We start from the raw sequence: 57671 nt of genomic DNA, 5'->3' as shown, positions 1-57671 counted from the left end.
TGGGTTTATTTGAGTTGAGGTTCAAAGGGGACATTCGCTTTGATTTACAACAGGCCATTTATTCCTTTAAAACTCTGAGAGCTGTGAAGGAGGTAAGATCACCAAAAGAAGCTGGGGAGGTACTTAAGGCTTTAGTTGATATAGCCGAGGGATTAACTAACCTGGTGGCTGGTGAAATGTTTTTCCCCTTTAAAATGGAGTTTCTGGGACGAGAATATTTCATCTTCCCTAACGATAAAGGATATGTAAAAACTAAGCATACAAAATTCTTGATTGATAGCTATGATTATGAACTTGGTGTAGTCATTGCGCCTGAAAGAGTAAAATCAGTTCCTCTCAAAGTCCGTAAGGTACAGCTTTGGACTATTAAAGATGCTCTTATAAATATGCGACGCAATAACGAGAATATGTTAAGCCATGTAAGGCTGAGGTTTGCTGATTTAGCCTGTTGTTGCTACCTAGAAGCTTTCTTAATACTTACTGGTATAAGCAGAACTGAATTAATTAAAATTGAGAACGTCGACAGCATTTCATCTAAGAAGTCCGAATACTCCAATGAATTCAAAACAATAAAATTTCGAGCTAAAGGAAAGCCTACCTCCTATCGGTTGCATAAAGAAGGTGTCAAAGTATTAGAACGCTATTTAACGTTAAGAAATTGGCTTGTAAAAATGATGCCGAAAAATGAGCTGAAACATTTATTTATTCGTGTAGTGACGCCCTCTGGAAAGTTTTCATCTACCCCCCCATTTCTTAGGGAGTTAATAGCAGATGACATAGGGCGTGTCTATAAAAGGCTCAGAGGAAAGTTCTTTCCTGAAGGAATGAAAGCGTTAACTCCACAAGAAATACGACGAATAAAGACGGTTGTACTGCATGAGAAAGGTGTACCTTCGAAGGTGGTTGCTGACTCGCTTAACCATAGTGAGAAAATGAATCTCAATACTTATACCAATACAAAAACTAGTGCTCAAGCCGAAGAAATGGTGACATTCTGGAGGAGTGTAAAAGAGGCCACCAAGCAGATTAAAGTCGTTCAAATTGAAGATGTGAAGACGCCAATTGGTGCTGGTGCTGATGTTCCGATTTCTACAGGCCATTGTTCCGATTTTAATAATCCTGTTGACAGCGAACTGACCCCGCTAATTAAAGCTGACTGTAAAACACAATATGGTTGCTTATATTGCGCTAATTACTGTTGTCACGCTGACGAAACCGATATTCATAAGTTACTTAGTTTGGCATTTGTGGTGAGTAGCTTAAAAAGTAAGGGCTTATACCTAGAAGCGCATTATGATCATATTTCGAAGCTTCACATCAGGGTGAATGCAATCCTGACACATGTTAAGTCGTCCTCATCATTTGCGCTTGAAACATATGAGAAGCTTTACAAGAAGGTTTGGGAGCTAGGAGAGCTCACTCCATTTTGGGAGTTGAGGTTGCGGCGTTACGAGTCAATGGGAGTAATGTTTTGAGCAAGCGATATGTGCACCAGCTCTACCAAATAATATCCAAAGAACATGCAAAACAAGAACCCGTCTATTTGGCTGAAGTTTTGCCAGATCCGAGTATTATTATTAGCCAAGACAGTAATGGGGTTTTGAGTACATACAAAAATAATATATGGGATCTCAGTCCTTACTCTTTATCCCCAAATAAAGAACCAGTATTTGATTTCGAGCGAACCCTTGGAATAGGCAGCAACTATGGCGCTATAGAAAATAAGGTGCTGGAAGAAGCAAAACATTTCCTTTTAACCCTTCTATACGTAAGGAGAGGTGGGCGCTTCGGCCGTATTTCGGTCGCTGCATTTCGAAAGTATTTTTATGTAGTAGGTGCAATGGGGCGTTTCTGTATCAAAGTGAACTCTAAGGAAAATCTTCACGCGCTCACTTTAAGGGACTTATTTTCCAATGCGTACTACTTTTCTTTATATGCAAAAACTAACCCAAAGGTTTATACGAATAGAGTAGTAATCGATACCTTCAACAGCTTTCGCACAGTGAGCCAGAAGTACCTTGGCTTTACAGTGCTGTCCATTGATTTTGATGAAAAGAAAGCACGAAGTCATAATCAGCACCCGGTAATTCCAGGAGGATTATATCTTGAGTTTGTTAATGGCTTATCTAGTGATGTTAAATTGATTGCTCGCTATTCACTGCGATTGACCCACTTGATTACAGAATTTGAGAATAAATCTGTCGGGCGTGAGTACTCTAGTCAAAAACGGCTGGGTGTTTCAAAGAGAGACTATAGTTTGACTGTTCCGGAGCTCGTTCAAAAGCACCATTTGGGTGAGCTACTCGTAAAACGATACGGCGTAACAAGTTTAGCTACACTTATTACTTCTTTATATAAAATTCAATATGTTTGTCTCCATATCATAGTTCTGTATACCGGTATGCGCATATCAGAAGCACTTAATATGCCTTTTAACTGTATCCGCGAAGAGGTGCTCTCTCCATCGGTTGTTGATAACGATGGTAGTGTTGCCATTCAGGCTGAGAGCCTTAACCTTGTTTCGTACACAACAAAGCACACTGGTATCAAGGAGGCTGCGAGCTGGTTGGCCAACAAAGATGTCAAGGAGGCAGTTAACATTCTTCAAGCGATAAATCTAGGCTTTGCTAATTCTGAGCATAAAGACTTTAGCAATACTCTTTTTGTTAGCCCTAATCATCTTAAAGGTAAATCTAGAGTTCGAACTGTATTTAAGCCCAAAAAACATCAACCAACGTGGTATAGCTCTCTCATAATAAGGCAGGAAGATCTAGACGTTCTAAGAGCGACAAACCCAGATGAACAGCTTCTCGGTAACTCGTTTGTCCTAGGTGAGCCCTGGCCAATAACTGCGCACCAATTTCGTCGTTCATTGGCATTCTATGCTGCCAACTCAGGTTTTGTGTCACTTCCAACGTTGACTGTTCAGTTTAAACATATAGCTTCTAGTATGACCAAATATTATTGTCGGAACTATGAAAATATTAGTTCTATTTTTGGTTACTTTAACCCTAAAACGAACACGTTCGACCTACCTCGCGGACATACTGTATTTGATTATAAAGAGGCTCGGGTTGCAGTTGTAGTTGAGAGTTTAATCACGGAGCTTATTCGCACCGACGATCAACTTTATGGCAAGAGTAGTAATTACATTCAGAGACAGCGTTGTGATATCAAAACTGAAGAGAGTCCAGTAGACATTCTAACTGTTCGGCAGAAAACTAAAGAAGCTGTGAGTAGAGGCGAGGTTTATTACCGTGAAACTTTGTTAGGAGGGTGTACTAATGTTGAAAAATGCGATAGCCGCATGCTTGGAGAATTTACAAGTTGCTTGGCTTGCTCTAATGCTGTGATTAAACCTAAGAATGTGTCCAAGCAAATTATAGAGTTAACTAAGTATATAGAACTCTTAGAGCCGGACTCCGGAGAGTATCAAGTTGTAGAGGCAGAACTTAGGGAATTAATTGCATTTCAAGAACGTGAACATAGGAAACACAAATGAGCAAAGGAGTAACAAAGTGTTTTGAGGCATTAGAGCGTATCAAGGCAAACAAACCAGTAATATCTAAGTTCATTGATCTTCCAAGGAATAAGGTTACTGCGGCTGTTATTAGTCAAGAAGCTGGCTTTGATAGTGGCTATTTAAAAAAGAATCGGCCACAGCATCAAGAAGTCATTAGCCTGATAGAGTCTTATAGGGCTGCAAGTATCAAGAGTACGTTGTCTACTAAGGAAAAATTTAATAGGGAGCGGCGTAAAGTTGAGCGTCTTCAAGCTCGCCTTGGGGATGTCGAGGGCAAGTTGTACCAGTCTCTTGCTAGAGAATTGCTCTTACTAGATCAGATCGAGCAACTGGAGAAGAAGTTGAAAAAGTAAATATGGGTTAATAACAAATTAGGACTAATACAGTTTATCGTTCAGAGCTGCTTGGGTTGGGGCAAAAAGGCCAGCGCATTAAAAGTTTGGGCAACTTTAAAGTATTATTTTTTAAGATTTCTTAAGCTCTTTGGAACTAGGGCATTGCCCCAGCTATACGTAATATCTAATACAACTACATATGCCTACAGCCATTGATTAATGAATTAAGGCTGTCTGAGCTGTATTCAGGATCCATCGCTTTTCCTACTTTCGTTTTATCAATTATTGATTAGCCTACACCACATCAACTTTAAAGCAATCAAAGTGATTACATCAATTTGATTGCTCCTTTTAGCCGTTTAAGCTAATGTACTTTGATTAAAACTTGGTTTTATCAAAGTATGCAGCTAGAAAACCTGAATCATGCACAGCGTGAACGTCTTGCTTTTATTGACTTTAGTCTTGAATTTTTTGGGCAAATAGCAAGGGCTGACTTGATACAAAAATTTGGAACTGGCTTAGCTTCGTGTACTCGCGATCTTTCTCTATATAGAGAATTAGCACCAGACAATGCTGTGCTCATGCATGAAAATAAGCGATATGTGCGCTCAGACGTATTCAGAGCCATTTTCGAACACGATCCTGAGTCAACCCTTAGAACATTAGCTAAAGGCTTTGGAGATGGCTTCTCGTTGCCACAAGAGAAGTCATCGGCATGCTTTGATGCGATTCGGCTGGTTCATCCAAACGCTGAAATCATTTCGGCCATCATGCGAGCGATTTACTCGAATTCAGCGATTAAGTGTGAATATGAGTCTCTTAGCAGCGGTGAAACCAAACGGGAGTTAGTACCACATGCCATTGTTAATAACGGCCATCGGTGGCATGTGCGAGCATATGATCGTAAAAGCAAAGCGTTTAGAGATTTTGTTTGCACACGGTTCAAGCGTATCGAACTGCAAGAAACGGAGCCTAAAAGTAATGAGCTGGTCGACATGGATAGTGCTTGGAATTCGCTGTGTGAATTGCAGCTAGTACCTCATCCAAGACTTCCCCATAGCAAGGCTATTGAAATGGACTACGGCATGACAAAGGGCATGCTGCGCCTTGAGGTTCGAGCCGCTTTAGCAAATTACTTACTCCGCCAGTGGAATGTTGATTGTACAGACAATGCAACGTTAACTGGCGATGAGTACCAATTGTATTTGAAGAATAAAAACAGCCTGGTCGATTTAATCGACTTCTCAATAACACCAGGCCAACAACTTAACTAGGAACAGGAACCAAGATGGTTGAACAACACAAAAAAGCACTCGAAAAGCAGTTATGGAATATTGCCAACGCCTTACGTGGCAACATGAGTGCCGATGAATTTCGTGATTACATTTTAGGGTTTATCTTCTACAAGTATTTGTCTGAGCGTATGGATATATACGCTGATGAGCTTTTAAAAGAAGACGGTATTAAGTTTGATGCTATCGATGAAAATACCGATGAAGGCAAAGAATACTTAGAGGCCATCCAAGAAGAAGCTATTGATCACTTAGGTTACTTTTTAAAGCCGAGCGAGCTATTCCATGTGCTTGCGCAAAAAGGTGAAAACGGTGAGTTTATCCTAGAAGCCTTATCTGAAGTGCTTAACCATATCGAACAAAGCACCATGGGTACGGCATCTGAAGATGACTTCAATGGTCTGTTCGATGATTTAGATTTAACGTCAAACAAGCTAGGTAAAACGGAAAAAGCCAAAAACGAGCTGATTTCGAAAATCCTTGTTCACTTAGATGATATCGACTTCTTACATCACGAAACCGAAATTGATGTATTAGGTGATGCCTACGAATACTTAATCGGTCAATTCGCCTCTGGTGCAGGAAAAAAAGCTGGTGAGTTCTACACTCCGCCAATGGTATCCAAACTTCTAGCCAAGCTGGTAACTATGGGCAAAGACAAATTGCGAAGCGTTTACGACCCAACCTGTGGCTCAGGTTCATTGTTGCTACGTGTCGCCAAAGAAGTTAAAGAAGTCGGTAATTATTACGGACAAGAATCTAACCCTAGTACCTACAACCTTGCTCGCATGAATATGATTTTGCACGGAGTGCATTATCGCCAGTTTGATATTCAACAAGACGATACGTTAGAACAGCCACACCATATTGAAAAGCGCTTTGAAGCGGTGGTAGCAAACCCTCCGTTTTCGGCAAAATGGAGTGCAGCGCCTGGCTTTTTAACCGATGAGCGTTTTCAGGATTACGGTAAGCTGGCTCCAGCTTCAAAAGCCGATTTTGCCTTTGTGCAGCATATGGTTCATCAACTTGATGATGATGGCACTATGGCCGTTGTATTGCCGCATGGCGTCTTATTCAGAGGTGCTGCTGAGGGGCATATCCGTAAACATTTAATTAAAGATAAGAATTACCTCGATGCGGTAATTGGTTTGCCAGCCAACATCTTCTATGGAACACCAATTCAAACTTGCATTTTAGTTTTTAAGAAAAACCGTCAACATAGTGACAATATTCTATTTATTGATGCTAGCCAAAAATTTGGAAAAACGACTAACCAAAGTTATTTAAGAGAGCAGGATTTAGAAGATATTTTAAATGCTTACGGAGATAGAAATTTTAAAAAGCATTTTTCTTATGTATCAAAAACAAAGGATATTGAAGAAGATAATGAATTTAACCTAAGCATTCCTAGATATGTGGATATGTTTGAACCTGAACCAACAGTTAACATAGATAAAGTAGCTAAAGAAGTTAAAGTTATTGATAAAACAATGGTTGATTTAGATGCTGAAATATATTCATTCTGTAAACAACTAAATATTGCTGGTTTGGTTGGAGAATAATAATGAAGCAATTCTCCAAGCAACCAAAGATTAGGTTTCCAGAATTTAATAGTGATTGGGAAACTTCAACTCTTAGTAATGCAATTTTAGAAAAGAAAGAAAAGTCGTCTGTTCAAGATCAACATGAAATTTTGACCTCTTCTAGAAATGGCTTAGTGAGGCAAACAGATTACTATGATGGAAATGAAAGAATCACCTCTAGAGAAAATATAGGGTTTAATGTGATTTCTCCTGGTGAACTAACTTATCGCTCAAGGAGTGATGATCGTCGCTTTTACTTCAATATCAACCCTTTTAGTTTTAAAGGTATTATTAGTAGTTACTACCCTGTTTTTGCCTTAAATGACGTAGATAGTTATTTTTTCACACAATTATGTAGCGTCCACTCTTTTTATATAGGTTCAAGAAGTGTAGGAACATCTCAAACAGTACTATCCTTAAACGAACTAAAAAAGATCAAACTACCTTTTCCTTCTATTGACGAGCAACAAAAAATATCTAAGTTTCTTAAGCTATTAGATAATAGGCTGGTAATACTTAAAGAGAAATACAACTTACTTGTTGAATATAAAAAAGGTGTTATGCAGAAGCTGTTTAATCAAGAAATTAGCTTTAAAGATGAAGCAGGTAATAATTTTCCATCGTGGAAAGAGGAAAGGATTGGAAACTGGATTGAAGAATATAAGGAAAGATCTACTGAAGAAAACCAATTTGAAGTTTTGACTTCCTCCAGAACTGGGCTAATGAAACAGTCTGAATATTATGGTGAAGGACGAATAACAGACCGTTCTAATTTAGGATTTAACATTATTCCCAATGGATATTTAACTTACCGTTCAAGAAGTGATGACAGACAGTTCTTTTTTAACCTGAATGAACTCGGCTATACCGGAATAATTAGTACATATTATCCAGTATTTAAAATGAAGAATGAACAGAATAAATTCTTTGTAGAGCTTTCAAGGTTTCATAAAAATAAGTTTGGCAGGCAGGCTGTTGGAACTTCCCAGGTAGTACTGTCCTTTAATGAACTAAAAAATATAAAATTTGCAATGCCTTGTAATGAAGAACAAGCCAAAATTGCTGAGTTTGCAGAGGCATTAGACAAAAAGCTAGATGCGGTACACCAACAAATTGAACTAACGCAAACCTTTAAAAAAGGCTTATTGCAGCAGATGTTTGTTTAAGGACTAGAAGTACAAGGAGTTAATGTGGCCTATCAGTCAGAACAAGAATTAGAAAATAACTTAGTTGCTCAGCTTGTTAAAGGTAACTTTGAAAAAGCAGCAATTACCGATGTTAATTCGCTTAGAGCTAACCTTAGAAAGCAACTTTCAAAGCTGAATGGCTTTGATATTAGCGATAACGAGCTTAAGCAAATTCGTAATGCTTTATCAAAAGGCAACGTGTTTGATAAAGCTAAAATGCTGCGTGATAGGCTACAAATAAACAAGGACGATGGCACCGTTGGTTATGTTCGGTTTCTTAATGATGACTTTAGTAAGAATCACTTCCAAGTAACTCAGCAAGTAACGGTAGAAGGCCATTATAAAAACCGTTATGACGTTACCATACTGGTTAATGGCTTGCCGCTGGTTCAAATTGAACTTAAGCGCAGAGGACTAGAGCTTAAAGAGGCGTTTAACCAAATTAACCGTTACCAGCGCCACTCTTATTGGGCTGAAGATGGCTTATTTCAGTATGTTCAGGTATTTGTTATTTCAAATGGAGTCAATACTAAGTATTACGCCAATAATCGCAAACAAAGCTTTAAACAAACCTTCTTCTGGGCCGATGTTAAAAATGAGCGTTATACCGAATTAACTAAGTTTGCCGACGAGTTTTTAACGCCTCAACACCTAACAGATATGATCACTAAGTATGTGGTATTGAACGAAACTGACCGCATTCTTATGGTCATGCGCCCTTATCAAATCTATGCCACAGAAGCGATTATTGAACGAGTTGCAGAGCGTGAACAGTTAAAAGCTCAGAATCAAGCAGCTGATGAGCTCAACGGTTATATCTGGCATACCACAGGCTCTGGTAAAACACTAACCTCGTTTAAAACAGCACAACTACTCACCGGCGATAGCAACATCCATAAAGTGGTATTTGTGGTTGATCGTAAAGACCTCGATTACCAAACCAGTAAAGAATTTAATGGCTTTGCCAAAGGTTGCGTTGATAGCACTGATAACACTAAGTTGTTAGTAGACCAGTTTACTGACGCGCCAATTCCTGCGGATAAGGTTAACGAAAAACGTAATACCAAACTAATTGTTACTACTATACAAAAGCTTAATAACGCCATTAGCCATAAGCGTTACTCTAAACGAATGGAACCGGTGCAAGATAAAAATATGGTGTTTATCTTTGATGAATGCCATCGCAGTCAGTTTGGCGATACCCATAAGAAGATCACTCAGTTCTTCTCTAATCATCAAATGTTTGGTTTTACCGGCACACCCATTCTGGAAAAGAATGCGGTGTCAAAATCATCTCGTAAATACACCACGACAGACTTATTCCATAAGCCACTTCACAAGTACACCATTGTTGATGCGATTAAGGATGAGAACGTGCTCAAATTCAATATTGAGTACGTTGGCCGCTATAAGAAGAAAGACAGCGCTAATGAGGTGGATATTGAGGTTGAAGGCATTGATACCAAAGAGCTGATGGAATCTGATGTTAGGTTGGAAAAGATCACTGATTACATCATTGCTCAGCATAAACGCAAAACGCATAGCCAAGAATTTACTGGCATGTTTTGTGTGTCGAGCGTACCTGCCTTAATTAAGTATTATGAGCTGTTTGCCAAGAAAAAGGCTGAAGGTAAACACAACCTGAGAATTGCGACGATATTCTCCTATGCTGCCAATGAAGAAGACCCAGACGCTGATGGCTTAGATGACGCCGTATTGGATAAAGTTGCCGAACCTCAGGCCGCATATAGCCATAGCCGAGATAAGCTAGAACAGTTCATTGGCGATTACAACGAGATGTTCCGTTGTAGCTATACCACGAAAGACAGCGAATCGTTTTATAACTACTACAACGATATTTCCAAAAAAGTTCGGGAAAGAAAAATCGACATTCTGCTAGTCGTGAACATGTTCCTTACCGGCTTTGATAGCAAAACACTTAATACTTTGTACGTTGATAAAAACCTTAAATATCACGGGTTGATTCAGGCGTACTCACGCACTAACCGCATTCTGAATGAGCAAAAGTCTCAGGGTAATATTGTTTGTTTCCGTAACCTTAAAAAGCGCACAGACGAAGCCTTAGCACTCTTCTCAAACAAAGACGCCAGAGATACGGTGATAATGCCGCCGTATGAAGAATTCCTTAAGCTGTTTAACCAGGCTTTAGAGCAGCTTAAAAAGATTGCGCCAGAGGTAGATAGTGTTGATTCATTGCAAGATGAGCATATGGAGCTGGAATACGTTAAAGCCTTTAGGGAATTAATGCGATTGCGTAACGTTCTTTCAACCTTTGCCGACTTTGAGTTTGATGATGTAGACATTAGTGAACAAGAGCTCGAAGACTATAAGAGCAAATACCTTGATCTTTATGACAAAGTTAAAACAAATACGGCACCTGAAAAAGAATCTATTCTCGAAGAAGTCGACTTTGAACTAGAGCTACTGGCAATGGATGAAGTAAACGTTGCCTACATCTTAAAGCTGCTTAGCAAGCTCAAAGAGACAGACACTGAAGAAGAATACCAGTATCAATATAAAGCACTTATGCAGGTTATTGGTGGTGATCCTAACCTTCGCAGCAAACAAGAATTAATTGATAAATTCATCCAAGAAAACTTACCAGAAGTGAAGTCAGCTGAAGAAGTAGATGACGCGTTTGCAGTTTACTGGGAAGTAGAAAAAGAAAAAGCCACTCAGCAAATGGCTGAGGAAGAAAACCTTATTCCAGAAAACGTGAAAGAACTCGTTGAGCGCATGATCTTCAACAACCAAGAACCACTGCGTGAAGACATAGTAGCAACGATGGAAAAGCCCCCAAGTGTATTACAGCGTAAGAAAGTAATACCAAGGCTTGCCGAGAAGTTTAGAGGTTTTGTGAACACGTTTTATGGTGGGATGTAATTTTGGCAGAGAAGCTATAAAGAATAATAAATGGAGTAAATGATGGAGCAAATTAAACTTTTTATTAGTTACGCTCATGCGGATGAAGAAGATAAAAATACTTTTTGCAAATTTTTGGCAACACTTAAAAGAAATGGTGCTGTATCTGAGTGGAATGACAGACAACTGCTTGCTGGTAGTAAGCTGAATGATGAAATTATTTCTCAGTTAGAAAGTTCAGATGCTGTGTGTTTACTCATAACACAAGACTTTCTTGCGTCATATTATTGCGTTGAAGAAGAGCTCACTAGGGCTTTGAAAATGGCTGAAAATAACCATTGTCGAGTATTTCCTATTATCGTAGATCATTGCACATGGTTGGATAGTGAAATTAAAGAATTCACCTGTGTTCCGACTGATGGCCAGCCGATAAAAGAATTTGCCAATGAAAGTAAAGGTTGGCTACAAGTTATCAATGAGCTTAAAAAACTCATAACAGATATTACCGAAGAAAGAGCAGCTAAAGTAAACGTAGAAAATAAGATCGAAATTGAGTTGTGTGATGGTGCACTAACCAGCGAGTTTAAAGATTTTTTAAACGCTACAGAAATTGATTTTCAACATCCTCATAAAGAAAACATTACTTTAGACGATACCTTTGTTTTTCAAGATTTAAAGGTAATTCAAGATGATATTGATGACTATGAAGTCACAAGAAGTGCGTCAACTTTATCCGATATTAATAAGTTATCCAATTTCACCTTAATATTAGGTGAGGAACAGAGTGGCAAGACTTCTTTGTCTAAGATGACCTATAAAGGGTTGAAGGCATCTGGTGCTAATCCCGTTTACCTAGATGGAGCTGATTTATCAAGCTCAGATTTACATAAAGTAATTAGTAAAAGCTTAAAATTTCAATATGAAACGATGGACTTAGGAGCCTACCTAGCTTCAAAAGAAAATAAAGTATTGATATTGGATAATACAAACGAAGTTAAATTAAATCAAAAAGCTTTTGAGCGTTTTTTGGATGCTTCAACTGAGCTATTCGATCATTTAATTATTCTTTCTGAAGATTCTATTCAATACCAAGAAGAAATTATTTCATTATTCGATGGCTTTGAGCATTTCGAAATTTTACCTATGGGCTATGAACGAAGGGATAAGCTATTAAGAACTTGGTACTCCATTGGTAGACAAGAGCAAATTCAGGACGCAGAGTTGATCGAAACTGTAGATGTTGCGACGAGTCAATTGGATGCGATCATTCGAAAAAACATCGTACCTGCGAAGCCTTTATTCATATTGATGATAGTGCAAGCTTTAGAATCCACTCAAACTCAGGACTATTCTCTAACTTCTCATGGATACTGCTACCAAATATTAATTCAGGAAAACCTTAAGAAGGCAAAAATCAAAGCAAGTGAAATAGATAAATACATTAACTATTTGACTCACTTGTCATATTTCATGTATGAAACGCAGCAATCATGTTTAGATGATGCTCAATTAAAGTCATTCCAGAATAGTTACAGTGAAAACTATGTCATTAGTTCCCACGATGAAGTAATTCAGAACCTTATTTTGGCAAAGCTTCTTAAGGAGTCAGATAAGGGAATTGAGGTTAAATATCGCTATATCTTCTATTTTTACGTTGCCAAGTACATGGCGGACAGTGAAGATGCAGTGTCTTTTATCGATTCACTTTGCGATAAGCTGCATATGGAGCAGCATTCAAATATTCTTATTTTTATTACACACCATACAAGAAGTAGAAAGGTAATAAATAAAATAATTGAACGAACAATTAATATATTTAAAGATGAAAAAGAGGCTCAGCTAGGGAAGGAAGACACTGAGTTTTTACGCGATTATCTAGACGAGATTCCAGATCTAGTTATTAAACATAGAAGTAACGTATTGGATAACCGAAAAGAGCGATTCATTGAAAAAGATAAGGTAGAAGCTAACAAAAAAATGACTTCTGATCCTAGCTTTGATGATGAAGTCACAACGATCTCTGAGTCATTAAGAGATGTAGCACGTTCCGTTAGAAGTGTCGAAATAATAGGGCAAATAATAAAAAATAGGCATGCTTCTATAGAGCAAAAGCAATTAAATGATTTAGCCAAACAAGCGATTGATGTTGGGTTACGCTTTTTGAGCTTTTACCTCACATCAACTAAAAACATCCAGTCTGAACTTATCGAAATAATCCATAAATTCATTGAGGATCATTCAGATTTAAGTGATGAAAGAATTGCGGAGTTGAGTAAACAGTCATTTATTCAATTGGTTTATAACCTATCTTTTAACGTAATAAGAAAGATAAGCACATCCATCGGGCATAGGGAGCTTATTGGACTATTTAATGACTTAAATAAAGACACTTTAACACCGGCATATAGTCTTATAAATGCCAACATCCAGCTGGAATTTAAGTCGAATAAAAGTAGTATCCCAAGGAAAGAATTGGAGCAAACTTGGAGAGTCCTCAAGGGAGAGGTTTTAGCTGAAAGACTGTTAAAGGCTTCTGTATTACAGTTTCAATATTTAAACTTTGTTGGTTACAAAGATAAAGCCTGGATTTCGGAAAAGTTAGGAATTCCATTGGAAGTGCAAGATAAATTTGCTGGAAATAAGCAGACTAAAAAACTAAGTAAAAGATAGTGAGGTTTTCATCGAAAGGCTTATGGACAAAGAGCATGCAGCGCAGTTTCGTGATTATTTGTGTCGATTCAATAAGAAATTGATGTACGCATCAGCAATGAACTGTGAGTAGTTAAAAGTATTTATTAATAAGGGATAAACATGAAGCAAGCAGTGCAGTTTAATAGATTATACAAGGACATTTCGGAAAGCCTAGAAAGCGCCCTAGGAGACTTGTAAACCTCTAAGTTTATAAAGTGTCAATGTGATGAGTTACTTTGGATGCAAGTGCTTAGTTAGTGTCAAGGTATATAGTAATTTCGACTGTCAACTATATTTCAGGGATAGAATATAGGACTCTAGACCAGAGTCATTGCTCATCTGCCTTTCGTCAGATTGAACTAGTGTCAACAAATATACAATTCGTAGATGACAACGATTTTTGGCCCGATGATCCGGCCAATGCCCAGGCAACGACCAGAGTAAAGAGCCGAATGTAGCTAAAAATAAGGCCTGGCGCGGCGAGCTTTTCTTTTTCGTTTTTGTGAGTATAGTTAAACTAGTCAATAACTTAAGGCTAGGCCATGGATACAATGATCGCTTTTATAGGCTTGCTGATGCTGGTTGTAGTGATCGGCAGTGTGTGCGGGTTAATCGCGCTCACACAAATAGGTGAGCTCAGGCGTCAACTGGCGCAACTACAACAGCAACTAAAATCCGCCCCAGGTGCGGCCGCCGTCGGTGGCAAGGAAGCTGCACCTCAGGCATCACCCGACTCGGTTGCAACGGCTCGAAGCAGCGCTGCAACTGCAAGTGCGGCTGCAAGTGCGGCTGCAAGCGCGACCGTAAGCGCTAAAGCTGAGTCATTGACAACGTCTGTGACAAAGTCTTCGACAACGTCTTCGACCGAGTCCTCAACAAAAAAGACGGTCGCGCCTTCGGCTCCTACTTCTCAAGGTATGTCTCCTGCACCCGAAATAGCGGCTCCAACCCTGCCGGCGGGTCCGGCCACCCCCAGTTTATGGCAGCGTTTTAGCGCCCAGTTTAAAGAGCACTGGATGGTCTGGATTGGCGCCCTGGCGCTGGCCTTCGGTGGTATTTTCTTTGTTTCTTATTCCCTTGAAGCGGGTCTGTTGTCGGTTACCGCGCGCCTGGTATTAGGTGCCGCCTTTGGCGTGCTGTTACTGGTCGGCGCCGAGTATGTGCACCGTAAATTCTATCGCGACAGCGAGGCGCAATACGCCATGATTGCCTATGTGCCGGCGGCGCTGGCAGCGGGTGGCTATATCAGTTTATTTGCGCTGACCGCCCTGGCGCTGGTGAGCTATAAGCTGCTTTCACCGGGCAGCGCCTTTGTGATGTTGACTCTGGTGTCGGTGGCGGCCAGTTGGACGGCGCTGCGTTATGGCCCGCTGTTGGCCGTGGTCGGCATGTTGGGTGCCTACAGTGTGCCGCTGTGGGTGTCGACCGGTGCGGCTAATTACCTGGAACTGGTCATTTATTTAACTGTGCTGACCCTGAATTTAACCTTTGTGGTGCGCAAGGTCAGGCGCATGTGGCTGTGGTACAGCATCTGGGCGCTCCATCTATTGTGGCTATTGTTTATCGCCCTGGATATTCCTCGTGAGCATGCCATGGCCATGGTTGTTTTTGTACCCATCAGCGTGGTGCTGTTGATCATGATCCCACGCCTGGGTTTCTTGTTGTCGCAACTTGAACACAGGGTTTGGTCATTTAAATCCCTGGTGCTGCAAAAGCCGGATCATATCTTGTTGCTGGCGATCTTTGGCGCCACCCTGATCTTCTCAAGTGGCCAGGACATGAGTGTATTAAGTATGCAGTTTTGGCTGCTAAGCGCCCTGTTTGCGGTGGCGGCCTTGCTGAATACCCGCTGGCAGCTTTGGCCGGTTCTCAGTGCTGTGTTGTTGGCGCTGCTCTTGGATCAGCCTTATCCGGTCGGGGTCGATTTGAACCATGATGGTCTGTTGATGTTTCATGGCGCGCTGGGGCAGGCACAAATCGCCATGGTGGCGTTTTTAGCCTTTGGCTCGGTCTTTGCCAGTCGTTCACCTCAGCATATGGGTTTTAGCTTTATTGCCGGAGGTGCCGTGTTGGTGCCCCTGGTATTGGCTTATTTGGTCTTGCCACAGGCCTGGCTGGATGACGTGAAATGGTTCTGGGTGTTCGAGCTGCTGCTGGCCGGCGCCTTTTTGGTGTTTCTTGCCAACCGTACTCGCAATACCCTGCAGCAGATGATTTACTGGTGCGCCATCAATGCTCATCTGGCGTTTGCGGCGACCCTGGTGCTCGGCACCCACGCCTTGACCCTGGCACTGGCGCTTCAGGTGGTGTTGATGAGTTATCTGAGCAAGCGCTTTGCGCAGCCCATCCCATCCTGGCTGCTTAAAGCCTTGGTCACCCTGGTGGCGGCGCGCTTAACCCTGTTGTTTATTGAGCCCCCGCTTGGCGCCGAGCTGAGTGAGCCTTCCTTGTGGCTATACCCAAGTGTGGCCGCCTTGTTCGCCATCAGCTATCGCTTCTTTGCCAGTGAAAGCCTAAGGCCCTGGTTGCTTGGGGTTATTTTGCATGTGCTGGCGCTGTGGGTAAGCACACTGACCAGTTATGCTCTGGTGGGTCATAGCATTGATTTAAACAATCTGTCGTTAATCGAGAAACTGGTGCTCAGCATCAACTGGGGACTGTTAGGTAGCGTCTATCTGTATCGTGCCAGGGCGGCGCAAACCATGGCGCAGTTTTATACCATAGCTGGCTGTATCCTGTTGGCTGTTGCGGCACTGTTGCAGAGCCAGTTATGGCTTGAGTACAACCCTTGGCTCAGTGCCGTGCCCATGGGCGAGTCGCTGCTTACCAGTTACGCCTGGCTGTATTACTTCCTGCCCGCTGCGGTTGGATTGTGGCTGAGTTATCTGTTGCCACCTACTCAAGCCAGCTTAAGCCGAGTGTTGTTAGGCGCTGCGGGTCTGTACTTGTTCGTCTTTATTAATGCCCTGGTGCGGCAATATTGGCAGGGGCCTTTTATCCAGCTCTCTGCTGGCGTCGAAGATGCGGAGCTCTATAGCTATTCGGTGATCTGGTTACTGCTCGGCGCCGCCTTAGTAGCCGTGAGTCTGACGCTTAACAAGTTGAGCCTTCAGCGTGTGGGTGTGGCCTTATTAGCCCTGGTGATCGCCAAGGTGTTTCTGGTCGATATGGCTAATCTAACCGGACTATTGCGGGCCTTATCCTTTATCGGTCTTGGCTTGGCCCTGGTTGGTTTGGGCGCCTTGTTTAAATGGTTACAGCGCCAACATACACAGCTAGAACGGACGTCTGGATAGACAAAATTTACTTTATCTGGCAATGATCTCATAATAGTCGCTTTGCCAGTTTACCTAAGTGGGTGTTGTGTCTGATCATTCTTTACTGACCGTGGAGCAGTTGCTGTGTCGTTTGCAGGGGCGGCAGGTGCTCGATGGCATCAGTTTTACCTTGCAGCAAGGCGAGTTTATTGGCTTACTTGGCCCCAATGGCGCCGGCAAATCGACCTTATTACGCTGTATTTATCGCTATTACGCCAGTGCCAAGGATGCCATACGCCTCAATGGTCGCTGCATTCAAGACATGGCACCGCGTGCCTTAGCGCAGGATATCGCCGTGGTGTTGCAGCAAGCGCCAAGCGATATGTCACTGACTGTGCTCGAGGTAGTCGCCTTGGGTCTGTTGCCCGCACTGGCACCTTGGCAGGGGCCGGGCGCTGAAGCACAGGCGCGGGTCCAGCAGGCCATTGCCGATGTGGGGTTGGCGACGCAGCAGCACAAACTGCTAGCCCAGCTGTCCGGTGGTGAGCAGCAACGGGTGCATATTGCCCGGGCCTTGGTACAGCAGCCCAAATTGTTGATAATGGACGAGCCCACCAGTCATTTAGACATCAAATACCAAATCGAACTGATGGAGCTGGTGCGCTCATTAAATTTAACCGTATTGGCCTCGTTCCATGATTTAAATCTCGCAGCCGCCATGTGTGACAAGCTGCTGGTCCTCAATGGTGGCCAGCTTGTTGCCAATGGCACGTCGAAAACGGTGATCACCGAGTCATTATTGAGCGAGGTGTTCGGCGTCTGTACTCAGGTTGGTGTCCATCCGCAAAACCCCGAGCACTGGCCTCTGGTGCATTATTACTACAGTGACAGGCACAACAGATATGGGCGTCAGAAGTCATGAACAGGCAGCGTAATTTCGTTATCGCCGCGCTCATCTTTATTGTGCCGCTGAGCGCTTTGTGGGCCCTGAAACTGGGCGCAGTTAATATCAGCTGGTCGCAGTTACTGGCGGTGCTCGGCGGTGAGGGCGACCCCCTGTGGCAGCAGATTATCTGGCAGCTCAGGGTGCCGCGGGTGGCCTTGGCCTTTATGGCCGGGGCCGGATTAGCCTTGGCCGGCGCCATGTTGCAAACGGTAACCCGTAATCCCTTGGCCGATCCCTATTTGTTTGGCATCTCCTCCGGTGCGGCCTTGGGTGTGGTGGTGGCCATGACCTTGCTTGGGATCAGTGCCGGTATTATGCTGACCTTCAGTGCCTTTGTGGGGGCTATGTTGGCCACCGCCTTGTTGCTGTCCGTGGCCTTATCGCTGCGCTATATGCAAAACTCCATCATGGTGCTGTGCGGCGTGGCTCTGTCCTTTGGTTTTAGCGCCCTCACCAGCTTACTGCTGTACTTTAGCGATCCGCAGGCGATCAGCGCCGTGGTGTTTTGGACCTTGGGCAGTTTTTCCCGCGCCAACCTTGCCATGCTGTTACCTCTTGCCCTGTTGTTGGCGCTGGTGTTGGCGCTGGTGATGGTGCTGCGCCGTGCCCTAAACGCCCTATTGTTGGGCGATGAAAGTGCCCATACCCTGGGCGTGAATGTGCCCATGCTGCGGATTATTATGTTGTTGCTGAGCGCATTAATCACCGCCGTGCTGGTGAGTGTCTGCGGCGGTATCGGTTTTGTCGGTTTGATGATCCCCCATCTGGTGCGTCTTAGCGGGCGCTTTAGCAGCACCCAAGTCTATCCGCTGAGCTTTATTTGCGGAGGCTTGTTTATGCTCTGGGTGGATGTCTTGGCTCGGACCACCTTGACCAATCAGGAGTTGCCCATAGGGGTGATCACCGCGGCCCTTGGCAGTGCGTTTTTCTTTGCCCTGCTATACATACAGCAACGTCAACGTCAGTAGAGACTTATTCGGGCCCCGCGGTTAGGCGGGGCACCAGGGCTCAACTGCGTTTAGTGCGGCGAGTGGCCAGCAGTCCAGCTAGTAACAGCAGCCAATAAAGATTGACCGTGCCGCTACTAAGCTTGCGCTTGGGCGGCTCGACGGGCGGTTGTGGCTCGGCCACCTTCACCATGACCTTGGCCGCTGCTTGGGCGCCAAATTCATCGGCAATCACATAGTCGACGGTGGCGGTGCCACTAAATTGATCCATAGGCGTAAAGCTCAGGCTGTAGTCGGCATTGATGCTGACCTCGCCCTGTTCGCTGCTGGCCTCGACCACCCTGATGGCGCGCCCTTCCGGATCGCTGTCGTTGCTAAGCACATCCAGGGTCACCGTGGTGCGATACCAGGTTTCGGCCTCGTCATCATTGGCAATTGGCGCCTGATTGGCGGCTATGTTCACCTGTACCTTGGCGCTGTGTGTATTGCCTTGGCTGTCTGCAATGCTGTAGAGCAGGGTATCCATGCCCAGGTACTGACTTGGAGTGCGATAGAGTATCTGATTATCGAGGATCTCCGCCTGACCCAGAGTGCTTTCCACATTGAGTAGTTGCAGTTCGTCGCCATCGGCATCGGTGTCGTTACTCAGTACATTCAATGACGTATCGCTGTCTTGCGGTACCCGATAGGCATCATCATTGGCTACCGGTGCTTGGTTACCCTGTACGCTCAGGGCTATCACCCCGGGGTCGTCTATATAGCCGTTAACCATGCCGTCACCGTCGTTGGCGCCCCCGTCTTCAAGGGTGAGTTGCACGCACCAGTGGCCAAGGTTAAGCCCGGCTTGCCATTGCTCGCTGCCTGGCGCCGGACAATAACCGCGACTCCCTAAGGCCGAGGCCACCGCATTGCGCTCATCGAGGTGTAAGTCCTGCCATTGCGAGGAGACGAATTTGCGGTACTGGGCATTGCCCGGCACCGGCTGATGCTGGGGCAAGACCAATTGGACACTGCTGCCCTGCGTGGCTAATGCAGACACCACTACGCCATAGAGGGTACCTACATGACGCCCATCTGGGTCCGGGCTGAGAGCTTCTGGGTTTAACCGAGCACCGGCCTGGGCACTGTCGGCATAGGGGCTAGTATGCAGACAGGTTCCCGGCTCGCTGGCGAGGATAAAGTCTTGCTCCTGACCCGCCACCGCCGCCATTAGATGACATGGCGTCAGGGCATCGAGGTGGTCACTGACGCCATCGCCATCGAGGTCGATAAAACCTTCCTCCTGATCCGGCAGTAAATCCCCATCGCTGTCGCCCTCATCGAGTGGCGGCACAGTTGCGCGAATATCCAGTTGCCCCAGTACTGTGGTGCTCAAGGCTGGACTGCCATTGTCACTAACCGTCACCGTGATTTTATACACCCCTTCGACAAGGTTGTTGGCGGCCAGGGTCACCTCGGCGCTATGGGCATCGCTCAGGGTCAGAGCCGGCTCCACCTGCCAGGAGTAGGTATGACTATCGTCGTGATTGGCATCTGTCACCTGAGCATGTAACTGAATATCCTCATCCTGGCGATACAGGGTGCGGGCTTGCTGCCCTTGCTGCGCCTTTATGGTGACCCCAGGGGCAAGATTGGCTTCGCTGATGGTGACCCTGTGTTCACCGCGGGCACCAAGGTTACTTTGCTCTGAAAGGCTGATAATGATGGTTTCATCGCCTTCATCCAGGTTGTCATCGTAAATATCCATGCTCAGGGTGCTGTGCTCGGAATGAAATACCAGCTCGCCATCGATCAGGGAATGATCGCTGTTGTCACTGCTACCACCGACGCTATAAGGGATCACCAGGGGGTAACTGGGCGCAGAGCCGCTCAGATAGGCATGAACCTTATGGCTGCCGCCCTCGCTGGCGGTGCTGTCGGCGGCAAAACTGATCTGCGGATGGACTCGAATATGCTGGGCGGCCAGGGCGCTGCGGCCCTCACTGTCCGTGACTTGCCAATACACCTTGTGCTCACCGGAGGTAAAATACATCGGGTTCTCAAGCAGCTGGACCGGAATTGACTGCCCCGTGCTGTCCACCGCCGTGGCAATGCCTAGATTCACCTTGGTATAGAGACCGGTGGCATTGGTCTCCACATCGGCGGGCACCGTTAGTTGCGGCGTATCCGCTGGTAACTCTCCCGAGAGGGTAAAGCGCACCGTGGCGCTGTCTGCCGCCCCGGCTTTGTCGACCACGCGATAGTTCAGGGTGACGGTTTCATTGAGCCCGGCGATTGGGGTGTAAAGCAGGCCGTTATCATTGATGCTGACCTCGCCGAGTTCGGCATTGGCCGAGGTGATGGTCAGTTGATCCTCGCTATCCGGGTCGCTGTCATTAGCCAATACATCGAGGAAATAACTTCCGGATTCGGCGCGGGCCAAGGAAATAACGTCATCTTCGGCCACGGGCGCATCATTTTCGCCAGTGACAGTGATCAGTATGCTGGTTGGCTGACTTTGCAGCTGACCGTCACTGGCGATCAGGGTGACACTGTCCTGGCCATTAAAATTGGCATCCGGCGTATAGCTGAGCGTTATGCCATTAATGGTGATCTGGCCGTGTGCGGGCTCGGTACTGACGCTTAATTCTATGGCTTCGGGAGTTTCATCACTAATATCAAGCTCCATCGTGAGCGTGGTGTCTTCTTCGGTGCTCAGGCTGGTGGTATTGATGACAGGTGCTGTATTTGCAGTTAAGACATTAATGCTAAAGGCCGGCAGTTGGTCACTTAGTTCACCATCACTAACCATTATTTGAATGTTGCCATAGCTGTCCACATCGCTTTCGGTTGGCACTCCAGACAGGGCGCCTGTGCCCGTATCAAAACTTGCCCATCCTGGCTTGTTGGTAATAGCAAAAGTGAGAATGTCATTGTCGGGGTCAGTTGCTTGTGGCGTAAAGCTGTAGTTTTGGCCTGCGATCACTTCAGGTGCTGGTACGCCGTTTATGCTCGGAGCCCTGTTGTCGTCATCCATAATGATGATGGTAGCTTGTTGCGTTGCGTCCTCAACGCCCCCGCCACCGACGGAGGCGATATCGACAATAATGGTTTCTTCGTCCTCGGTGATGGCATCGTCGATGGCGGTAATGGCGATATCTGCCGAGCTTGTTAAGGCTCCAATGGTGATACTCGGCGAGCGACTGTAATCCGTGTCCACAGCCGCGGTGCCGCTGTAACTTAAGGAGACGACAATATCTTCCGGCCACTGATTATTCAGGCTATTGCCTATAGTGGCGGTCAACTGCGCCACGCCCCCGGCCTCATCTATACTGTTGGTATCGCTGCTTAGGCTAATGGCTGGCAGGTTGGCATAAATGGCATCATTGGCCTGGCTGATTGGGGTGGTATAGCTGCTTTGGTTATTTAAGCCGTCGGCCAGCACCAGATTTACGGGCACGTCGGCAGAGGCGGCAATATCCTGACCGCCATCAACAACAGTAAACTCGGCGCTGTAGTTACCCCCGCCTAAATCGCTAAAGCCGCTTAGGGCATAGCCGTTCACCGTACCCGAAACCAGGCTGGCGCCGGGTTCGGAGGCGTTAATACTGACGCTGACCGTATCACCGACCTTATGCGCGGTATCGGCAATACTCAGGGTGTTGATGGTGGGCCCAGCTAGGTCAAGCTGATGCACCTCGCCCCCGGTAAAGGCCGGGGTATAACCGTTGTTGCCATTCCCATTGCCCAAATCATCGGTTATATCTGTATTGGCTTTCAGGTCCAAGCGTAAAGTGCCACTGCCCGCCATATTGTTGACCGTAACCGTAACGCTGCTACCACTTGATGCCGACACCATGGCCACGGAGCCGCTGGCATCGCCACTGAGGGTGGTCAGGGCGAAATCATCGCTGGAAATATTTTGGACGTGACTGTCAAAGTTTACTAGGTAGCTGATTTGCGTGGCATTAGCCGGGGGAGTACCAACAAGTGCAATACCGGTGACTCGCGGCGGTATGGTATCCAAGGCGGTGAGCGCGGTGCTGTTGGCACTGGCCAAGCCCCCCGATGAGGCCTGCAGGTTAAAGACCTCCGAATCCGCTCCGGCGGGGCTGTAGGTTAATTGCAAAGAGGTGAAGGTGGCCGTCCCTGAGCTCGGGGTGAGGGAAACCGTGCTGCCATTGCCATCGTTATCGCCAGTTGCCGTCATTATGGCGGTGCCTGGGCCATTGACCTCACTGAGCGTGATGTCGGTGCTATAGCCCTGATCCACCACGTTAATTGCATCCACCGCCTGCACCACGGGCACAGTGGTAAAACTGGTGCTTTGCCATGCGGGTATTGAGGTGGGGGCGGGCTCGGTACTAAACACCAGTTTAGTGGCCACCACATCAGCAGTAACGGCATTGGCGTTGACACTGGGCAGGTCACTGCCAACGCCGTCTTGGTCATTGGCCGTTAACGTAAAGGCTTGCTGGTCGGCGGTGGCGGTATAGGTCAGGCCACTGAAGGTAGCGATACCACTGCTGGCGCTGGCGCTGGCATTAGTGAGTACACCGGCCGAGCCTTCGCTCAGGGTAATGGTTTCACTAAAGTCGGTATCCGTATTTCCAAATGCGTCGGTGGCTGTCACAACGGGCTGTGTCATAAGCGCACTGCCCGAGACACTGCCCGACGGCTGAGTACTGAAGCGCAGCCGGGTGGCCGAGACCTCTATGGGTGACCCGGTACCATTGTTGATTGGGCTGGTTACCCCCATGCGTGTACCGGCACCTAAGGTGACATCGGTATCGCCATCGATAGTGAGCACATAGTTCCGCTTTTCCACCAGGTTAGTATTGTCATTGAAATAACCGTTGATGGTATAGACTTCACTGCCGCCATCGGCGATGGAAATGCTCAAACCGGGGAAGGTAATCACATCCGTAGCGGCATTGTATACGCCGGAAACATTGGGGGCATCGGGCCCATTTAATCGCCAGGTCACTTTAGCGCGATCATTGTCGGTGGATGTGCCCATGACATGCACCCGGATAGCCGACACAGCCATGGCCAGGTTATCGCCACTGCCGCCATCACTTAAGGTAAAGTCAAAGAGGTTAGCCGCTTCGCCGCTGGTGTCGACCGTGCTGGACAGGGCGACCGGTTCAATGACGCCAGTCGCGGCGCTTAAATTACCATCGCTATTTGCCGCTAATACGGTAACGGTTATATCCTGGTTCGCCGAGGTGCCACCATCGCCGTCATTGATCGTCACACGTACATTTCGAGCTCCCGTGGTGGGGCTGACTGAGTCGGTATTTTCATAGTTGAGGGCCCGTAACAGGGTTTGTACTCTAGCCGGGGTGGCGTTGGCGTTGAAGTTGGTGACAAAGTCGTTGCCGGCGGCGATATTATTCGCGAGCGTGCCGATCACCGTTCCCGACACCGACAGGTTACTGCCCGCCGTTGTGCCCGACAGGGATACTGCGCCCGAGGTATCGACACTGAGCAGATCTTCGGCGGCATCTTCACCCGAGGTAATGGTGGCAGTAAGGTTGCCGCCATTAAAATCCGCACTGTCACTGTCGCTGACCGTGGCATTAGTGCCCTGATCCAAGAGTACCGTACTGCCTGAAAAAGTATTGAGGCTATCGCCATTTAGGTTGGCGATGCTTGGCGCGCTATTGGAGGGCGTAGTATTGAACGCATACACCCCCAGATAATTGGTATTGTTTGAGCAATTGCTGCTGGTGACTCTAAAAGAAGTCAGATTGCTTGTGTTACCAGAGAGTGTGATTGGCACCACACCGGTGGAGATATTGCCCGAGAACAGGGTATTGCCAGCGTTATTGGTCACCACTACATCGCAGGTGCCATCTACCTCCAAGGTCAGGTTATCCAGGTCAAAGTTGGTGTAACTGGCGGCCTTGGTAAATTCTATGTAGGCCGTTGCCAATGCCGGGTTGGAAGGGGAATAAAGGGACTTGGTTGCGCCAAACTGGTTGATATAAGGTCCCGACCCCGTGGCTGCCAGGTTACCATTACTGGAGAGAGCCGGCTTATTGCACTCGGAGTCATCAGGGTCGACATTAGGGCAAAAGCTGTCCGCATCATAGGTTGCCAGCACATCACTAAAATCCTGCAGAGTCAGGGCATCAAAGGGCGATTCGCTGTCGATATCGCCCTGAACGATTTCCAGTTGCCAGTCGCCACCCTTATCGCTGGCTCCGGTTAGGTCATTTGATGCTGCGATGTCGGCACCGGTCTGGGCGCTGAGGAGTTCTATAAATTCAATACCTTGTTCGCCTGGGCCAGATTACAGTTATAAAAGCGAATGTCGGCGCCGGCGCTCAGTTTTGCGCCGAGGCGTTTGATATCGGCCACATAATCATTGAGGCTGGCGGCACTGATTTGTTGTTGGCCAACATGAATGCTTCCCTGTGAGCCATGGCTTACCCAATGCAAGACGTCCAGGTTGTTATAGGCAGCCAGCTTGAGATTGAGCTGGGCAAAAATCGGCGTCTGATCATCAATTTCGATCACTTCTATGCCCGGTTTGAGGGCCTTGTAAAAGGTGGACTTGTCGGTCAGCGAGGCGTCAATGATCATCACCTCATGGCTAATTGTTCCTTTTTCTAGCTCGACCTTGGCGTAGGAGGGCTGTGCACTGGGCTCGGGAAGGAGGATGCCTTTTTGCAGCTTTAAGGTCGTTGGTGTCGCCGGCTTTTGTTTGCCCTGCATGGTGTTGATCAATAAGGCGTTATCGTCATTCAGACCATGCGTTTTTGATACCGGTGGCGTGTGCCGCTGTTGTTGCGTACGAATATAACCGCCGTAGGCCCCGGCTAAGGCGGGGAGTGCGCTCAAGCCCAAGGGCATCAGCAAGGCGGCGGCCTTATTGAGTTTAAAATGATGCATAGGTGTCTCCTTGGGGGGCTGTGGCGCAGATAAGACTGGCTTGTGTGCCCGACGTGTCTTGCCAAAATGCCATGTCACTGTATTTGTTGAATAACTCGGGCGGAAGAATGCTGCGCCTTAGGGTGAATTTGACTTCTTTTTTGACCGTATGCAGGCCCTTGACGCCAATATTGCTGTCGAATTCACCTTCTTCATATTCCACATGATTAAAGTCGTGATCGAACGTCGGCAAGTCTAAAAACTGGTAGAGCAGCTCCATGGTGCGCGCCGGATGCTGGGTGAGTAAGTCGTAGTCCACTAGCAACAAGCGCTGCGAATATTCACCATAGTAGGCCTCTTTCAAGGCCGTCCAGGCACTGCCGAACACCCCCTGATGATGGGCCATGGACTCGCAGCGGGTATACACGGTTTGCCGGCTTTGCGGGGAATACATGCGACTGTAGTCAAAGGGGTTTTTACGATAGATGCACTCAAAGCTGTCCATCACCCAGGCAGGGTTGCGAACACAGCAGATCACCTTAAAATCGTCAAACAGTTCTACCAGCTGATGCATGCGTGCCGTCCAGATACGATTGGTATCGAAGATCACCTGCTTATCGACGTGTTCGCTGTAGTAACTATTCACCAGGCTTTGGCACAGGGCGCGGCGTTTTTGCTCGCTAAAAAAAGGAGCGAATTCACTGCCGGCACCGATTTGCTCCAAACATCCGGCCATCAGTGGGGCCACCGGGCTACTCATGGCGGCGTGATAGGCGGGATTTTGTCTTAATAAACCGGCCAGCAGCGTGGAGCCGGAGCGGGGCAAGCCTGAAATAAAATGATACTGCGTCATTGTTGTTCCTACCTTTATAAACGCAAAAGGGTGGCGCCTTTTGACGCCACCGAGTTACTTCCTGTTGATAAAACAGTCTAGCTTCTGGATGGATAAATACCCTCTAACGCCATGGAGTAATTCACTCCCAGGCTGGGTTGGCTGATATTAAAGGCCTGGCTATTGCCCGGGCTCTGTACCGGGGCGCTGCCGCTGAGGGTAACACCCCCTAGTGCGACCTCGGTGGCGCTGTTGCTGGGGGCATAGATTTTTTCCGGGGTATCACTGCGGCTATCGCCGGCTACGGTCGTTGCAAGTACATAGCCAGCCTGCGGCGTTTCCGTGGTGCCGCCATCCGTGGTGGCGCTTAGGGTTCCCGTTACGCCGTTAAGGTTAGCCTCGGCGGTATGAGCTGGAAGCTCGTTCACCGATAAGATATGTGTTTCCGCACCGCGCTTTTGGCCCATGGTCCAAGGCGTAAGACCCGGTCCAGAGCCTTGACTTACCGCGGTTCTGCCGCGCAGGTCGGGCAGTGCAAAGTTAGTGCGACCATCGCCGCCAAAGTTGGTGCCTACTAACGAGAAGAGCGCAGTGTACTCGGTGATAGGCAGCAATTGCCCATCACAGGTGGCCCAGTTTCTTGGTGCAAAGTTAAAACCAAAGGGCTGAATTTGAGCGATAAAGGGGTCCATGGTAGTTGTCCTTATACTTGCTGTTGTATTGGGTGCGGTGGGCGTTGCAGCTGCTCACCGGCATCGAGGTAAATTAATTGTGCTAAACGTTCGGCGCTCATAACGCCTAATTCGCAGGCGACAATATCCAGGCGGATACAACCATCCTGCGTATTAACGACCAGTCCCTGCGTCGAGGAAATCATCACTATGGTGCCCGGTGCCGTGCCATAGCCCGGGTAATCGGCCAGGCTGACTTGAATAAGCTCGACCGCCATACCTTTAATATTGAGCAGCACCCGGCCATAGTGACCATTATGAGCGCGTGTGAGCGCCTCAATTTGCGCCGCGGTGAGGGCACTAAAATCCAGTGCGATAAATTCCGGCACAGCACTTGTTTGGTCTGCTCTTTGTCCCTGTGGCGGCGGTGCGACCATAGCGGTTGTGAGCTGGTGAAAAAGCTGTTCCAGGCTGCTAAGAGCCAAATAAGCGAAGCGCTGAACCAAACTGGCATAGGTATCTTGATTGCTAAGGGGCAGCGGCAGCTGCAGCAGAATGTCGCCGCTATCGAAGTGCTCGTTCATGGCATGCCAGGTCAGGGCGCTGTGGGTTTCTTGGTTGCGCAGCTGCCAATAGATGGGGTCGCTTCCCCCGTAAGCGGGCAATGGAGAGGCATGGCAGTTATAAATTCCTAACCGGTAATGTTCGAGTACCGGTTGCGGTAATAAATGACTAAAGCCCAGGCACAGGGCAAGATCGGCGTTAAAGTGCGGTAAGTGGCTGGGAATTAAATGCAGCTTCTCCTTGCATACCACTTCAAAGGGAATGCCATTGGCTTGCAGTTGATTCAACAGCTGCAGCAAAGGCTCTTGTCTGTGCCCCAATGTTTGCGGGTCCGGGGTGATCACCCCGACAAGCTGCTCAGTGGCAAATAGCGCCTCAATACAGGGCCAGGCAAACAGGCTGCTGGCATACACAAGAGTCCTAGGTTGTTCCTTCATTGCCTATTCCTTAATGACCAAAAAGCCGGGAAGACCGCTTAAACTGTAGTAAAACTTCAGGGTGTCGCCAGAATTTGCCAAGGTGTCATCCGCCTGCGGATCGCGTGGGATAAAGTTGATGCAGACACTGAGATCTGGAAGCGGATGGGTGATCCCCGAGTCATACAGCCCGAGTCGCTCATCGGCGAATAAGCTGATCTGGGTGTACAGACTCAGGGTTTGTTTATTGGCATGCTCGGCGAGCTGAGGCAGAACCAAGGTAGCGGCACCAAGCAGTGCTTGTTGTTCAATCTGGCTAGGAGCTATGGCCCTGAGGCTTTGTGCCGTGATCGACATGACCACGCCGAGCTCGGTGCGTTGTTGGCTAATGGCCGCCAATTTTTCACTGAGTTGTTGGGCACTGAGACCCTCATTGCGCCACTGCTCCACATACTCAAGCTGGGCTATATTGAGCATGGCGTGAACATCGACCTGCTGCGGAATAAGGTAACCATTGTTACTTAACTGCTGAGCAAAATGATGGGCAATGGCGAAGTGTCCTTCCCGACTAAAGCCATGTTGCATGGCCTCGACAATGACCAAATCGAAGAGCATAGGGGCGTTATAAGCACAGGCATCACCACAATACATTTGCTGTATGTACTCTTGCAGCCCCAATTCGGTGATCAGCTTATGCAGCGAGGCGATGGCCCCGGGTTGAATATCGATAAGGGTGATGCGCAGCCGCTCGCCGCTTATGCCCTGGCGTTGATAGTGACTTAACAGCGGCAACAATAAAGGAGCAAAGGGGCCGCAGGCGGGGTAGGCGATAAAGATTTTTTCCTGGCCGCCACCAAATAAGGCGGTGATGGCCTTGTCAATGGCGCGCATATAGGCGCTCACCCGTAAGCCATCTTTAATGGTGTGAATACAGTGATCCGGCGCCATCACCAGGCCGTGCTTACTGATAAACTGCTGGCTGCGCTCGGCCCTGGCAATATCGGCGTGTTGATAGACGGCGTTATAGGCCGTAAAAAGCGAATTAAAAAGCGGGGTAACCAACTCGCGGCTTGGTTTATGTGCTTGCAAAATGGTGGCAGCGGTGCTGGCGTTAAGTGTTTGTAGTTCTTTTTTTGTGAGTGTTGGTAAAACTTGGGTGCTGAGCTGTTGCTTTAGTAAACTGCGTTGTTGCTGGTGGGCGAACAAGCCGGCAATACTGCCGTCTGACAGGGGAGATTGATTACTATTGGCTGTGGATTGTTGATCTTTATACGCGTGCATGACAAGGTTCCGTTTATTGCCCTTTAATCAAGCCTAGTCGCGAGTTGTGGGATTACCACTATTTGTAATCAGATGAAATATTTCACCTAATAATAAAGGCTTAGTTGTCATTTTTTGATATTTGCCGCCCGCATTCATAAAACGGGGTAGAATATGGGCACCTTGGCCATTGCGATAGTGTCATTATTCCCGCAATTAACTATGCGTGGGGTGAATCGGTTGCATGGCGGTGTCGAGCAGGTGAGAGTAGCACCTTGATATCATTAATATAATTTAGTTCATGGAGTCGTGGCATGACGGATAAAAATGCGCAGCATCAAAAGCGCCAACAAAAAGTAAAGGTCGAAGTGGATAAGCGTATTGAGCAGGCGCAAACGGAGCAGGGCATATTGCAGGTGATCACCGGCAATGGCAAGGGCAAGTCGACCTCGGGCTTTGGTACCGTGGCACGCTGCGTCGGTCATGGGCAAAAAGCGGCGGTAGTACAGTTTATTAAGGGCCTGTGGGAGTGTGGCGAGCGCAACCTGCTGGAGCAGGTGGGGGTGCCCTTTGCGGTGATGAAAACCGGCTTTACCTGGGAGACGCAAAACCGTGAGGCCGACACTCAGGCGGCGCAGGCAACCTGGCAACAGGCCAAGCAATTTCTTGCCGACGAGAGCCTGGATCTAGTCCTTCTTGATGAGCTCACCTATATGCTGACCTACGACTATATCGATTTAGATGAGGTACTGGAGGCGCTGGCAAATCGACCGAAAATGCAATCTGTGATCGTCACCGGGCGCGGTGCCCACCGTCGTTTAGTGGAGCTTGCCGACACCGTCAGTGAGGTGCGCAATGTGAAACACGCCTTCGATGCCGGGATTAAGGCACGCGCAGGGTTTGATTACTAATGGCCATCTCTCGCTGGTTAGCGACCTTTACGGTGTTCTTTTTTGCCAGTACGGCTGCAAGCGCGGCTGTAGGCGCGGGTGCAAGTGCGGCTGCAAGTGAAGAACCTAAGGCACAGCAGCGTATTGTCGCCCTTTCTCCCCATATAGTGGAAAACCTCTATGCCATAGGCGCCGGCGAGCACCTAGTGGCCAGCGTCGATCATGCCGACTACCCGGAGCAAGCCAAGGCCTTGCCTCGTGTTGGTGGCTATTACGGGGTGCAAATAGAGAAAATACTGGCATTAAAACCCACCTTGGTAGTGGTGTGGCAAGGTGGCAATAAGGCGGCTGATGTGGAAACCCTGGAACGCTTAGGGGTGCCCTTGTATATCAGTAACATACAAGGGGTGGAGGACATTGCCACCGAGTTGAGACAACTAGGAAAGCTCACCGGTAATGTGGCCCAGAGCGAGCGGGTGGCCGCACAATTCGAGCAAGGTTATGAGCGCTTGCAACACGATTATCAGCGCTCCGAGGAGCAAAGACCCAAGGTGTTTTATCAGCTTTGGTCGGCGCCCATGATGACGGTCAATAACAACACCTTGATTGGCAAGGCGATTACCCTGTGTGGCGGCGAGAATGTCTTTGCCGATAACAGCACCGACTATCCGCAGGTAAGCGTCGAAAATGTCGCTCTGGCGAAACCCGATATTATCGTGTTAAGCAGTGAAAAAAGCGCTGTCGAACAAACCCGGCAGTGGCAACGATGGGGCATGATCCCGGCGGTAAAAAATAAGGCGATCCGCGCCATTGATGCCGATTTGCTGCATCGCTACAGCACCCGAATACTCGACGGTATTAGCAAACTATGCCTGGCTATTAATTCGTAATAAGGTGTTTTTAGCTTCTTCAGTTTCTTACAAGCCCAGCTCAACACGCTGGGCTTTTTTGTTTTCCTCCTCCTGGCAAGCCTCTGCACCTGTCTTTTTGCTCGAATAAAATCGATCCTTTGTGCATCCGCGAAAATCATTTATACTGTATTTATATACAGTATTTTGAGGTGGTGTGGATGAACACAACTTTAGCAGCGATGCACCATCAAGGACTGATCTTCAGCGCCAATCAAGACCGTGGCGCAGAGCAGCAAGAAAGCGAGACGGTGCTTAGCAGTGGTTTTTCGGCCCTGGATCGGCTGCTTGGCGGCGGCTGGCCGCAGAGCGGGGTGATCCACCTTAGCAGCGAGCCGGCCATAGGCGAATTTACCCTGCTACAGGGGGCGTTGGTGAAGGCGCGCGAGCAAGGCCTGGTGGTGCTCATTAATCCGCCGGCAGAGCCCTGTATCCAATGGTTGCTTGCCCAAGGTGTTGCTCCTGCCCGCTTACTGATTTTACGCCCGCAAAGTACGGCGCATGCGCTGTGGGCCGCAGAGCAATGCAGTCGCAGCAGCAGTTGTGCCCTGGTGTGGTTGTGGCATCAAGGTCTGTCGTTTACTCAGGCGCGGCGCTTTAGCCTGGCGTGTCAGCAATCGCAGGCGCTCCTGGTGCTGGTGGATTACCAGTGTCAAAGCGCAGCCTTACCGGTGCAAATCAGTATGCGATTGCAACAGCAGCAACAAGACTTGCAGCTTGTTTTATTGCGTCAGCAAGGGCGTTTTGCCCGTGGCGAGGTGACCTTGAGTAAGGTGCAGCTCTGGCCCTTTCTCCGCCATAGCCACAAAAAAATGGCATCATCTTTGACGCAGCTGCAACCGGCTGCCCAGCACTGTGAGGTAGGGTAAATGTATTTGGCTGTGTATTGTGCGCACTTGCAATTGCAGCGTCGGCAGTTGCAGGAGCCGGCGGTGTTGGTGGCCAAAGAGCATGTGGTGCAAGTAAATGCTGCGGCGCAGCGTCTGGGTGTGCGCTTGGGTATGGGCCTGGCCAGTGCCGCGGCGCTGTGCGCCACCTTACAAGTGTATCCCTATGAGCCTGAGCTGGAGCGGCAATTATTGCAGGAGCTCGCGGCGCACTGCTATCAAGTCTGTGGCGACATCATCCTGGCCGGCAGTGATAGTTTGATTGTGGTGGCCACCAGTATGCGGGCTCTCTATCCCAGCACAGAGCAGCTTTTTGACGCCTTAGCGCCGGTTATTCGTGCCTTTGTGCCGCATTTTTACTATGCCTCGGGAGAGAGCATGGAGGCGGCGGAGCTCTTGGCCCGCGAGCAACTGAACTTTATCAGTGATGAGGCAAGCGTCTGTCGCCAGCATCTTGCCCGCGTTGAGGTGACGGATCTCTTACTCGCAGCCGAGCATAAACAGCAATTGGCGCGCTTAGGCATTGAGCGGGTCGAGCAGCTTCAGGCCCTGCCCATGGATCAGCTGCGCCAGCGCTTTCATTATGAGGTGGTGGATTATTTAACCCGCCTACAGGGGCAACTGCCCCATGCGGGCCTAGCGAAAAAGTCCGGGTATTATCGCTTTTACCAGCCGACCCAGAGCTTTAGTGAAAGTCGGGAGCTGAATTTTGAAATCGATAACAGTGAGCGTTTATTACAGCCTTTAACTCAGTTGTGTGAGTGTTTGTGTCGTTATCTGCGCCAACATCAATTGCATACTCAACGCCTGGTTTTTAGTCTTATTTTTCGCGAGCAAGTGGCACTGGAACTCTGCTTAGACAGTGTTGAGCCACAAGGACAGCTGGCTCCCTGGCAGGCCTTGCTGGAAATTAAGCTGGCGGCCTTAGTGCTACCGGCGCCGGTCATTGCCATACGTTTGCAGTGCGAGGAATTTGTCAGCGCCGACGGTCACAGCGAAAACCTTTTTGCCAAACGCCAGCAGGGGCTGGCAAAGCAACAACTGCTGAGTATGCTCAACGCCCGTTTAGGGCCGCAGCATTGCTATCGTCTGCAACCGGGGCGGGCGCATATTCCCGAATTTACTCAGGTGCAGGAGGCCACCTTGCATCCTTATCAAGATAGGCTGCCCGCATCAACGCAGGCCCTCTTGCGACCCAATTTTATGATCGAACCCACCCCCTTACAGGAGCAACTTTGTTTACTGCGCGGCCCGGAGCGGATCCAAAGTCATTGGTGGCAGCAAGCGCAGTTAGAGCGCGATTATTATATCGGTGAAAACAGTCGTGGCCAGTTGTGCTGGGTGTTTAGGGATAAACACAAGGGCTGGTTTATTCAGGGGTATTTTGCCTGATGGCCGGCACGTACAGTGAATTATTTTGTCAAAGTAATTTCAGCTTTTTAACCGGGGCCTCGCACCCGGAGGAGCTCATAAGTAAGGCCGCGGAGCTGGGTTATAGCGCCCTGGCCTTATGCGATGAATGTTCGGTGGCGGGGGTGGTCAGGGCCCATAGCCACATCAAGGCGCAGCAATTGCCCATTAAGCTGATCGTCGGCAGTTACCTTTGCTACGAGGAATTAGAGTTGGTGGTGTTGTGCCCCACCAAGTCGGCGTACAGCCAACTCTGTCGGGTGATCACCAATGCTCGCAGGCGTTGTGAAAAAGGGCGCTATCAACTCAGTGAATGGGATTTAAAAACCCTCAAAGGCTGCATTCTGATCTGGCTCGTACATGGGCGCAGCGAAGCAGCAAAAGTGTCGGATAGACACTGGGGGCCCTGGTTGCAACGCCATTATGGCGATCAGCTTTATCTGGGTGTTCGCCGCGAACTCAATGGTTTTGAACCAGAGCAATTGGCCTATGTGCGCACCCTGAGCGAGCAATGGCAGATAAGCGAAGTGGCGCTCGGTGCCGTGCTAATGCACACGCCGGAGCGATTGCCTTTACAGCATGTGCTCAGTGCCATTAAGCAAGGGCAAACCGTGTCTTCGCTAGGACCGAGCCTGTTAGCCAATGCCGAGCGGGCTTTGCGCCCTTTGGACAAATTAGCAAAGCTATTCAGTCCGGCCCAGTTGGCAACCAGTGAGCAGATTGCGCAAAGCTGCGCCTTTAATCTGGATGAGCTCAGTTATCAGTACCCCTATGAACTGGTGCCGCAAGGTCTAAGCGCCAGCGAACATCTTAAATCCCTGGTAGAACAAGGGGCGAGGAAGCGTTTTAAGGGGGCAGCGCCGCCAGCGATCCAAGCCACCATAGACAAAGAGCTCGCCCTTATCGCCGAGCAAGGCTATGAGCCCTTCTTTTTGACTATTCACGATATAGTGCAATTCGCCAAACTCCGCGATATCTTGTACCAGGGGCGGGGCTCTGCGGCGAACTCTGTGGTCTGCTATTGCCTGGAAATTACCGCCGTCGATCCCAGACAAATCGATGTTTTGTTCGAGCGCTTTATCTCCAAAGAGCGCAATGAGCCGCCGGATATTGATGTCGATTTTGAACACCAAAGGCGCGAGGAAGTCTTCCAATACATTTATCAAAAATATGGTCGTCAACGCGCCGCCCTGGCCGCGACCGTGATCACCTATCGCTTAAAAAGTGCCATGCGCGATGTGGGCAAGGCCCTTGGTTTTAGCGACACTCAGCTCGATTATTACATTAAGCAGCTTAATCGCCGCCACGGCGGTGGCCAATGGCAGGCGCAGCTGATCCAACTCGGGCTAGACCCTGAGGCAAGCATTAACCAGCATTTTTTCCGTTTGGTGGATGAAATAAAGGGTTTTCCCCGGCATCTGTCACAGCATGTGGGTGGCTTTGTGATCTCCGAAGGACCGCTGCATGAGCTGGTGCCCGTTGAGAATGCAGCCATGCTTGAGCGCACCGTGATCCAGTGGGATAAAGACGATCTGGAGAGTTTAAAACTGCTTAAGGTGGATGTGCTGGCCTTGGGTATGTTGAGCGCTATTCAACGCAGCTTTAAGCTCTTGGAAAAACATTATCAACACAGTATTAGCATTGCCGATATTACTCGCCTGGGGGACGACCCTCAGGTATTTGCCATGTTGCAAAAGGCCGATACCGTGGGCGTGTTTCAAATCGAATCGCGGGCGCAAATGAGCATGCTGCCACGCCTGAAGCCGCGCTGTTACTACGACCTGGTGATCCAAATCGCCATTGTGCGTCCCGGGCCAATTCAAGGGGATATGGTGCATCCCTATTTACGCCGCCGTGACGGCGATGAAGCGGTGGAATACCCCTCCAAGCAGGTAGAGCAGGTATTAAAGCGCACTTTGGGAGTGCCCATTTTCCAGGAGCAGGTGATCAAGGTGGCCATGGTTGCGGCTGGGTTCAGCGGGGGTGAGGCCGATCAACTGCGCCGTGCCATGGCCAAGTGGAAACGCGACGGCGAGCTGACCCAGTTTAAACAAAAGCTGATCGATGGCATGCTGCAGCGCGGTTATGACTATCAGTTTGCCGAGCGTATCTATCAGCAAATTTGTGGTTTTGGCGAGTATGGCTTTCCCGAGTCCCACTCAGCCAGTTTTGCTGTGTTGGCCTATGTGTCGGCCTATTTAAAATACTATTACCCCGAGGTGTTTTTCTGCGCCTTGGCAAACAGCTTACCCATGGGCTTTTATTCCCTCGACCAACTGGTACAGGATGCTCGGCGTCACAATATCAACATACTGGCCGTAGACGTAAATCACTCCCTCTGGGAGCATCAGGTCATACGTCAGGGCGAGCACTTCGCCGTGCGTTTGGGTTTTTGCTGTATCAAGGGCTTTAGCGCGGCAAGTGCAGATAAGCTGATTGCGCAGCGCCCCGCGTCGGGCTATCGCAGCATTAGTGAGCTTTACCATCATGGTTTACAAGAAGGGGAGCTGGAAACGCTGGCCAGCAGCAATGCCCTGGCGGCCATTGCCAAGGACAGGTTTAACAGCCGCTGGCAAATTATGGATAAACAGCAGCGTTTGCCCCTCTTTGCCGACGATGAAAGCATTATGGAGGAAGCGGCGGTCTTGGCGGCGCCCAGCGGCATCCAGGATACCCTGGAAGACTGCGCCAGTATGGGCGTTAATATGGGAGCGCATCCATTAACCTATTTACGCCAGCAAGGCCTGTTTAGCAATGCTAAGAAAGCCAGCGAATTAAGCCAATGCCGTAATGGTGCCAGTGTAACCATTGCCGGTTTGGTCACCGGGCGTCAGTCGCCGGGCAGTGCCGCGGGGGTGACCTTTTTAACCTTGGAAGATGACACCGGCAATATCAATGTGGTGGTGTGGCTGGCTACCGCCAAGGCCCAGCAAAAAGCGTTTTTAACGGCTCGCCTGCTGGAGGTTAAAGGTGTGGTGGAGCATCATCAGGGGGTGGTGCATGTGATTGCCGGGCGTTTAATCGATCACAGCGATAAGTTACCGGCTTTAATTCTAAAGAGTCGATTCTTTCATTAGCAATGAAAATAACTTTTTAAAAATTAATTTAAATTATTTATGTACGAGATAAAAAAATATCATTCTTTTAGGGCTGTGAAAAAAATTCAATCCCTGTTTAAATAACCTCACCCTTAGCCAATAGGCAAACGCGCCGTTTACGCGTACAATAGCGGCCTTTCATATCGACAATCACGTTGCACCTAGGAGACAGCATGTTAGAACGTAACATGAACATTGCAGACTTTGACCCAGAATTAGCTAATGCGATGAACGCAGAAGTAGCTCGTCAAGAAGAGCACATCGAGCTTATCGCATCAGAAAACTACTGTAGCCCACGCGTACTTGAAGCCCAGGGTTCACAGCTAACTAACAAATATGCAGAAGGCTACCCGGGTAAGCGTTACTACGGTGGTTGTGAGCATGTTGACGTGGTTGAACAACTGGCTATTGACCGTGCGAACGAGCTATTCGGCACCGAATACGCAAACGTACAGCCGCACGCGGGCTCACAAGCAAACGCCGCTGTTTTCCAAGCACTACTTCAGCCACACGATACCGTACTAGGTATGAGCCTGGCACACGGTGGTCACTTGACTCACGGTGCACACGTAAACTTCTCAGGCAAAATGTACAACGCAATTCAGTACGGCCTAAATGAAGCAACCGGTGAAATCGATTACGATCAGGTTGAAGCGCTAGCGCTAGAGCACAAGCCAAAAATGATCATCGGTGGTTTCTCTGCTTACTCAGGTATTGTTGACTGGAAACGTTTCCGTGAAATCGCTGACAAAGTAGGTGCGTACCTGTTTGTTGATATGGCTCACGTGGCGGGTCTTATCGCCGCTGGCGTATACCCAAGCCCAGTACCTTACGCGCACGTAGTAACAACCACAACGCACAAGACACTAGCCGGTCCTCGTGGTGGTCTAATCATTTCTAACTGTGGCGATGAAGAGATCTACAAAAAGCTAAACAGCGCCGTATTCCCAGGTGGCCAGGGTGGTCCTCTATGTCACGTAATCGCGGCTAAAGCGGTTGCTTTCAAAGAAGCACTACAGCCTGAGTTTAAAGCATACCAGCAGCAGGTTGTTGCCAATGCTCAAGCCATGGTTGAAGTGCTACAAGAGCGCGGTTACAAGGTAGTATCGGGTAAAACCGACAACCACCTGTTCCTTCTTGACCTGATTGATAAAGACATCACAGGTAAAGATGCCGATGCTGCCCTTGGCAATGCCAACATCACGGTAAACAAGAACTCGGTACCAAATGATCCACGTTCACCGTTTGTAACTTCGGGTCTGCGTATTGGTTCTCCGGCTATCACTCGCCGTGGTTTTAAAGAAGCCGAAGCGAAAGAGCTAGCGGGCTGGATCTGTGATGTACTTGATAACATCGACAACACAGATGTTCAGGCACAAGTAAAAGAAAAAGTGAAAGCAATTTGCGCTAAGTTCCCTGTTTACGCATAACAGTGTGAAATAGCTATTACACAAACATTTGTGTATGATAAAGGCCGCAATTTTTGCGGCCTTTTTGTTATCTACAGGAATCCCATTCACTATGCATTGTCCTTTCTGCAGCGCTAAAGACACCAAGGTTATTGACTCACGTCTGGTCGGTGGTGGCCACCAGGTTCGTCGCCGTCGCGAATGCAATGACTGCCATGAACGTTTTACCACCTTCGAAGGGGCGGAATTGGTGATGCCGCGGGTGATCAAACGCGATGGTTCGCGTGAGCCTTTTAATGAAGACAAGTTGCAAAATGGCCTGCACCGCGCATTAGAGCGTCGACCAGTAAAAACAGAACAAGTCGATGAAGTGGTGCATCAAATCAAATCACAAATTCGTGCCACCGGTGAACGTGAAGTCAGTTCACAGTTGATCGGCGAATGCATTATGGAAGCACTGAAAGGCCTGGATAAGGTTGCTTATGTGCGCTTTGCCTCCGTCTATCGCTCGTTTGAAGATATCCGTGAATTCGGTGAAGAAATCGCCCGCCTAGGAGACTAAAATGATCTTCACTGCGGACGATAAGCGCTATATGCGCCGAGCCATTGAGCTTGCTTATCAAGGGCGATTCACCACCACACCCAATCCCAATGTCGGCTGTGTGCTGGTTAAAAATGGCGAAGTGATAGGCGAAGGCTTTCACCAACAGGCCGGTACCCCACATGCCGAAGTGCATGCCCTGGCGGCGGCGGGGAATAATGCCCAAGGCGCCACCGCCTATGTAACGCTTGAGCCCTGCAGCCATACCGGTCGCACTGGTCCCTGTGCCGGCGCCCTGATCAAGGCCAAGGTGGCAAAAGTCATTTGCGCCATGCAAGACCCTAATCCGCAAGTCAGCGGTCGCGGCATGAAAATGCTGGCCGAGGCGGGCATAGAGGTCGCATCCGGCTTACTCGGTGATGAAGCCGAACAGTTAAACCTGGGCTTTTTAAAGCGCATGCGCACTGGGCGCCCTTATGTTACCTGTAAGCTCGCCGCCAGCCTGGACGGTAAAACCGCCTTGGCCAATGGTGAGAGTAAATGGATAACAGGCCCAGAAGCACGTAAAGATGTACATACATTACGTGCCCAGCATTGTGCCATTTTAAGCGGAGCAGATACCGTGTTGGTGGACGATGCCAAGCTCAATGTACGCCTGGACGACACGCAACTGGCCGAATATGTCTTGCCCGAAGTGCGTCAACCGCTGCGGGTGATCTTAGATAGCCGCTATCGGCTGACTCCCGATTTAGCGCTTTTTCAACAGCCCGGTGAGATATTAATAGTTCGCTCACGCACAGCCAGTGTGACGCGCAAAGAGCTTGATAAACAGCCCATGTGGCCCAACAATGTAACCGAGCTGATGTGCGAAGGCCTGGAAAATGGTCAGATTAATCTCGACGCTCTGCTGGTAGAGCTGGCGCAGCGTGACATTAACTCAGTCTGGCTAGAGGCGGGCGCGACCCTGGCCGGTGCCATGGCACAGCAGCAACTGATAGATAGCTACATTGTTTATATTGCGCCAAAATTAATGGGCAGCGATGCCAAAGGGCTGTTAACTATGGGCCCCTTTACGGCCATGGCCCAGGTGCCAACCATGCACTTTAGCGATATGACCCCAATTGGTGAGGATATTCGCCTTACCTTAGAGAAACTTAGAGTAGAATAGCCATGTTTACAGGCATAATTGAAGCAACGGGTACGCTCAGTTCCCTCACCCTGGTTGATGGCGACTTAAGCGTGCGCGTACAAAGTAACAACTTAGACATGAGTGATGTGGCACTTGGCGACAGCATCGCCACCAATGGCGTCTGCTTAACGGTCACCGAAAAATTCAGCGACGGCTTCAGTGCCGATGTGTCAAAAGAGACATTGTCACTGACCCGTTTTGCCCACTATCAGCGTGGCCAGCGGGTCAATTTAGAAAAGGCCCTGCAGCCTATTTCGCGCTTGGGTGGACATCTGGTTTCCGGTCATGTGGATGGCATTGCCGAGGTGGTCAAGGTCAGCCCCAATGCCCGCGCCATCGAATATTGGCTTGCAGCCCCCGAAGCATTGATGAAATACATTCCCTACAAGGGCTCGGTGTGCATCGATGGCGCCAGCCTGACCGTCAATGAAATCGACGGTAACCAGTTTAAATTAACCATAGTGCCGCACACGCTGGCACAAACGACGATCGCCGAATTTCAGGTTGGCACTAAGGTCAATCTCGAGGTCGATCAAATAGCGCGTTACTTGGAGCGCCTTATTCAAGGAGCGCAAGCTCCGAAAGCAGAATCAACAGTATCCGAAAGCCTGCTAGTACAGGCCGGATTTATCAAATAACACATAATGGGCAAGATATGAGTTTGAATAGCGCAGCGGAGATCATCGAAGACATTAAAAATGGCAAGATGGTCATCTTGATGGACGATGAAGATCGTGAAAACGAAGGCGACCTGATTATTGCCGCCGAGCACATCAGTGCTGATGCGATTAACTTTATGGCGACCTATGGCCGTGGCCTGATCTGCTTAACGCTGACACAGGAGCGTTGTGAGCAATTGGCACTGCCACTGATGGTTAAAAACAATGGTGCCCAGTTCTCGACTAACTTCACCATGTCTATCGAGGCCGCCAAGGGCGTGACCACAGGTATTTCCGCCGCCGACCGTGCGCGCACGGTGCAGGCCGCCGTGGCCAAGGGCGCAGTACCCGAGGATATCGTTCAACCAGGGCATATTTTCCCGATTATGGCCCAGCCGGGTGGCGTATTAACGCGAGCCGGCCACACCGAAGCGGGCTGTGATCTAGCTCGTCTGGCCGGTCTTGAGCCGTCGTCTGTGATTGTGGAAATTCTGAACCCGGATGGCACCATGGCTCGTCGCCCGGAACTGGAAGTGTTCGCCAAAGAGCACGGCATTAAGATGGGCACCATTGCCGATCTGATTGAATACCGAAACCTTAACGAAACCACCATTGAGAAGGTTGCCCAGTGTAAGCTGCCAACGGAACATGGAGAGTTCGAGCTGGTGACCTACAAGGACACCATCGACGGCCAGCTTCACTACGCCATGGTAAAGGGTGACATTAACGACCCAACTTTGGTGCGTGTACACCTGCAAAGCACCTTTAACGATATTCTGCTCTCCGATCGCGGTGCCGATCGCAGCTGGACCCTCTCCAAGGCCATGAAGTATATCGCCGAGCAGGGCGGGGTCTTGGTTATCCTGGGTAAACAAGAATGCAGCGAAGACATCGAAGCCATGGTTCAGGCATTTGCCATGGAAGATGAAGGCAAGCAGGCGAACCATCGCAAGATCCAGGGCACCTCGCGTACCGTGGGTATCGGCTCGCAAATCTTGGCGGATCTGGGTATTACCAAGATGCGTTTGATGAGTATGCCGAAGAAGTATCACGCGCTGTCGGGCTTCCACCTAGAAGTGGTTGATTACGTACAGCCAGAATAAGCAGCTATTTTTTTTCAGTTATGGTATGATGCGCGGCAATTTTGCGATACCCCTAGTTCGCCCCGCATCACGCGTTGGCAATATCAATTAAGGTTTATAGATGAGAATTATTGAAGGTAACAAGTTTGCACCGGGCAAAAAATTTGCCATCGTGATTTCACGTTTTAATGACTTCATTGGCAGCAGCCTACTTGATGGCGCGGTGGATGAGTTAAAGCGCACTGGCAACGTCAGTGACGATGACATCACCGTTGTTTATGTACCGGGCGCCGTTGAGTTACCACTTGTGGCTAAGCGTCTTGCCGCTAAAGGCGAGCACGATGCCATTATTGCCCTAGGCGTAATTATTCGTGGTGGCACACCACATTTCGACCTGGTTGCCGGTGAGTCGAACAAGGGTCTGGCGCAAGTATCGCTAGAATATGATGTACCGGTTGCTTTTGGGGTATTAACCACGGAAAGCATCGAGCAGGCCATTGAGCGTGCCGGTACAAAAATGGGCAACAAGGGTGGCGAAGCTGCACTAAGTGCCCTAGAAATGGTTAATGTTTTAGACAAAATTTAAGGGTTCACAGTGAAACCAGCAGCTAGACGCAAAGCGCGCGTATTGGCCTTACAGGCCGTTTACTCTTGGCAAATGAGTGGTAATGCCATTGCCGATATCGAACAGAATATGTTGATTGAGAACGACGTATCTAAGGTCGATGTAGAGTATTTTAAAGATCTCGCTCGTGGCGTGGCCGTTAACTTTAAACAGTTGGACACCATTTTAGCTCCGCACCTAACGCGTCCGTATGAAGACATTGATATGGTTGAGAAAGCCATTCTGCGTCTAAGCGCGTATGAGTTAAAATTCCGTGAAGACGTACCTTACAAAGTTGCGATTAACGAAGGCATTGAATTGGCAAAAACATTTGGTGCCGAAGACAGCCATAAATTCGTTAATGGTGTGCTTGATAAGGCGGTCAAGGAACTGCGAAGCTAAGCACCTGACAACAAGGAGAGCCGGCTCAGGCCGGCTTTTTTGTGTATGCAAGAATTTGAATTGATTAATCGCTACTTCAAAGGCCGTGGCATCACTCGCCGCGACGTTAACTTGGGTATAGGGGATGATTGCGCCATAGTAAGCGTTCCGCAAAACAGCCAGTTAGCGGTGACCACAGACACCATGGTCAGTGGCGTGCATTTCTTTGAGGATATGTCACCACGGGCCTTGGGGCATCGCGCCATCGCCGTGAACCTAAGCGATCTGGCCGCCATGGGCGCCGAACCGGCCTGGGTGTCGGTGGCCTTGACCTTGCCTCATGCCGATATGCAGTGGCTGGAAGAGTTTACCGCGGGCATGCATGAAATCGCTGAGTATTTCAATGTCCAGATCATTGGCGGTGATACCACGCAAGGGCCGTTGACCATTACCGTGTGTGCCAAGGGCACAGTACCCGAAGGCAAGGCCATTACCCGCAGCGGTGCCAAGCCCGGAGACTGGATCTATGTGACCGGCCCGCTAGGGGATGCCGGTTTGGCGGTGGAAGCGCGTAAGCAGCACCTCGACATAGACCCGGAGTGGCTAAAAAAATTAACTCATAAGCTTGAATACCCAACGCCGCGCGTCGCCGCGGGGCAGGTACTGCGCGGTTATGCCAGTGCCGCCATCGATATCTCCGATGGTTTGCTGGCGGATTTAAAACACATCCTCGAGATGTCACAGGTCAGTGCCACCATACACGCAGATAAAATCCCGACGACCGAGGCGTTCCGCCAAAGTATTGAGGGCGAGGCCAAATGGCCCTATATGCTGGCGTACGGCGATGACTATGAGCTTCTTTATACCGTGCCGGAAAACCACAAGGCCATGCTCGACAATAAGCTTAATCAATACGGTATCGATGCAGTGTGCATCGGCCAGATCCGTCGTGGTGAAGGCAAGATTGAAGTCTTGGATGGCGAGCGGAAGCTTGACATCAGCGCCATGGGATTTGAACATTTTGCCGAGGATGATGCATGTTAAGCATGACCAGCAACAGCTATAATTTGCGCCGTGGCCACCAGTTTTTTGGCCTTGGTTTTGGTCTGGGCTTGAGTCCAAAGGCGCCGGGCACAGTGGGCACCTTTGCCGCCTTGCCGTTTATCTTTATGACCATGAACTTTCCGCTGTGGCTGCAATTGGTCTTTGCGGTGGTGATTTCTGTATTCGGTATCTGGGCCTGTGGCAAAACCGCCGATGATTTGGGTGTACACGATCACCCGGCCATTGTCTGGGATGAGGTCGCCGGTTTTTATATCACCATGATAGGTGCGGCGCTGAATTGGCAAACCCTGGTGGTGGGCTTCTTGTTATTCCGCTTCTTCGATATTGCCAAACCCGGACCTATTCGTATGCTAGATAAGCGCCTACATGGTGGACTGGGGATCATGGCCGACGATATTTTGGCCGGGATCTGCTCTCTCATTTGCCTACAGGCGTTAATTAAAGTAGGTTATTTGCCTGGACTATAAGTTTTGAACATGGGTGTGACATTGCTGCGGTTTTTACAGTCACTTTTGCTGCTGGCGGCGACGCTGATCACGTCAACGGCGTCGGCATCGATTACCGATTATGTAGTCAAACAATGGAATACCCGTAATGGCTTGCCGTCGCAATCCTTAAAGAGCGTGACCCAGGACAACCAGGGGTATATCTGGGTCGGTACCCAATTCGGCCTCAGTCGCTTCGATGGCGAACATTTCACCAATTTCAATGAGCAAAACAGCAACTTCTTAAACAGCAATGCCATTAATAAGCTGCTGATAGATAAAGAAGGCTTGCTGTGGATCGGCACCAAAAAAGGGGTCTCGGTACTGGATCCCGACTCCATGAACTACTTTCAGTTTGGTATCGCCGGTCCGGTGCGCGACATCTTGCAAGACGACAAGGGCAATATCTGGGTCGCCGCCAATGAGCTGTTTTATATCGAGCGCAACCAAATTGCCTTTCACCTTGACGAAGAGCAGCGCCGCCGCAGCGGCCGCATGCAAAGCCGTTTAACCGCCATCAACCAGATCTCGGTGAGTAAGATGGCACTGGCACCGCAAGGGGTGTGGCTGGTCAGTGAAAACTACCTGTTGCGTCTTACCAACATGTCGTCGTCGTCATCCAGGCTGCGCTTAAAAATCACCGCCCGGGTGACCCTGCCTGAGCGCCTGGCGCAAACCATTATTCACGATATGGCCTGGCTTGAGGGCACCCTGTATCTGGCTTCCGAGCTGGGCGCCTATTTCCTCGATATTGATGATGAACTGCGTCCCTTTGCTTTACCAAACGCCAGTAACGCCGCCGTTTATAAGTTTATGAGTGACTCCGATGGGGCGCTGTGGATATCCACCTATGGTCGTCTTTTGTATCGCGATAACTCTAAAGAGTGGCAGTGGGTGGAACCGGCGGCGCTGGATCAGAGTATCTGGTTCTCGGATATTTACCGTGATGACCAAAACAATATCTGGCTTGCCAGTTTTAGCGAAGGTCTGTGGTTGGCGCATGCCGGGCGGGTAGAGCGTCATAATGCCCTTTCCAGTATGACCGAAGCCGTGATGGCCTTAACCCTCTCTCCTAAGGGGCAGCTTTGGGTTGCCAATCGCTCCGGGGTGGGTTATTTCGATCAGGATAATAATTTCATTAACCGTATTCCTCGGGCCAAGCTTAGACGCAGTGCCGTGCACGACCTGCACTTTGTCGGCGATCGCCTTTACATCGCCACCGACCGTGGCGTGCTGTATTTTGAAAACGAAGAACTCTTCAACATAGATGCCCGTGAGCTGCGCCTTAACCCTGTGTTCGCTATCAGTGAGGCCAGTGCCGGTGGGCTTTGGTTTGGTACCGGTCGCGGCATGTATCGCCTGGGCTACAACGGATTGACGCCGTTCAACTATAACGCGGTACTGGACAGTAAATTTATTACCTTTGTCGTGGACAAAGGCACCTATGGCTTGATTGGTACCAGTCAGGGCGGCTACATCTTCTCCGATAAAGGCATTGAGCGCGCCGGTGATAATACCGCCCTTGAAAGCGCCTATGTCACCAGTATTTTGGAAATCGATGGGGTGGGCACGCTTGTTGGCTCTCTCAATGACGGCTTATTCTATCGCAGTACCAAGGGGCGTTGGCATCAGCTGGATGTCTCCAACGGCTTACCTTACGGCTCCATCTTTAGTTTGCACTACGACAAAGACTTGGAAAGGGTCTGGGTCAGCACCATGAAGGGCGTGTATCGCATGCCGGTGGGCCAATTCTCCGATGAGATTGGTAACTTGCAGGTGGAGCAGGTGATCTCTTCCTATGACCGTCAACTAGACGGTAAGGCCAGCCAGTGCTGTGCCGGTTTGGGGCATGATGCGGTTGCCGATAACGGCAGTTCGATTTGGTATCCCAGCCTGCAAGGGGTGGTGGAAATTCCGAAGAGCGTGCAGTTGTTTGGCCGGGATGCCCTGGCTCCCCAAGTGGAAAGCATAGCCACCCCGCGACGCACCCTGTACACAGGCGCCTTGGGTAAGAATCCGGTGCTTGATACCGATGAGCGTGACCTCACCATTAACTATACCGCCATCGACTTTTATGCGCCGGCGGAAGTGGAGTTTCGTTATCAGTTACAAGGCTTGGACAATGATTGGCGTTATGCCAACAATCGTCGTGAGGCCATTTACACCAACTTACCTCCTGGTCCCTTTGTCTTTAAGCTTGAGGCCAAGCGCACCAGCGGCAATTGGCAAGACGCCAGCAGCGCCGAGTACGCATTTACCGTGCCGCGCCGCTTTGATGAAACCTTGTATTTCCGCTTGCTGATCGTTTCTTGCTTCTTCTTTATCCTCTATCTGTTGCTGTGGGTCTTCAGGGCGCAGGAACGCCGTAAGCAGGCGGCACTGGAGAGTTTGGTGGAAGAGCGCACCATAGAGCTGCGTGAAGCCAACGACAAGCTCAACCAGGTTAACTCTCAGTTAAAGCTGGTGAGTCATTCGGACGAGCTGACCGGGTTGCGCAGCCGTCGCTTCTTATTCGATCAGCTGCCCAAGGATATTGAGCACTATCAGCGCAACGCAGAATCTTTGCAAAAGCAGGGCCGCGCCTTGGTGCTGGTTATCGTCAATATCGATAACTTCTCGCGGATCAACGATGCCTACGGACCGCTAAGCGGTGATAGTTGCTTGCAGCAAATGGCCACCTTGCTTAACTCCTGTACTCAAGGGTCGGACTATGTGGCGCGCTGGAGTGGCGATGAGTTCCTATTGCTGCTGCGCGATTTTGAGCTCGATCAGGTTAACCTGTTTGCCCGTAACCTCTGTAAGTCCATTGCCAAAAAGGGCTTCTTACTGCCCAATGGTAAAAAGATTAATCTAAGCGCCTCCCTGGGCTGGTCATGCTACCCTATGCCTTTACTGGGCGGTCAGGTGATCGGCTGGGAAACCTCGGTAAATCTGGCGGATATCGCCTTACATCAGGTGAAAAAGCGCGGTGGCGATGGCTGTGCGCATATTGAGTTTGATGATCAGCTCGATGCCTTCGAGTTCGAGCAAAGCGAGAATCTGGATGAGCAGATAGCGACGCTGCAAAGCTCCTCCCTGGCGGATATTAAGATTTGGATGCGCTAACCAGCAGATAACAAGCACAAAAAAAGGAGCGATATCGCTCCTTTTTGCTTTTCAGTTTTGGTATTAAGCCATCCAATCCTTAATTTGTCGCTCGATCCCGGCGCTATCCAGACCAAGCTCGGCATGCATTTCCTGTTGCGTTCCATGCTTGATAAAGACGTCCGGCAAGCCTAAGTGCAGCACCGGCTTAAGCTGCTTGCTTTGCGCCAGATACTCACTCACCGCGGAGCCTGCACCACCGGCAATGACGTTGTCTTCCAACGTCACCAGGTGCTCATGGGTCGCCGCGAGTTCATTGATCAGCGCCGTATCCAGCGGCTTAACAAAGCGCATGTCTACCAAGGTGGCATCCAGGGCTTCCGCGGCCGGCTCGGCATATTCCAATAGGGTACCGAATGACAGTATGGCCACGCCTTTGCCTTGACGCAGAACACGGCCTTTACCTATTTCCAGCTGCTGCATTTGCGCATCGAGTTCACCCTCGCCGGCACTGCCACGGGGGTAGCGCACCGCTGCGGGCTTATCGAGTTTATGGCCGGTATAAAGCATATTACGGCATTCGTTGGCGTTGGCCGGAGCCATGATCACCATATTGGGAATACAGCGCAGGAAGCTTAAATCATAGGTGCCCTGGTGAGTTTCACCGTCGGCGCCAACCACACCGGCGCGGTCGATGGCAAATAAGACCGGTAACTCTTGCAGTGCCACGTCATGGATCAGCTGATCATAGGCGCGCTGTAAGAAAGACGAGTAAATCGCCACCACGGGATTTAATTGTTCGCAGGCAAAACCGGCGGCCAGGGTTACCGCATGCTGCTCGGCAATGGCAACATCAAAATACTGCTCAGGGTATTCCTTCGAGAAGCGCACCATGCCCGAGCCTTCACGCATCGCTGGGGTGATGGCCATCAGGCTGCTGTCTTCGGCGGCCATGTCGCATAACCAGTCGCCAAAGACCTTGGAAAAGGTCGGTGCGCCAGGCTTAGATTTGGGTAATTTGCTTTCGCTGGGGTCGAACTTGGGCACCGCGTGATAACCGATGGGATCGGCTTCGGCAGGTTTATAACCCTTACCTTTTTGCGTTTTTACGTGCAGTAACTGCGGACCCTTGAGGTTGCGCATGTTGCGCAAGGTGTCGACCAGCATATTCACATCATGGCCGTCGATGGGGCCGATGTAATTAAAGCCCAGCTCCTCGAAGAAGGTGCCAGGGATCACCATGCCTTTGAGGTGCTCTTCCATGCGGCTGGCCAGCTCTTTGACCGGCGGCAGGCCGGAGAGCAGCTTTTTGCCGCCTTCACGAATATTGGTGTAGAAGCTACCGGAAAGAATACGGGCAAATTGATTATTCAAGGCGCCGACGTTTTCCGAGATAGACATCTCATTGTCATTGAGGATAACCAGCATATCCGATTTTACATCACCGGCGTGGTTCATGGCTTCGAAGGCCATGCCAGCGGTAATGGCGCCATCGCCGATCACGGCCACGGTTTTACGTCCTTTCCCTTCTTTTTGCGCGGCAATGGACATGCCCAGTGCCGCAGAAATAGAGGTACTTGAGTGACCCACACTAAAAGTGTCGTACTCGCTTTCACCTCGGTATGGGAAGGGGTGCAGGCCATCTTTTTGGCGGATGGTGTGCATTTGCTCGCGACGACCGGTGATCAATTTATGCGGGTAGGCCTGATGACCAACATCCCAAATCAAGCGGTCGAACGGCGTGTTATAGACATAATGCAACGCCACAGTCAGCTCAACCGTGCCTAAACCCGAGGCAAAGTGACCACTGCTTTGTGATACGGAGTTCAGTAGGTAATCCCGCAATTCATAGCTAAACGCGCCGAGCTTATCTTGTGCTAGGTCGCGCAGTTGTGCAGGCTTATCAACCTGATTTAAAAGGGGATACTTGCTACTATCCAAATTCATGCGTTTTATTATCCTTCACTGCGATGGCACGAGTATATCAAAACGGGCACGGCCATCTGTAGTAATTTTTAATGATCTCGGGCGATGATGTATTGCGCCAGTTGCGCCAGCATCTTGGTGTCATAGGGCAGGCTGTCGAGGGCGGCAATGGCCTCGTCATAGAGTTGCTGTAGTTTGGCTTTAGCGCCCTCTAAGCCAAGCAAGGCCGGGTAGGTTGCTTTGTTGGCGGCCACATCCGAGCCTTGTGGTTTGCCCAGGGTCTGGGTATCGCCTTCAATATCCAGAATGTCGTCTTGCACCTGGAACGCCAGGCCGATAGCCTTGCCGTATTGTTGAAGTGCTGCTTCGGTGTTGCTGTCGCCTTTGGGGGCGCACAAATAACCAAGCTCGATAGCGCAGCTCAACAGCGCTCCGGTTTTAGCATTATGTATCTGCTCAAGTTCGCTTAGGCTGATGCTTTTGCCTGTTGCGGCGATATCTAAGGCTTGGCCACCCACCATGCCGAGTAAGCCGGCGGCGCGGCTTAAGCTTTGTACCAGGCGGATTTGCGCACTGGCGTCTATTTTAAAGTCGTTAGCGCTTAGCAATTCAAAGGCGATGCTTTGCAGCGCGTCGCCGGCCAAAATAGCATGGGCTTCATCATAAGCTATGTGGCAAGTGGGCCGACCGCGACGTAATTCATCGTCGTCCATGGCTGGCAGGTCATCATGAACAAGGGAATAGCTGTGAATACACTCGATGGCCGCGGCGGCCTTATCGAGATCGTCCTTATTGGCACCGAGCATGGTGCCGACGCAATAAACCAAAAATGGGCGCAGTCGTTTACCGCCATTTTGTACGCTGTATTGGCTGGCAGAGAGGATCCGAGGTTGAGCGTCTTGCTGGCTGTGGAAATAGTTTTCTAGGGTATGAATTACGTCTTGTTGCGCTTGTGCTAAGGCTTGTTTTAATTCCACAGTGACTATTACTCTTGAGTGTCCATAGGCGTTAATTCGGCATCGAGATCATTACTCATCAGCATGCTCACCTTTTGCTGTGCATGATCCAGTTTTTGCGCCGAGGCATTGGCCAGGCTGATACCACGTTCAAACTGCTTTAAAGAATGTTCCAGGGGCATATCGCCTTGTTCCATCTCAGTGACAATTTGGCTCAGTTCGTTGATTGCGTCCTCAAAGGTGAGGTTTTCTGGTTTTTTTTGGGCCATTGCCTGCGCTCTCGTTACTGAATTACTAAGAGCGCCAATTTTAGGGGCATTCCGTGACCAGGTCAAAGGCGGTGATGATTTTCGCCCGCCCTGATGCGCAGAATTTTAAATAAAAGGGTTAAGTAATTGCGTCAGTTGCCGATAGCCTAAGAGTATTTATAATAGCGGCAAATTTTTATACCAATTGCATTGATGAAGTGAGCAGTTATAGCGACAGATAAACACTCGGGATAACAAGGCGAAAATTATGACATACAGTCGCTCTGTATGAATAATTTTTAACCTAGCTAGTCTTGTGTTTGGCTCGCTAGATTGGGCAAGACATTAATAAAATTGGTATTGAGCACCCGAGCCGAGCTCAAAGAGGTGCACAATGCAGTAACTGTGGGTGGAGGACGTGTGGATTTAGCAACCATTATTGGTATTCTCGGGGCGATAGGCTTTGTAGTCATGTCTATGGTACTCGGTGGCGATGTAAGTATGTTTTACAACACCCCGTCGGTACTGATCGTTTTTGGTGGCTCGCTGTTTATTGTTCTTGCTAATTACACCATGGGGCAGTTCTTTGCCATTGGTAAGGTGGCCGGCAAGGCCTTTATGTTTAAAATAGAGTCGCCGGATGAGCTGATTGAAAAAGCCGTAGAGCTGGCGGATTCGGCCCGTAAAGGCGGCTTCTTGGCGCTGGAAGAAGCGGATATCAGCAACAAATTTATGCGTAAGGGCATAGACATGCTGGTCGATGGTCATGATGCCGATGTGGTACGTGCCACCTTACAAAAAGACATTATGCTGACCTCGGCGCGTCATCAGCAGGGCGCCGGTTTATTTAAAGCGCTCGGCGATATCGCCCCCGCCATGGGCATGATAGGCACCCTTATCGGCCTGGTGGCCATGCTATCTAATATGGATGACCCCAAGGCCATCGGCCCGGCCATGGCGGTGGCCTTGTTAACGACCCTGTATGGTGCCTTTTTAGCGAACGTGATCGCCATTCCCATCCAGTCTAAGCTGGAGTTGCGTAAAGACGAAGAAGAGCTTAATCAGCGCCTGATCCTCGATGCGATTTTGGGAATTCAAGACGGTCAAAACCCCAAGGTGATCGAGGGCATTTTAAAGAATTACCTTGCCGAGTCTAAGCGTCAGTTAGATACCGAGGCATGAGCGAGGAATGAGTATGTCCGACGAGCAACCTTGTAAGTGTCCTCCTCCCGGGTTACCCCAGTGGATGGGGACCTTTGCCGATCTGATGTCGCTGTTGATGTGTTTCTTCGTGCTGCTGCTGGCGTTTTCGGAAATGGATGTACTGAAGTTTAAGCAGATCGCTGGGTCGATGAAGTTTGCCTTCGGGGTGCAAAATAAGCTGGAAGTGAAAGATATCCCCAAGGGCACCAGTGTGATCGCCATGGAGTTTAAGCCCGGGCGACCGGAACCTACCCCCATTGAAACCATTCAGCAGCAAACCACGGAAATGACCCAGCAAATGCTGGAGTTCCAGGCCGGTGATGAAGACTCGGCCGGTGGTCGCCAGGAGCAACGTGGCGATCAGCGTGGCGGTGAATCTTCGAGCACCGAACAGCAACAAGAACAACAGCAGGCGATTGCCACGGCGGATCAAGAAAGGGTCAACGAGCTGGTGAAGAAAATAGCCCAGCAGCTGGAGCAACAAATTATCGATGGTGCCATCGAGCTGGAATCCCTTGGTCAACAGATCATCATTCGTATTCGTGAAAATGGCTCTTTCCCATCAGGCAGCGCGTTTTTGCAGCCGCAGTTTAAGCCCATAGTGCATGACATTGCCCGCTTGCTCAAAGATGTGCCCGGGGAGATCACCGTTTCCGGTCACACCGATGATTTTCAGGTCGCCAATGAGCTTTATACCAATAACTGGGATCTCAGTGCCAAGCGAGCGGTAGCCGTTGCCAGTGAGATGCAAAAGGTAGAGGGTTTCGATAAAAACCGCATGGTGGTGGTCGGTCATGCCGATACCCGGCCTTTGGTGCCCAATGAAACCGACGAAGACCGTAAGCGTAACCGTCGCGTAGAAATATCCATTATGCAGGGTAAGGCGAAAGAGTCGGAGCCGATAGAAGTAGTACAGTAAGTATTGGCACTTGTTGAAAAAATTCGTTATTTTATGCCTAGTTTACGAATTAGAAACAAACAATAGGAGAAGGAATGGCTATTTTAAACAAGTTTGCTTATATGCCGGGTAATGGCGGTGGCTCTGATGACAAAACCGACCACGAAGACGATCAGGGTCAGGATCAAGAACATAAGCAGCCTCAGGGCTAACAAAGGCGTACCTACGGTGTACCTAAGGTTTACCTAAGGCCTACCTATGCCAGATTGGTTCGAAGACTTTCTTCTGCTTCTCAATAACAGTTCGGCGGCACTGATAGTGCCGGCGATCATTGTTCTTGCCATTATTAAAGATGCCAAAGGCATCCGCTTTGCGCTGCTGACCGCCGGCTTTTTCTTATACGGCGCGCTGATCCACGAATGGATATTCTCCTGGGATACGCAAAAGTTCTGGCGCTATGTTATTTGGGCAGGTAATGACATCACCTGGATGGCCATCATTGCATATTGGGGCGTACGCGGTAAGGTCCACCTGTGGCAAAGCATCATGGGCCAGCTGATTGTTGTTGCGGTGCCTTTTTTGCAAATGTGGCGCTTAGCCGACCGACACCTATGGGATTTAAGTTACAACAGTGCTTACCTGTTCAAAACGATTATCCCCATCATCAATATCGCCACCATAGTGCTTTGCTATTTACCCATTGTTTATTGGTTAAAAGCTCGCGCTAAGCCCACCGCCGCCAATTAAGCTTTCTTCAGCTAGGGTTTTGCACTACACTGTTTCTTACTGTATGGATGAACAGTTGTTTTGCTATGAAGCTTTATATCGCTGAAAAACCTTCCCTGGGGCGTGCCATCGCCGCCGCCTTGCCTAAACCACATAACAAAAAAGACGGTTATATAGAGCTGGGCAACGGCGATTGTGTTACCTGGTGCATCGGCCATTTGTTAGAGCAAGCAGAGCCTGATGATTATGATGAGGCCTATAAAAAGTGGCAAATACAGCACCTGCCCATAGTGCCACAGCAATGGCAACTCAAAGCCAAGACTAAAACCCGCAAGCAACTTACCTTGGTCAAAAAGCTGATCAAACAAGCATCTGTGATTGTGCATGCCGGCGACCCCGACAGGGAAGGGCAGCTGTTGGTCGATGAAGTGATTTCCCAGGCTAAATTGAGCGCGGCCCAAAAGCAAAGCATCCAGCGATTACTGATCAGCGACTTAAACTTACCGGCGGTGAAAAAAGCGCTGGGGCAATTACGTGCCAACGCGGAATTTATTCCACTCAGCGTCTCGGCCTTGGCGCGCTCGCGTGCCGATTGGCTGTTTGGCATGAACCTCACCCGTGCCTATACCCTGGCGGGTCAAAAAGGCGGCTATAAGGGCGTGCTCTCCGTCGGCCGGGTGCAAACGCCGATCCTTGGCTTGGTTGTAGCGCGGGATAAGGAAATCAAGGAGTTTGTCAGCAAGCCTTTCTATGAGGTTGAGGCTCTGATGCGCACCCAAGAGCAACAGGGGTTTGCATTAAAGTGGCAGCCCAGCGAAGCCTGTCGGCCTTATCAGGATGAGCAAGGTCGGGTGTTAGTTCAAGCCCTGGCCGACAACGTTATCTCTCGTATCAAGGGTCAGCAAGGTGTGATCACTCAGGTAAAAAGGGCAGAAAAACAAGAGCAGGCGCCCTTGCCTTATAACCTGTCGGCATTGCAAATCGATGCCGCCAAGCGCTTCGGGTTACCAGCCAAAGCGGTACTTGATACTTGCCAAAGTCTTTATGAAAAGCATACCTTGATCACTTATCCACGCTCGGATAATAGGTATCTGCCTAAGGATCATTTCCAGCAAGCGCCTAAAATCATCGAAAGTGTGATTGCCAACGGCGTGTTTTCCAAAGAGCAGCTTGCTACCGCGGATCCGTTAAGAAAAGCACGTTGCTTTAACGATGCCAAGGTTGCCGCCCACCATGCCATAGTGCCGACCAATAAAAAGACGTCGGCGCAGCTCACAGAGACGGAGCGCCGCGTGTACGAGCTGATCTGTCGCCAGTACGTGATGCAATTTATGCCCGCCTACCGTTACCATCAAACCGATGTGGAAGCAGAGATAGCCGGCGGCAAGTTCAGCACCAAGGCCAAAGAAGAAATAGCACTCGGCTTTAAGGTGTTATTGCCCAATAAAGAAGAAAAAGAAGCGCCTAGCTTACCGCCTTTAAGCGTGGGTCAGCAGGTACTGTGCGAGGATGCGCGCCGGCTAGATAAGAACACCACACCACCGGCGCATTTTACCGATGCCTCACTGCTTGCGGCGATGACTGCCATTTCCCGCTATGTGAAAGACCCTGATATCCGTAAGGTGCTGCGAGAAACCGATGGCCTGGGCACAGAAGCGACGCGCGCGAGTATTATCGAGTTATTATTTACCCGGGGATTTTTAGCTCGCACTGGCAAGTCCATTGTTGCCACCGAAGCGGGCATCGCCCTGATCAATGCCTTGCCTGACACCCTATCAACACCGGACATGACCGCCCATTGGGAAATGGCCTTGGCGCAAATTGCAGAGAAACAGCTTAAATATGATGACTTTATGCAACCACTTGTTGGGCAGTTAGAATCGTTAATAGCAGAGGCAAAAACCTGCGACAGTCGTCAGTTTTCACATATCAAGAGTCAGGTGAAAAGGAAATTTAAGGGCGCGAGAAGAAAAAGCTCACGCCCGAAAAGCAGTAAAGCTCCGGCTTAATTTCCATTAAACAAGGCCAATGCCGCATTACTCATGGCATTGACCCCCGTTGGAATCGCCTTTTGGTAATCCGGAGCAAACTTACTCGAATGTAATGATGGCAACTGCGTATTGTTTTTCATTGCCTCGTCGTAAGTATCCGGGTTTACACCACCTAGCCAGAATAGGGTAATAGGCAACTTGTCTTCGGTACGGCCATATAAACCAAAGTCTTCACCGGCCATGACCGGCTCGGTCAACTCAACATTATCGGCGCCAATGGCCGCTTTAATGGCCTGGGTGACGCGAGCGGTTTGATCTGGGTTATTGTAGGTCGAGGGAATAGACTCGGCCTCATGAACCACCACTTCAGGGTAAAGTGATTCTTCAAGCCCGGCACTGGCGGCAATACCCGCGGTAATTCGCTTGATAGCGGCAATCTGTTGTTCACGTACCGCTGGGTTATAGCTGCGTAATGTCAGCTGGAGTTTGACCTCGTTGGAAATAACATTGTGTTTACTACCACCGTGAATTGAACCTACGGTGACTACCGAAGGCTCAAGAGGAGAGAGCTCGCGGCTGGTGATCGTTTGTAAGGCCAGCACGATACGAGAAGCGAGCACCACAGGGTCGATAGTGGTATGCGGGTAAGCACCGTGGCCGCCTTTGCCTTTGACATGAATATCAACGGAGTCGACGCTGGCCATGGTGTATTCGGGCTTTAATGCAACTTTACCCGCGGGGACGCTGGCACTGACATGCAGGGCTAAAATATGATCCGGCTTGGCAAATTGGCTAAAGAGTCCTTCGTTTAACATGGCTTTGGCGCCGGCACCGACCTCCTCAGCGGGTTGAGCCACCATCATTAGGGTGCCTTGCCATTGGTCTTTGTGGGCGACCAGGTGCTCGGCGGTGCCAATAAAGCTGGTCATGTGAATATCGTGACCACAGCCGTGCATCACGCCGACCTGAGTGCCGTCTTCATTTAGTACCTTCACCTTAGAAGCATAGGAAACACCGGTTTGTTCGGTAATGGGTAAACCGTCGGTGTCGGTGCGGATCATAATAGTAGGGCCATCACCATTTTTCAGCAGTCCAACCACGCCATACCCACCCACCTCAGAGGTGACCTCAAAGCCAAGGCGCTTTAATTGACTCGCTATTTTTTCACCGGTTTTTTGTTCTTGTAAGGATAGCTCCGGGGATTGGTGTAAGTCTAAATAGAGCTTCTCCAGCTCGGGTAGGCGCTCGCTAACCTCAATTGCGGCGCTGGCGGGTAATGCCGAGGTGAGTAATAAAGCCGTGCTGGCTATTGTCATATTTTGCAGAAAACCCATAATATTCCTTACACTTGTAAATGTGATCTTTGACTCCATATCAAAGCCTAATTCTAAATAGATGGCAACTTAACCATGACGAATCAAATTCAACTTACTGCGGAAAATATTCAGCAGGTTTTAGGACAAACTTCCGAAGATAATATCGTTGCCTTGAGCTTCTACTCGGCGCAGAGCCCCGAATGCCAAGAGCAGGCACGTATCTTAGACGGCTTAGCGCAGCAATATCAGCAGCATCTTATCGTCGCGACCCTGGATTGTGACGTTCAGCAAGCCTTGGCCAGCCAGTTGGCACAGCAGATTGGTCTGCAGGCATTACCGACCCTAGTGCTATTAAAAGGTGGGGCCCCGGTAGACATGTTGCCGGGCGCGCAAAGCGAGCAACAAATAAAAGAGGCATTGCAAAAGCATCTGCCACAGCCGGAAGATGCCTTATTACAGCAGGCCAAAGCGGCGTTGGCGGCAGATAACCTGAATGATGCCTTTAAATATGCCAAGCAAGCCTATGAAATAGATCCTCAGAATGCCCGAATCAAACTGGTATTGACCGATATCTGTATTCAAATACATAAGTTAGAGGATGCAAAAGCTTTACTTGATACCATAGCGCTGGCGGAGCAGGATGCCTACTACAACAATATCAAAGCAAAACTAGAGCAAGCAGAGCAGGCACAAGACTCTCCTGAGATCCGCACATTGCAGCAGGAAATTGAGCAGCAAGGCGATAATTTAGAGCTTAAGGTGAAACTGGCGGTGGCTTTTAATGATGCCGGCCGTAAAGCAGAAGCGCTCGAAACTTTATTTTTAGTGCTAAAGAAAGATCTTAACTTTGCCGATGCGAAGAAGTTCTACCTTGATATTATCGCCAGCCTACCAGAGGGGGATGCCTTGGCGGCGGCGTCGCGCAGAAAACTATATAGCATTCTTTACTAGGGCTATTTTTGAGTACCTACATATATAGGTATAGATATGACTACGGCGAGCTTAGACTCGCCGTTATTATTTTTAGATTCCTACCTTGATCTTTACCGCAGTTGTTCAATACTTAGTAGTCCTGCCACGGAAGAATCATAACAAGGCCAGAATTTGGCTACTTAACATCCGGTTTTGGGTGCTTATTAATCAATTGATACGCAAAAGGCTATTTTTCGCAATTTTCTTCAAAAAAGGGGTTGCGTCGAAATCGTTTCTCCCTATAATGCGCATCCACCGACACGGCGGACAGCAACGAATAGCGCTGAACGAGGTGAAGGTTGAGTCAAGTAAAACTGAGTTTTAAGAAACTTTAAACTTTCTCAAAATTAAGTGTTGACAACAAATCAGGGTTGAGTAGAATGCACAGCCCTCGAGACGCGAAAGCAACTCGAAACCGGGTAACCGGACCTGTTCTTTAAAAATATGAAGCAATCATCTGTGTGGGCACTCGTACAGGTTGAGTTCTAACAGCAGATT

At 49.2% G+C, this 57671-nt stretch carries 40 protein-coding genes and 1 pseudogene (1 of these 41 running past the window's edge); 31 read left to right on the top strand and 10 right to left on the bottom strand.

Annotation, left to right across the window (positions count from 1 at the left end; all coding sequences use genetic code 11):
• The 11 genes from C2M36_RS15380 to C2M36_RS15330 form a co-directional block, all read left to right on the top strand.
• Nucleotides 1-1475, top strand: the 3' portion of a protein-coding gene (locus C2M36_RS15380) for a hypothetical protein (protein ID WP_105255658.1). It extends 475 nt beyond the left edge of the window; 1475 of the gene's 1950 nt are visible here — the last part of the coding sequence; its start codon lies off the left edge, out of view; its stop codon occupies nucleotides 1473-1475.
• Nucleotides 1472-3502 (top strand): hypothetical protein, encoded by a 2031-nt coding sequence (locus C2M36_RS15375; RefSeq protein ID WP_105255657.1) that lies wholly within the window; start codon nucleotides 1472-1474, stop codon nucleotides 3500-3502. Before C2M36_RS15380 ends, C2M36_RS15375 begins: the two co-directional genes overlap by 4 nt.
• Complete coding sequence (locus tag C2M36_RS15370; protein WP_105255656.1) at nucleotides 3499-3876, top strand: hypothetical protein; 378 nt, start codon at nucleotides 3499-3501, stop codon at nucleotides 3874-3876. Before C2M36_RS15375 ends, C2M36_RS15370 begins: the two co-directional genes overlap by 4 nt.
• Nucleotides 3877-4259: 383 nt before the next feature.
• A complete protein-coding gene (locus C2M36_RS15365; RefSeq protein ID WP_105255655.1) occupies nucleotides 4260-5132 on the top strand; it encodes a WYL domain-containing protein in 873 nt (290 codons plus the stop codon).
• 14 nt (nucleotides 5133-5146) lie between these two features.
• Entirely contained in the window at nucleotides 5147-6712 is a 1566-nt protein-coding gene (locus C2M36_RS15360; RefSeq protein WP_105255654.1) for a type I restriction-modification system subunit M, read from the top strand.
• Nucleotides 6713-6714: 2 nt separating this feature from the next.
• Complete coding sequence (locus C2M36_RS15355) at nucleotides 6715-7899, top strand: restriction endonuclease subunit S (RefSeq protein ID WP_105255653.1); 1185 nt, start codon at nucleotides 6715-6717, stop codon at nucleotides 7897-7899.
• A gap of 24 nt (nucleotides 7900-7923) precedes the next feature.
• The gene (locus tag C2M36_RS15350; RefSeq protein WP_105255652.1) at nucleotides 7924-10824 is read left to right on the top strand and encodes a type I restriction endonuclease subunit R; all 2901 of its coding nucleotides are present in this window, start codon (nucleotides 7924-7926) and stop codon (nucleotides 10822-10824) included.
• 39 nt (nucleotides 10825-10863) lie between these two features.
• Nucleotides 10864-13473, top strand: coding sequence for a toll/interleukin-1 receptor domain-containing protein (locus C2M36_RS15345; RefSeq protein WP_105255651.1), 2610 nt, complete (start codon nucleotides 10864-10866; stop codon nucleotides 13471-13473).
• A gap of 563 nt (nucleotides 13474-14036) precedes the next feature.
• Nucleotides 14037-16790, top strand: a complete 2754-nt coding sequence (locus C2M36_RS15340) for a DUF2339 domain-containing protein (protein ID WP_105255650.1) — start codon at nucleotides 14037-14039, stop codon at nucleotides 16788-16790.
• A 67-nt stretch (nucleotides 16791-16857) separates the two neighbouring features.
• Nucleotides 16858-17673: an ABC transporter ATP-binding protein gene (locus C2M36_RS15335; RefSeq protein ID WP_234399190.1), complete on the top strand. Its 816-nt coding sequence runs from the start codon at nucleotides 16858-16860 to the stop codon at nucleotides 17671-17673.
• Complete coding sequence (locus C2M36_RS15330) at nucleotides 17670-18665, top strand: FecCD family ABC transporter permease (RefSeq protein WP_105255648.1); 996 nt, start codon at nucleotides 17670-17672, stop codon at nucleotides 18663-18665. The genes C2M36_RS15335 and C2M36_RS15330 overlap by 4 nt, the downstream gene beginning before the upstream one ends.
• 40 nt (nucleotides 18666-18705) lie before the next feature.
• On the opposite strand, the gene C2M36_RS15325 is transcribed toward C2M36_RS15330, so the two are convergent.
• The 6 genes and pseudogenes from C2M36_RS15325 to C2M36_RS15300 form a co-directional block, all read right to left on the bottom strand.
• Nucleotides 18706-24732, bottom strand: coding sequence for an Ig-like domain-containing protein (locus tag C2M36_RS15325; RefSeq protein ID WP_105255647.1), 6027 nt, complete (start codon nucleotides 24730-24732; stop codon nucleotides 18706-18708).
• A gap of 54 nt (nucleotides 24733-24786) precedes the next feature.
• A pseudogene (locus tag C2M36_RS17215) lies at nucleotides 24787-25214 on the bottom strand (DUF4347 domain-containing protein); the annotation flags it as partial.
• A 295-nt stretch (nucleotides 25215-25509) separates the two neighbouring features.
• Nucleotides 25510-26355: a sulfotransferase family protein gene (locus tag C2M36_RS15315; RefSeq protein ID WP_105255645.1), complete on the bottom strand. Its 846-nt coding sequence runs from the start codon at nucleotides 26353-26355 to the stop codon at nucleotides 25510-25512.
• Nucleotides 26356-26432: 77 nt separating this feature from the next.
• On the bottom strand, nucleotides 26433-27026 hold the full coding sequence (locus tag C2M36_RS15310; RefSeq protein ID WP_105255644.1) for a phage tail protein: 594 nt from the start codon (nucleotides 27024-27026) through the stop codon (nucleotides 26433-26435).
• Between the two features lie 11 nt (nucleotides 27027-27037).
• On the bottom strand, nucleotides 27038-28006 hold the full coding sequence (locus tag C2M36_RS15305) for a methionyl-tRNA formyltransferase (protein ID WP_105255643.1): 969 nt from the start codon (nucleotides 28004-28006) through the stop codon (nucleotides 27038-27040).
• Nucleotides 28007-28009: 3 nt separating this feature from the next.
• Entirely contained in the window at nucleotides 28010-29266 is a 1257-nt protein-coding gene (locus tag C2M36_RS15300; protein WP_105255642.1) for a hypothetical protein, read from the bottom strand.
• A gap of 293 nt (nucleotides 29267-29559) precedes the next feature.
• Between C2M36_RS15300 and cobO the strand changes: the two genes are divergently transcribed.
• The 15 genes from cobO to C2M36_RS15225 all read left to right on the top strand — a co-directional run bounded on the left by cobO (nucleotide 29560) and on the right by C2M36_RS15225 (nucleotide 46958).
• Nucleotides 29560-30156, top strand: a complete 597-nt coding sequence (cobO, locus tag C2M36_RS15295; protein WP_105255641.1) for a cob(I)yrinic acid a,c-diamide adenosyltransferase — start codon at nucleotides 29560-29562, stop codon at nucleotides 30154-30156.
• On the top strand, nucleotides 30156-31025 hold the full coding sequence (locus tag C2M36_RS15290; RefSeq protein ID WP_105255640.1) for a cobalamin-binding protein: 870 nt from the start codon (nucleotides 30156-30158) through the stop codon (nucleotides 31023-31025). Before cobO ends, C2M36_RS15290 begins: the two co-directional genes overlap by 1 nt.
• Before the next feature lie 179 nt (nucleotides 31026-31204).
• On the top strand, nucleotides 31205-31912 hold the full coding sequence (locus tag C2M36_RS15285; protein WP_158678970.1) for a hypothetical protein: 708 nt from the start codon (nucleotides 31205-31207) through the stop codon (nucleotides 31910-31912).
• Complete coding sequence (locus C2M36_RS15280; protein ID WP_105255638.1) at nucleotides 31913-33322, top strand: Y-family DNA polymerase; 1410 nt, start codon at nucleotides 31913-31915, stop codon at nucleotides 33320-33322. It abuts the gene before it with no gap.
• Nucleotides 33322-36417 carry an error-prone DNA polymerase gene (locus tag C2M36_RS15275; RefSeq protein WP_105255637.1) on the top strand — a complete coding sequence of 1032 codons (3096 nt, stop codon included), beginning with the start codon at nucleotides 33322-33324 and terminating at the stop codon, nucleotides 36415-36417. Before C2M36_RS15280 ends, C2M36_RS15275 begins: the two co-directional genes overlap by 1 nt.
• A gap of 194 nt (nucleotides 36418-36611) precedes the next feature.
• Nucleotides 36612-37868 (top strand): serine hydroxymethyltransferase, encoded by a 1257-nt coding sequence (glyA, locus tag C2M36_RS15270; protein WP_105255636.1) that lies wholly within the window; start codon nucleotides 36612-36614, stop codon nucleotides 37866-37868.
• Nucleotides 37869-37959: 91 nt separating this feature from the next.
• Nucleotides 37960-38409 (top strand): transcriptional regulator NrdR, encoded by a 450-nt coding sequence (gene nrdR / locus C2M36_RS15265; protein ID WP_105188124.1) that lies wholly within the window; start codon nucleotides 37960-37962, stop codon nucleotides 38407-38409.
• Nucleotide 38410: 1 nt separating this feature from the next.
• Nucleotides 38411-39556 (top strand): bifunctional diaminohydroxyphosphoribosylaminopyrimidine deaminase/5-amino-6-(5-phosphoribosylamino)uracil reductase RibD, encoded by a 1146-nt coding sequence (gene ribD, locus C2M36_RS15260; protein ID WP_105255635.1) that lies wholly within the window; start codon nucleotides 38411-38413, stop codon nucleotides 39554-39556.
• Nucleotides 39557-39558: 2 nt separating this feature from the next.
• Nucleotides 39559-40215 carry a riboflavin synthase gene (locus tag C2M36_RS15255; protein WP_105255634.1) on the top strand — a complete coding sequence of 219 codons (657 nt, stop codon included), beginning with the start codon at nucleotides 39559-39561 and terminating at the stop codon, nucleotides 40213-40215.
• Between the two features lie 17 nt (nucleotides 40216-40232).
• On the top strand, nucleotides 40233-41339 hold the full coding sequence (ribBA, locus tag C2M36_RS15250; RefSeq protein WP_105255633.1) for a bifunctional 3,4-dihydroxy-2-butanone-4-phosphate synthase/GTP cyclohydrolase II: 1107 nt from the start codon (nucleotides 40233-40235) through the stop codon (nucleotides 41337-41339).
• Between the two features lie 100 nt (nucleotides 41340-41439).
• Nucleotides 41440-41904, top strand: a complete 465-nt coding sequence (ribH, locus tag C2M36_RS15245; protein ID WP_105255632.1) for a 6,7-dimethyl-8-ribityllumazine synthase — start codon at nucleotides 41440-41442, stop codon at nucleotides 41902-41904.
• Nucleotides 41905-41913: 9 nt separating this feature from the next.
• Nucleotides 41914-42324, top strand: coding sequence for a transcription antitermination factor NusB (gene nusB, locus C2M36_RS15240; protein WP_105255631.1), 411 nt, complete (start codon nucleotides 41914-41916; stop codon nucleotides 42322-42324).
• A 45-nt stretch (nucleotides 42325-42369) separates the two neighbouring features.
• Nucleotides 42370-43347 carry a thiamine-phosphate kinase gene (thiL, locus tag C2M36_RS15235; RefSeq protein ID WP_105255630.1) on the top strand — a complete coding sequence of 326 codons (978 nt, stop codon included), beginning with the start codon at nucleotides 42370-42372 and terminating at the stop codon, nucleotides 43345-43347.
• 2 nt (nucleotides 43348-43349) lie between these two features.
• Entirely contained in the window at nucleotides 43350-43835 is a 486-nt protein-coding gene (locus C2M36_RS15230) for a phosphatidylglycerophosphatase A family protein (protein WP_105255875.1), read from the top strand.
• A gap of 9 nt (nucleotides 43836-43844) precedes the next feature.
• Nucleotides 43845-46958 carry a diguanylate cyclase domain-containing protein gene (locus tag C2M36_RS15225; RefSeq protein WP_105255629.1) on the top strand — a complete coding sequence of 1038 codons (3114 nt, stop codon included), beginning with the start codon at nucleotides 43845-43847 and terminating at the stop codon, nucleotides 46956-46958.
• A 63-nt stretch (nucleotides 46959-47021) separates the two neighbouring features.
• Here C2M36_RS15225 and dxs read toward each other — a convergent pair whose 3' ends face one another.
• The 3 genes from dxs to C2M36_RS15210 form a co-directional block, all read right to left on the bottom strand.
• Complete coding sequence (dxs, locus tag C2M36_RS15220) at nucleotides 47022-48884, bottom strand: 1-deoxy-D-xylulose-5-phosphate synthase (protein WP_105255628.1); 1863 nt, start codon at nucleotides 48882-48884, stop codon at nucleotides 47022-47024.
• Nucleotides 48885-48952: 68 nt separating this feature from the next.
• Nucleotides 48953-49840, bottom strand: a complete 888-nt coding sequence (gene ispA, locus C2M36_RS15215) for a (2E,6E)-farnesyl diphosphate synthase (RefSeq protein ID WP_105255627.1) — start codon at nucleotides 49838-49840, stop codon at nucleotides 48953-48955.
• A gap of 8 nt (nucleotides 49841-49848) precedes the next feature.
• Nucleotides 49849-50088: an exodeoxyribonuclease VII small subunit gene (locus C2M36_RS15210; protein WP_105188114.1), complete on the bottom strand. Its 240-nt coding sequence runs from the start codon at nucleotides 50086-50088 to the stop codon at nucleotides 49849-49851.
• Nucleotides 50089-50487: 399 nt separating this feature from the next.
• Between C2M36_RS15210 and pomA the strand changes: the two genes are divergently transcribed.
• From pomA to C2M36_RS15190, 4 genes are all read left to right on the top strand, one after another.
• Complete coding sequence (gene pomA / locus C2M36_RS15205; protein ID WP_105188113.1) at nucleotides 50488-51249, top strand: flagellar motor protein PomA; 762 nt, start codon at nucleotides 50488-50490, stop codon at nucleotides 51247-51249.
• Between the two features lie 13 nt (nucleotides 51250-51262).
• Nucleotides 51263-52189, top strand: coding sequence for a flagellar motor protein MotB (locus C2M36_RS15200; protein ID WP_105188112.1), 927 nt, complete (start codon nucleotides 51263-51265; stop codon nucleotides 52187-52189).
• Nucleotides 52190-52426: 237 nt separating this feature from the next.
• Entirely contained in the window at nucleotides 52427-52915 is a 489-nt protein-coding gene (locus tag C2M36_RS15195; RefSeq protein ID WP_105188111.1) for a hypothetical protein, read from the top strand.
• 65 nt (nucleotides 52916-52980) lie between these two features.
• Nucleotides 52981-54903 (top strand): DNA topoisomerase III, encoded by a 1923-nt coding sequence (locus C2M36_RS15190; protein ID WP_105255874.1) that lies wholly within the window; start codon nucleotides 52981-52983, stop codon nucleotides 54901-54903.
• On the opposite strand, the gene C2M36_RS15185 is transcribed toward C2M36_RS15190, so the two are convergent.
• Entirely contained in the window at nucleotides 54900-56201 is a 1302-nt protein-coding gene (locus C2M36_RS15185) for a M20 metallopeptidase family protein (protein ID WP_105255873.1), read from the bottom strand. The two genes, C2M36_RS15190 and C2M36_RS15185, sit on opposite strands and share 4 nt — an antisense overlap.
• 93 nt (nucleotides 56202-56294) lie before the next feature.
• On the opposite strand from C2M36_RS15185, the gene C2M36_RS15180 reads away from it, so the two are divergent.
• Nucleotides 56295-57152 (top strand): tetratricopeptide repeat protein, encoded by an 858-nt coding sequence (locus C2M36_RS15180; RefSeq protein WP_105255626.1) that lies wholly within the window; start codon nucleotides 56295-56297, stop codon nucleotides 57150-57152.
• Nucleotides 57153-57671 lie beyond the last annotated feature (519 nt).

The organism is Pseudoalteromonas sp. T1lg75 (assembly GCF_002964705.1).
Taxonomy (GTDB): Bacteria; Pseudomonadota; Gammaproteobacteria; order Enterobacterales; family Alteromonadaceae; genus Pseudoalteromonas.
The sequence above is the reverse complement of the archived record's forward strand: the minus strand, read 5'-3'. Positions and strand labels throughout refer to the sequence as shown.

Coding starts and splice junctions, on each gene's coding strand:
- C2M36_RS15370 (WP_105255656.1), top strand. CDS start 3,499: ATGAGCAAAGGAGTAACAAAGTGTTTTGAGGCATTAGAGCGTATCAAG.
- C2M36_RS15365 (WP_105255655.1), top strand. CDS start 4,260: ATGCAGCTAGAAAACCTGAATCATGCACAGCGTGAACGTCTTGCTTTT.
- C2M36_RS15360 (WP_105255654.1), top strand. CDS start 5,147: ATGGTTGAACAACACAAAAAAGCACTCGAAAAGCAGTTATGGAATATT.
- C2M36_RS15355 (WP_105255653.1), top strand. CDS start 6,715: ATGAAGCAATTCTCCAAGCAACCAAAGATTAGGTTTCCAGAATTTAAT.
- C2M36_RS15345 (WP_105255651.1), top strand. CDS start 10,864: ATGATGGAGCAAATTAAACTTTTTATTAGTTACGCTCATGCGGATGAA.
- C2M36_RS15340 (WP_105255650.1), top strand. CDS start 14,037: ATGGATACAATGATCGCTTTTATAGGCTTGCTGATGCTGGTTGTAGTG.
- C2M36_RS15330 (WP_105255648.1), top strand. CDS start 17,670: ATGAACAGGCAGCGTAATTTCGTTATCGCCGCGCTCATCTTTATTGTG.
- C2M36_RS15315 (WP_105255645.1), bottom strand. CDS start 26,355: ATGACGCAGTATCATTTTATTTCAGGCTTGCCCCGCTCCGGCTCCACG.
- C2M36_RS15310 (WP_105255644.1), bottom strand. CDS start 27,026: ATGGACCCCTTTATCGCTCAAATTCAGCCCTTTGGTTTTAACTTTGCA.
- C2M36_RS15305 (WP_105255643.1), bottom strand. CDS start 28,006: ATGAAGGAACAACCTAGGACTCTTGTGTATGCCAGCAGCCTGTTTGCC.
- C2M36_RS15300 (WP_105255642.1), bottom strand. CDS start 29,266: ATGCACGCGTATAAAGATCAACAATCCACAGCCAATAGTAATCAATCT.
- cobO (WP_105255641.1), top strand. CDS start 29,560: ATGACGGATAAAAATGCGCAGCATCAAAAGCGCCAACAAAAAGTAAAG.
- C2M36_RS15290 (WP_105255640.1), top strand. CDS start 30,156: ATGGCCATCTCTCGCTGGTTAGCGACCTTTACGGTGTTCTTTTTTGCC.
- C2M36_RS15285 (WP_158678970.1), top strand. CDS start 31,205: ATGAACACAACTTTAGCAGCGATGCACCATCAAGGACTGATCTTCAGC.
- C2M36_RS15280 (WP_105255638.1), top strand. CDS start 31,913: ATGTATTTGGCTGTGTATTGTGCGCACTTGCAATTGCAGCGTCGGCAG.
- C2M36_RS15275 (WP_105255637.1), top strand. CDS start 33,322: ATGGCCGGCACGTACAGTGAATTATTTTGTCAAAGTAATTTCAGCTTT.
- glyA (WP_105255636.1), top strand. CDS start 36,612: ATGTTAGAACGTAACATGAACATTGCAGACTTTGACCCAGAATTAGCT.
- nrdR (WP_105188124.1), top strand. CDS start 37,960: ATGCATTGTCCTTTCTGCAGCGCTAAAGACACCAAGGTTATTGACTCA.
- ribD (WP_105255635.1), top strand. CDS start 38,411: ATGATCTTCACTGCGGACGATAAGCGCTATATGCGCCGAGCCATTGAG.
- C2M36_RS15255 (WP_105255634.1), top strand. CDS start 39,559: ATGTTTACAGGCATAATTGAAGCAACGGGTACGCTCAGTTCCCTCACC.
- ribBA (WP_105255633.1), top strand. CDS start 40,233: ATGAGTTTGAATAGCGCAGCGGAGATCATCGAAGACATTAAAAATGGC.
- ribH (WP_105255632.1), top strand. CDS start 41,440: ATGAGAATTATTGAAGGTAACAAGTTTGCACCGGGCAAAAAATTTGCC.
- thiL (WP_105255630.1), top strand. CDS start 42,370: ATGCAAGAATTTGAATTGATTAATCGCTACTTCAAAGGCCGTGGCATC.
- C2M36_RS15230 (WP_105255875.1), top strand. CDS start 43,350: ATGACCAGCAACAGCTATAATTTGCGCCGTGGCCACCAGTTTTTTGGC.
- C2M36_RS15225 (WP_105255629.1), top strand. CDS start 43,845: ATGGGTGTGACATTGCTGCGGTTTTTACAGTCACTTTTGCTGCTGGCG.
- dxs (WP_105255628.1), bottom strand. CDS start 48,884: ATGAATTTGGATAGTAGCAAGTATCCCCTTTTAAATCAGGTTGATAAG.
- C2M36_RS15210 (WP_105188114.1), bottom strand. CDS start 50,088: ATGGCCCAAAAAAAACCAGAAAACCTCACCTTTGAGGACGCAATCAAC.
- C2M36_RS15200 (WP_105188112.1), top strand. CDS start 51,263: ATGTCCGACGAGCAACCTTGTAAGTGTCCTCCTCCCGGGTTACCCCAG.
- C2M36_RS15195 (WP_105188111.1), top strand. CDS start 52,427: ATGCCAGATTGGTTCGAAGACTTTCTTCTGCTTCTCAATAACAGTTCG.
- C2M36_RS15190 (WP_105255874.1), top strand. CDS start 52,981: ATGAAGCTTTATATCGCTGAAAAACCTTCCCTGGGGCGTGCCATCGCC.
- C2M36_RS15185 (WP_105255873.1), bottom strand. CDS start 56,201: ATGACAATAGCCAGCACGGCTTTATTACTCACCTCGGCATTACCCGCC.
- C2M36_RS15180 (WP_105255626.1), top strand. CDS start 56,295: ATGACGAATCAAATTCAACTTACTGCGGAAAATATTCAGCAGGTTTTA.